This is a genomic window from Mesorhizobium sp. CA10, assembly GCF_020165285.1.
Classification (GTDB): Bacteria; Pseudomonadota; Alphaproteobacteria; order Rhizobiales; family Rhizobiaceae; genus Mesorhizobium.
The window spans coordinates 111,410-167,439 of sequence record NZ_JAIUHV010000009.1; the positions used below are offsets into that span (position 1 = coordinate 111,410).

The 56,030-nt window shown below is 63.9% G+C and carries 55 protein-coding genes (2 of these 55 running past the window's edge); 25 read left to right on the top strand and 30 right to left on the bottom strand.

Translation table 11 applies throughout. The features are described 5' to 3' along the window. Positions 1-1,110, top strand: partial view of an efflux RND transporter periplasmic adaptor subunit gene (locus LB535_RS19505; RefSeq protein ID WP_224633355.1) — the 3' portion only. It extends 189 nt beyond the left edge of the window; 1,110 of the gene's 1,299 nt are visible here — the last part of the coding sequence; its start codon lies beyond the left edge, outside the window; it ends in the stop codon at positions 1,108-1,110. Continuing rightward, on the top strand, positions 1,107-4,190 hold the full coding sequence (locus LB535_RS19510; RefSeq protein ID WP_224633356.1) for an efflux RND transporter permease subunit: 3,084 nt from the start codon (positions 1,107-1,109) through the stop codon (positions 4,188-4,190). The genes LB535_RS19505 and LB535_RS19510 overlap by 4 nt, the downstream gene beginning before the upstream one ends. Before the next feature lie 138 nt (positions 4,191-4,328). On the opposite strand, the gene LB535_RS19515 is transcribed toward LB535_RS19510, so the two are convergent. After that, on the bottom strand, positions 4,329-4,784 hold the full coding sequence (locus tag LB535_RS19515) for a L,D-transpeptidase (protein WP_224633357.1): 456 nt from the start codon (positions 4,782-4,784) through the stop codon (positions 4,329-4,331). A gap of 348 nt (positions 4,785-5,132) precedes the next feature. Here LB535_RS19515 and LB535_RS19520 point away from each other — a divergent pair, with 348 nt between their 5' ends. Next, positions 5,133-5,465: a hypothetical protein gene (locus LB535_RS19520; protein ID WP_140842958.1), complete on the top strand. Its 333-nt coding sequence runs from the start codon at positions 5,133-5,135 to the stop codon at positions 5,463-5,465. Between the two features lie 31 nt (positions 5,466-5,496). Then, complete coding sequence (locus LB535_RS19525; RefSeq protein WP_224633358.1) at positions 5,497-5,661, top strand: hypothetical protein; 165 nt, start codon at positions 5,497-5,499, stop codon at positions 5,659-5,661. 74 nt (positions 5,662-5,735) lie between these two features. On the opposite strand, the gene LB535_RS19530 is transcribed toward LB535_RS19525, so the two are convergent. Continuing rightward, the gene (locus tag LB535_RS19530; RefSeq protein WP_140692892.1) at positions 5,736-6,437 is read right to left on the bottom strand and encodes a response regulator transcription factor; all 702 of its coding nucleotides are present in this window, start codon (positions 6,435-6,437) and stop codon (positions 5,736-5,738) included. Positions 6,438-6,530: 93 nt separating this feature from the next. On the opposite strand from LB535_RS19530, the gene LB535_RS19535 reads away from it, so the two are divergent. Both LB535_RS19535 and LB535_RS19540 read left to right on the top strand, forming a co-directional pair. Continuing rightward, on the top strand, positions 6,531-7,259 hold the full coding sequence (locus LB535_RS19535) for a response regulator (protein ID WP_224633359.1): 729 nt from the start codon (positions 6,531-6,533) through the stop codon (positions 7,257-7,259). A gap of 153 nt (positions 7,260-7,412) precedes the next feature. Next, a complete protein-coding gene (locus LB535_RS19540) occupies positions 7,413-9,515 on the top strand; it encodes an ATP-binding protein (RefSeq protein ID WP_224602333.1) in 2,103 nt (700 codons plus the stop codon). A gap of 261 nt (positions 9,516-9,776) precedes the next feature. Here the strand turns inward: LB535_RS19540 and LB535_RS19545 are convergent, their stop codons facing one another. Further along, positions 9,777-10,187, bottom strand: coding sequence for a hypothetical protein (locus tag LB535_RS19545; RefSeq protein ID WP_224633360.1), 411 nt, complete (start codon positions 10,185-10,187; stop codon positions 9,777-9,779). A gap of 68 nt (positions 10,188-10,255) precedes the next feature. Here LB535_RS19545 and LB535_RS19550 point away from each other — a divergent pair, with 68 nt between their 5' ends. Together LB535_RS19550 and LB535_RS19555 are read left to right on the top strand one after the other, a co-directional pair. Then, positions 10,256-10,639, top strand: coding sequence for a hypothetical protein (locus LB535_RS19550; RefSeq protein WP_224633361.1), 384 nt, complete (start codon positions 10,256-10,258; stop codon positions 10,637-10,639). Positions 10,640-10,666: 27 nt separating this feature from the next. Then, positions 10,667-11,869, top strand: a complete 1,203-nt coding sequence (locus LB535_RS19555) for an aromatic ring-hydroxylating oxygenase subunit alpha (RefSeq protein ID WP_224633362.1) — start codon at positions 10,667-10,669, stop codon at positions 11,867-11,869. A gap of 44 nt (positions 11,870-11,913) precedes the next feature. On the opposite strand, the gene LB535_RS19560 is transcribed toward LB535_RS19555, so the two are convergent. After that, positions 11,914-13,332 (bottom strand): aminotransferase, encoded by a 1,419-nt coding sequence (locus LB535_RS19560; RefSeq protein ID WP_224633363.1) that lies wholly within the window; start codon positions 13,330-13,332, stop codon positions 11,914-11,916. Between the two features lie 290 nt (positions 13,333-13,622). Between LB535_RS19560 and LB535_RS19565 the strand changes: the two genes are divergently transcribed. From LB535_RS19565 to LB535_RS19575, 3 genes are read left to right on the top strand one after another with little or no spacing between them, the layout of a single operon-like run. Continuing rightward, on the top strand, positions 13,623-14,540 hold the full coding sequence (locus tag LB535_RS19565; RefSeq protein ID WP_224633364.1) for an ABC transporter permease: 918 nt from the start codon (positions 13,623-13,625) through the stop codon (positions 14,538-14,540). Beyond that, complete coding sequence (locus LB535_RS19570; RefSeq protein WP_224633365.1) at positions 14,537-15,358, top strand: ABC transporter permease; 822 nt, start codon at positions 14,537-14,539, stop codon at positions 15,356-15,358. Before LB535_RS19565 ends, LB535_RS19570 begins: the two co-directional genes overlap by 4 nt. A 37-nt stretch (positions 15,359-15,395) precedes the next feature. Beyond that, positions 15,396-16,469, top strand: coding sequence for an ABC transporter ATP-binding protein (locus tag LB535_RS19575; protein ID WP_224633436.1), 1,074 nt, complete (start codon positions 15,396-15,398; stop codon positions 16,467-16,469). Here the strand turns inward: LB535_RS19575 and LB535_RS19580 are convergent. The 4 genes from LB535_RS19580 to LB535_RS19595 all read right to left on the bottom strand — a co-directional run bounded on the left by LB535_RS19580 (position 16,433) and on the right by LB535_RS19595 (position 20,377). Then, positions 16,433-17,731, bottom strand: a complete 1,299-nt coding sequence (locus LB535_RS19580; protein ID WP_224633366.1) for a flavin monoamine oxidase family protein — start codon at positions 17,729-17,731, stop codon at positions 16,433-16,435. The genes LB535_RS19575 and LB535_RS19580 overlap by 37 nt on opposite strands. Next, positions 17,728-18,810 (bottom strand): ABC transporter substrate-binding protein, encoded by a 1,083-nt coding sequence (locus LB535_RS19585; RefSeq protein ID WP_224633367.1) that lies wholly within the window; start codon positions 18,808-18,810, stop codon positions 17,728-17,730. Before LB535_RS19585 ends, LB535_RS19580 begins: the two co-directional genes overlap by 4 nt. A gap of 79 nt (positions 18,811-18,889) precedes the next feature. Next, positions 18,890-19,576 carry a transcriptional regulator BetI gene (gene betI, locus LB535_RS19590; RefSeq protein ID WP_224633368.1) on the bottom strand — a complete coding sequence of 229 codons (687 nt, stop codon included), beginning with the start codon at positions 19,574-19,576 and terminating at the stop codon, positions 18,890-18,892. Positions 19,577-19,582: 6 nt separating this feature from the next. Then, positions 19,583-20,377 (bottom strand): class I SAM-dependent methyltransferase, encoded by a 795-nt coding sequence (locus LB535_RS19595; RefSeq protein ID WP_224633369.1) that lies wholly within the window; start codon positions 20,375-20,377, stop codon positions 19,583-19,585. Positions 20,378-20,630: 253 nt separating this feature from the next. On the opposite strand from LB535_RS19595, the gene LB535_RS19600 reads away from it, so the two are divergent. The 4 genes from LB535_RS19600 (at position 20,631) to LB535_RS19615 (ending at position 25,515) form a co-directional block, all read left to right on the top strand. Further along, positions 20,631-22,250, top strand: a complete 1,620-nt coding sequence (locus LB535_RS19600) for a phytoene desaturase family protein (RefSeq protein ID WP_224633370.1) — start codon at positions 20,631-20,633, stop codon at positions 22,248-22,250. After that, complete coding sequence (locus tag LB535_RS19605) at positions 22,237-23,811, top strand: phytoene desaturase family protein (protein ID WP_224633371.1); 1,575 nt, start codon at positions 22,237-22,239, stop codon at positions 23,809-23,811. The genes LB535_RS19600 and LB535_RS19605 overlap by 14 nt, the downstream gene beginning before the upstream one ends. Before the next feature lie 211 nt (positions 23,812-24,022). Then, a complete protein-coding gene (locus LB535_RS19610) occupies positions 24,023-25,261 on the top strand; it encodes an aminomethyltransferase family protein (protein ID WP_224633372.1) in 1,239 nt (412 codons plus the stop codon). A 2-nt stretch (positions 25,262-25,263) separates the two neighbouring features. Next, positions 25,264-25,515 (top strand): hypothetical protein, encoded by a 252-nt coding sequence (locus tag LB535_RS19615; protein WP_224633373.1) that lies wholly within the window; start codon positions 25,264-25,266, stop codon positions 25,513-25,515. A gap of 288 nt (positions 25,516-25,803) precedes the next feature. Here the strand turns inward: LB535_RS19615 and LB535_RS19620 are convergent, their stop codons facing one another. The 4 genes from LB535_RS19620 to LB535_RS19635 all read right to left on the bottom strand — a co-directional run bounded on the left by LB535_RS19620 (position 25,804) and on the right by LB535_RS19635 (position 29,023). Then, positions 25,804-26,862 carry a dipeptidase gene (locus tag LB535_RS19620; RefSeq protein ID WP_224633374.1) on the bottom strand — a complete coding sequence of 353 codons (1,059 nt, stop codon included), beginning with the start codon at positions 26,860-26,862 and terminating at the stop codon, positions 25,804-25,806. A 293-nt stretch (positions 26,863-27,155) separates the two neighbouring features. Beyond that, on the bottom strand, positions 27,156-27,455 hold the full coding sequence (locus LB535_RS19625) for a GNAT family N-acetyltransferase (protein ID WP_095767389.1): 300 nt from the start codon (positions 27,453-27,455) through the stop codon (positions 27,156-27,158). A 1-nt stretch (position 27,456) separates the two neighbouring features. Further along, positions 27,457-28,086 (bottom strand): alpha/beta hydrolase, encoded by a 630-nt coding sequence (locus LB535_RS19630; RefSeq protein WP_224633375.1) that lies wholly within the window; start codon positions 28,084-28,086, stop codon positions 27,457-27,459. Positions 28,087-28,090: 4 nt separating this feature from the next. Continuing rightward, positions 28,091-29,023, bottom strand: coding sequence for a VOC family protein (locus LB535_RS19635; protein ID WP_224633376.1), 933 nt, complete (start codon positions 29,021-29,023; stop codon positions 28,091-28,093). Between the two features lie 214 nt (positions 29,024-29,237). Here LB535_RS19635 and LB535_RS19640 point away from each other — a divergent pair, with 214 nt between their 5' ends. Further along, complete coding sequence (locus LB535_RS19640; protein ID WP_224633377.1) at positions 29,238-30,791, top strand: alkaline phosphatase family protein; 1,554 nt, start codon at positions 29,238-29,240, stop codon at positions 30,789-30,791. A gap of 113 nt (positions 30,792-30,904) precedes the next feature. Here the strand turns inward: LB535_RS19640 and LB535_RS19645 are convergent, their stop codons facing one another. Further along, the gene (locus LB535_RS19645; protein WP_224633437.1) at positions 30,905-32,269 is read right to left on the bottom strand and encodes a PRC-barrel domain-containing protein; all 1,365 of its coding nucleotides are present in this window, start codon (positions 32,267-32,269) and stop codon (positions 30,905-30,907) included. 243 nt (positions 32,270-32,512) lie between these two features. Between LB535_RS19645 and LB535_RS19650 the strand changes: the two genes are divergently transcribed. Beyond that, positions 32,513-33,433: a diacylglycerol/lipid kinase family protein gene (locus LB535_RS19650; protein ID WP_224633378.1), complete on the top strand. Its 921-nt coding sequence runs from the start codon at positions 32,513-32,515 to the stop codon at positions 33,431-33,433. Positions 33,434-33,441: 8 nt separating this feature from the next. Here the strand turns inward: LB535_RS19650 and LB535_RS19655 are convergent, their stop codons facing one another. After that, complete coding sequence (locus LB535_RS19655) at positions 33,442-33,645, bottom strand: hypothetical protein (protein WP_095767385.1); 204 nt, start codon at positions 33,643-33,645, stop codon at positions 33,442-33,444. A 159-nt stretch (positions 33,646-33,804) separates the two neighbouring features. Between LB535_RS19655 and LB535_RS19660 the strand changes: the two genes are divergently transcribed. Beyond that, on the top strand, positions 33,805-35,328 hold the full coding sequence (locus tag LB535_RS19660; RefSeq protein ID WP_224633379.1) for a sensor histidine kinase: 1,524 nt from the start codon (positions 33,805-33,807) through the stop codon (positions 35,326-35,328). Between the two features lie 15 nt (positions 35,329-35,343). On the opposite strand, the gene LB535_RS19665 is transcribed toward LB535_RS19660, so the two are convergent. From LB535_RS19665 to LB535_RS19675, 3 genes are all read right to left on the bottom strand, one after another. Continuing rightward, complete coding sequence (locus tag LB535_RS19665) at positions 35,344-35,808, bottom strand: hypothetical protein (RefSeq protein ID WP_224633380.1); 465 nt, start codon at positions 35,806-35,808, stop codon at positions 35,344-35,346. A gap of 6 nt (positions 35,809-35,814) precedes the next feature. Beyond that, complete coding sequence (locus LB535_RS19670; RefSeq protein ID WP_095767382.1) at positions 35,815-36,141, bottom strand: YqjD family protein; 327 nt, start codon at positions 36,139-36,141, stop codon at positions 35,815-35,817. 73 nt (positions 36,142-36,214) lie between these two features. Next, positions 36,215-36,967, bottom strand: coding sequence for a Crp/Fnr family transcriptional regulator (locus LB535_RS19675; RefSeq protein ID WP_224527177.1), 753 nt, complete (start codon positions 36,965-36,967; stop codon positions 36,215-36,217). Between the two features lie 149 nt (positions 36,968-37,116). Between LB535_RS19675 and LB535_RS19680 the strand changes: the two genes are divergently transcribed. Further along, complete coding sequence (locus tag LB535_RS19680; RefSeq protein ID WP_224611097.1) at positions 37,117-37,500, top strand: response regulator; 384 nt, start codon at positions 37,117-37,119, stop codon at positions 37,498-37,500. 154 nt (positions 37,501-37,654) lie between these two features. Here the strand turns inward: LB535_RS19680 and LB535_RS19685 are convergent, their stop codons facing one another. Both LB535_RS19685 and LB535_RS19690 read right to left on the bottom strand, forming a co-directional pair. Next, positions 37,655-38,206: an RNA polymerase sigma factor gene (locus LB535_RS19685; RefSeq protein ID WP_040985057.1), complete on the bottom strand. Its 552-nt coding sequence runs from the start codon at positions 38,204-38,206 to the stop codon at positions 37,655-37,657. Positions 38,207-38,209: 3 nt separating this feature from the next. Then, positions 38,210-38,413: a NepR family anti-sigma factor gene (locus LB535_RS19690; protein ID WP_224527505.1), complete on the bottom strand. Its 204-nt coding sequence runs from the start codon at positions 38,411-38,413 to the stop codon at positions 38,210-38,212. A gap of 219 nt (positions 38,414-38,632) precedes the next feature. Between LB535_RS19690 and LB535_RS19695 the strand changes: the two genes are divergently transcribed. The 5 genes from LB535_RS19695 (at position 38,633) to LB535_RS19715 (ending at position 41,849) form a co-directional block, all read left to right on the top strand. Further along, positions 38,633-39,427, top strand: coding sequence for a response regulator (locus tag LB535_RS19695; RefSeq protein ID WP_095767378.1), 795 nt, complete (start codon positions 38,633-38,635; stop codon positions 39,425-39,427). 169 nt (positions 39,428-39,596) lie between these two features. After that, entirely contained in the window at positions 39,597-39,761 is a 165-nt protein-coding gene (locus tag LB535_RS19700) for a DUF1328 domain-containing protein (protein WP_018429836.1), read from the top strand. 167 nt (positions 39,762-39,928) lie between these two features. Then, the gene (locus tag LB535_RS19705) at positions 39,929-40,954 is read left to right on the top strand and encodes a sensor histidine kinase (RefSeq protein ID WP_224633438.1); all 1,026 of its coding nucleotides are present in this window, start codon (positions 39,929-39,931) and stop codon (positions 40,952-40,954) included. Positions 40,955-41,174: 220 nt separating this feature from the next. Next, positions 41,175-41,345 carry a hypothetical protein gene (locus LB535_RS19710; RefSeq protein WP_224633381.1) on the top strand — a complete coding sequence of 57 codons (171 nt, stop codon included), beginning with the start codon at positions 41,175-41,177 and terminating at the stop codon, positions 41,343-41,345. A 258-nt stretch (positions 41,346-41,603) separates the two neighbouring features. Further along, positions 41,604-41,849 carry a YMGG-like glycine zipper-containing protein gene (locus LB535_RS19715; RefSeq protein ID WP_095767375.1) on the top strand — a complete coding sequence of 82 codons (246 nt, stop codon included), beginning with the start codon at positions 41,604-41,606 and terminating at the stop codon, positions 41,847-41,849. A 77-nt stretch (positions 41,850-41,926) separates the two neighbouring features. Here LB535_RS19715 and LB535_RS19720 read toward each other — a convergent pair whose 3' ends face one another. The 4 genes from LB535_RS19720 to xylF form a co-directional block, all read right to left on the bottom strand. After that, positions 41,927-43,549, bottom strand: a complete 1,623-nt coding sequence (locus LB535_RS19720; protein ID WP_140847049.1) for a CHASE domain-containing protein — start codon at positions 43,547-43,549, stop codon at positions 41,927-41,929. 132 nt (positions 43,550-43,681) lie between these two features. After that, positions 43,682-44,482, bottom strand: a complete 801-nt coding sequence (locus tag LB535_RS19725; RefSeq protein ID WP_224527162.1) for an ATP-binding cassette domain-containing protein — start codon at positions 44,480-44,482, stop codon at positions 43,682-43,684. A 16-nt stretch (positions 44,483-44,498) separates the two neighbouring features. Beyond that, positions 44,499-45,851, bottom strand: a complete 1,353-nt coding sequence (locus LB535_RS19730) for a sugar ABC transporter permease (RefSeq protein ID WP_224633382.1) — start codon at positions 45,849-45,851, stop codon at positions 44,499-44,501. A gap of 232 nt (positions 45,852-46,083) precedes the next feature. Next, entirely contained in the window at positions 46,084-47,124 is a 1,041-nt protein-coding gene (gene xylF, locus LB535_RS19735) for a D-xylose ABC transporter substrate-binding protein (RefSeq protein ID WP_224633383.1), read from the bottom strand. Between the two features lie 269 nt (positions 47,125-47,393). On the opposite strand from xylF, the gene LB535_RS19740 reads away from it, so the two are divergent. Beyond that, positions 47,394-48,635: an ROK family protein gene (locus tag LB535_RS19740; protein ID WP_224633384.1), complete on the top strand. Its 1,242-nt coding sequence runs from the start codon at positions 47,394-47,396 to the stop codon at positions 48,633-48,635. A 321-nt stretch (positions 48,636-48,956) separates the two neighbouring features. On the opposite strand, the gene phoB is transcribed toward LB535_RS19740, so the two are convergent. From phoB to LB535_RS19775, 7 genes are all read right to left on the bottom strand, one after another. Next, positions 48,957-49,646 carry a phosphate regulon transcriptional regulator PhoB gene (gene phoB, locus LB535_RS19745; protein WP_010911896.1) on the bottom strand — a complete coding sequence of 230 codons (690 nt, stop codon included), beginning with the start codon at positions 49,644-49,646 and terminating at the stop codon, positions 48,957-48,959. A gap of 16 nt (positions 49,647-49,662) precedes the next feature. Continuing rightward, positions 49,663-50,370, bottom strand: coding sequence for a phosphate signaling complex protein PhoU (gene phoU, locus LB535_RS19750; RefSeq protein ID WP_095767370.1), 708 nt, complete (start codon positions 50,368-50,370; stop codon positions 49,663-49,665). A gap of 20 nt (positions 50,371-50,390) precedes the next feature. Continuing rightward, the gene (gene pstB, locus LB535_RS19755) at positions 50,391-51,194 is read right to left on the bottom strand and encodes a phosphate ABC transporter ATP-binding protein PstB (RefSeq protein WP_095767369.1); all 804 of its coding nucleotides are present in this window, start codon (positions 51,192-51,194) and stop codon (positions 50,391-50,393) included. Then, entirely contained in the window at positions 51,191-52,042 is an 852-nt protein-coding gene (gene pstA / locus LB535_RS19760) for a phosphate ABC transporter permease PstA (RefSeq protein ID WP_224633385.1), read from the bottom strand. The genes pstB and pstA overlap by 4 nt, the downstream gene beginning before the upstream one ends. A gap of 3 nt (positions 52,043-52,045) precedes the next feature. After that, on the bottom strand, positions 52,046-53,032 hold the full coding sequence (gene pstC, locus LB535_RS19765) for a phosphate ABC transporter permease subunit PstC (protein WP_224633386.1): 987 nt from the start codon (positions 53,030-53,032) through the stop codon (positions 52,046-52,048). A 64-nt stretch (positions 53,033-53,096) separates the two neighbouring features. Next, positions 53,097-54,155: a phosphate ABC transporter substrate-binding protein PstS gene (gene pstS / locus LB535_RS19770; protein WP_224633387.1), complete on the bottom strand. Its 1,059-nt coding sequence runs from the start codon at positions 54,153-54,155 to the stop codon at positions 53,097-53,099. A 492-nt stretch (positions 54,156-54,647) separates the two neighbouring features. Next, on the bottom strand, positions 54,648-56,030 hold the end of the coding sequence (locus LB535_RS19775) for a response regulator (protein WP_224633388.1). 1,962 nt of this gene lie beyond the right edge of the window; the window shows 1,383 of its 3,345 coding nt (coding positions 1,963-3,345); the start codon falls outside the window, past its right edge; it ends in the stop codon at positions 54,648-54,650.

Genomic DNA, 56,030 nt, shown 5'->3' on the forward strand with positions numbered 1-56,030 from the left:
GGCACCGTCAACGCCGTGCGAGGCGTCGATCTCACCCTCGAGACGAGCGGCATCGTCAGGGACATCCTTTTCCACGCAAACCAGAAGGTTGCCGCCGACGCGGTGCTGGTGCAGCTCGACGATGCCGTCGAGAAAGCCGATCTGGTGGCGCAGAAGGCGCAGGCCGCCTCGGACCAGGCGGCGCTGACCCGCGCGATCGAATTGCAGCGGCGCGGCGTCGGCACCGACGCGACGCTTGACGCCGCGCGTGCTGCGGCGGACGCCTCGGCCGCGCAGGTCAACAAGCTGCAGGCAGTGCTCGACCAGAAGCAATTATCCGCGCCATTCGGCGGCACGGTCGGTATCCCGAAGATCGACATCGGCCAGTATCTGGCGCCAGGCAACGCGGTGGTGACGATCCAGGACCTGGACACGATGCGGGTCGACTTCACGGTACCCGAACAGCAGCTGCCGCTGCTTAAGATCGGCCAGACCATCAAGCTCGGCACCAATCTCGCCGATATGTCATTTGCCGGCTCCATTCGCGGCATCGACCCCAAGATCGATCCCGCCAGCCGGCTGGTCTCGATTCGCGGCGAGGTCGCCAATCCGGAAGGCAAGCTGACGCCTGGCCAGTTCGTCCAGATCCGTGTCGAGCTGCCGCAGGAAACCAATGTCATTTCCGTGCCGCAGACGGCGGTGACGACCAGCCTCTATGGCGATTATGTCTTCGTGGTCGAGCCGGCGAAGCCCGCAGCCGCTGCCGCGCCGGCGAAGCCGGATGAGCAGAAGGTTAGCGCCGATAAGGCGGCCGGCGATGCCGCCAAGCCGGCGGACGCCACCAAGCCAGCCGACAACGCCGCAAAGCCGGCGGACGCGAAGCCGGCCGACAAAGCGGCCGGCGACGCCGCCAAGCCGGCCGAGGCCGCGCAGCAGCCTGCGCTCACCATCTCGCAGGTCTTCGTCAAGCTCGGCCGCCGCAACAACGGCATGGTTGAGATCGTCGAGGGCCTCAAGGACGGCGACCAGGTCGTCACGGCCGGCCAGAACCGGCTCTTCAACGGCATGTCGGTTGCCGTCGACAACACCATCGATCCCAGCAAATCGGCGAACAAACAGGTTCAGCAATGAGCTTTTCCGACCTTTTCATCCGCCGGCCCGTGCTGTCGACGGTGCTGGCCTGCCTGATCCTGCTGCTCGGTTTCCAGGGCATCTTCGGCCTGTCGATCCGTCAATATCCTAAGGTTGACGAGACGGCGATCACCATCACCACGGCCTATCCCGGCGCCAGCGCCGACCTGATCCAGGGCTTCATATCGGCCCCGATCGCGCGCGCCGTCGCCTCGACCGAAAACATCGATTACGTCACCTCGTCCAGCCGTCCGTCCTCGAGCACGGTCACGGTGCAGATGAAGCTCGGCTCCAATCCGGACGTCGCGCTGGCAGAGGTGCTGTCCAAGGTCCAGGGCGTGCGCGGCACCTTGCCGGACGCCTCCAAGGATCCGGTCATCGTCAAGGGCACCGGCCAGCAGTTTGCGATGATGTACATCTCGATGCAGAACCCGAACATGACGAAGGAGCAGCTCACCGAATATATCGAGCGCGTCATCCGGCCTCGCATCTCGACCGTGGAAGGTGTCGCCGACGTCCAGATCTTCGGCGCCCAGGAATATTCCATGCGCGTCTGGATCGACCCGATCAGGCTTGCCGCCCGCGGCGCCACCGCCGTGGACGTGCTGACCGCGATCAACAACTCGAACTTCCTGTCGGCGCCCGGCAACACCGAGAACGAATATGTGGTCTCCTCGATCACCGTGCATTCGACCCTGCAGACGCCTGAGGCCTTCGCCCAGCTCCCGATACGCTCGACGGATGGCCAGGTAGTGCGCCTGCGCGACGTCGCGCATGTCGAGCTCGGCGCGAAAAACACCGACACCAGGGTGAGCTTCAACGGCAAGCCGGGAACCTTCCTGGCCATCTTCCCGACGCCTGCGGCCAACCCGCTGACGACCGCCGCCGCGGTCACCCGGCTCGTGCCGCAGATCCAGGAGACGCTGCCGAAAGGCATGACGATCGAGGTCGTCTACGACGCCACTGGCCAGATCAGCGCCTCGATCGAGGAAGTGTTCAAGACCATCGGCGAAGCCGTCGCCATCGTCATCGTGGTCATCCTCCTGTTCCTGGGCTCGTTCCGCTCGGTGATGATGCCGATCGTGACGATCCCGCTATCGCTGATCGGCGTCTGCTTCATCCTGTTTGCGGTCGGTTATTCGATCAACCTTCTGTCGCTGCTGGCCATGGTGCTGGCGATCGGCCTTGTCGTCGACGACGCCATCGTGGTGGTGGAGAACATCCATCGCCACATGGAGGAAGACGGCATGTCGCCGATGCAGGCGGCCTTCAACGGCATGCGCGAGATCGCGACGGCCATAGTCGCGATGACCATCACGCTGGCCGCCGTGTTCGCCCCGCTTGCCTTCACCGGCGGCCTGACCGGCGCGCTGTTCCGCGAATTCGCGGTGACGCTGGCCGGCTCGGTGGTGTTGTCGGGCGTGATCGCCATGACCATCACGCCGATGATGTCCGCTCGCCTGCTGAAGCCGGGCCAGCACGGCCGCTTCCAGCGGATCGTCGACGGAACCTTCAGCCGCGTCGAGCGCGTCTACGAACGGGCGGTCACCGCTTCGCTCAGGAACCGCCCGGTGACGCTGATCATCGTCGTCGCCCTCGTGGCGCTGACCGGCTTCATGTTCACCAAGACTTCGACTGAGCTGGCGCCGGAAGAAGATCAGGGTTTCCTGCTCTCGATCGTCACCGCGCCGCGCTATGCGACATCGGATTACACCGAGGCCTACGTCAATCAGATGCTTGGCCTGGTGAAGGACATTCCAGAGACCAGGGCGCAATTCTCCGCCGTCGCCTTCGGCGGCGCGACCAATGGCGCCTTCGTCGGCTTCGCCTTCAAGGACTGGGCAGAGCGCAAGCGCAGTTCGAAGGAGCTCCAGGCCGACATTCAGGGCCGCCTCGCCAAGGTCGCCGGCGTCGAAGCCTTCGTCTTCGCGCCGCCGACGCTGCCCGGCTCCGGCGGCGGCCTGCCGATTTCCATGGTGGTGCGCTCCACCGGAGCTCCCTCGGAGGTCTTCGAGCAGGCGGAGAAGATCAAGAGCAAGGCGCAGGCTTCCGGCCGCTTCATCGTCGTGCAGAACTCGATGTCTTACGATGCGCCGCAGGTGACCGTGACCATCGACCGCGAGCGCGCAGCAGCATTGAACCTGCCGATCGCGGATATCGGCAATACGCTGACGCTGCTTGTGGGCGGCTCCGAAGTGGCGCAGTTCGACCGCGACTCCAACAGCTACGACATCATCCCGCAGGTGCCGCAGGAATTCCGCGACAATCCCGACAAGCTCGGCGAGTATTTCGTGCGCAGTGTCGACGGCAAGATGGTGCCGCTGTCGGCGGTCGTGAAGATCTCGACCAATGCCTCGCCGGCGGCCATCGAGCAGTTCAACCAGCTGAACTCCTCAACGATCTCGGCCTTGCCTCTGCCTGGCGTGACCACCGGCGACGGGCTGAAGGTGCTGGAGGACCTCGCTAAGGAGACCCTGCCCGACACCTTCTTCGTCGACTATTCCGGCCAGTCGCGGCAGGAGAAGGAGCAGGGCAACACCATCCTGATCGCCTTCGCGGCGGCGGTGATCGTCATCTACCTGGTGCTGGCGGCCCAGTTCGAGAGCTTCCGCGATCCGCTTATCATCATGATGGCGGTGCCGCTGTCGATCTTCGGCGCGATCGTGCCGCTCAACATCGGCCTGGGGACGCTGAACATCTACACCCAGGTCGGCCTGATCACGCTGATCGGCCTGATTACCAAGCACGGCATTCTGCTGGTGGAATTTGCCAACCAGCAGCGTGAAATCCATGGCATGCGGCGCCGCGACGCCATCATCGCTTCGGCCAAGGTGCGCCTGCGGCCGATCCTGATGACCACGGCGGCCATGGCGCTCGGCGTCGTGCCGCTGATCGTCTCCAACGGCGCCGGTGCAGCCGCGCGCTATTCGATGGGCCTGGTCATCTTCACCGGCATCCTGGTCGGCACCATGTTCACGCTCTTCGTCGTGCCGATGTTCTACACCTTCATCGCCAGCAAGGACCTGCCGCATCTGGCCGAGAAGCCCGATCCGAATCTGATGCCGGCGCTGCCGAGCTGAGACGGCAACCGAAGCGAAAAACAAAAGAGGCCGGAATTTTCCGGCCTCTTTTTTTGGCGGCTGCCTCACAGCTTCGCGATCGGTGGAAGGCGGCAACCTGCCTGCTACTCTTACCCAGCCGGTTACTTGGCCAGGGCGTTACTTGACAATGATGATGCTGGTGTTGCCGGGGCCGAAGGCCTCGACCAATTGATAGAAATCGGCCGCCGCATCGGGATGCAGCCGCACGCAGCCATGGGAAGCGGGACGGCCGAGATGGCTGACGGCATAGGTGGCGTGGACGGCATAGCCGCCGCTGAAGAAGACCGAATGCGGCATCGGCGCGTTGTCGTATTTTTTCGAATACCACATCTCGTGCAAGCGGGTCGGCTTGAACGAGCCAGTCGGCGTGATGTGCCCTCTGCTGCCGGTCGAGACCTTCCAGATGTAGGTCGGGCGGCCATCGACCGTGACTTCCATGATCTGCTGCGACAGCGAAACCTTGGCGACGAGCTGGTTGGCGTGGGCGGCATTGCCGGCGCCGAACAGAAGCGCCGCGCCGGTGAGCGCGGCGGCGGTGATATGGATAAGCTTGGCCGAAATGGCGGTGTGCATGACGATCCCTCTGTTTTTTGCCGTTGTGTCCGGCTTCAATTTCGATGGGGCCTTATCGTGCTCGTCCGTTTCAGACCTATTTCGCTTAATACTCGTTTCTGTTTCGAATTCGTTTCTGCAAATTAACAGCGAGGCCGGTTGAGCAGTACCGCGGACCTTTGCGAGAGGTGGCGGTCAGGCGTCGCACAATCGGCTTCGGCCAGAAACGAAAGTTCATTTCATATGTATATGAAAGACTAGGACCCACTTTCGAAACCGATCTGCAACAAAATGCATCTGCGGCGGCATGATTTGGATACAGGCCGGCATCAAATTTGACGCAACGGGAACAGACATCCACAAACGAAAATGGGCAGGAAATCGAAACTCCGCTCCTGGTTTCTCAGGATCAGCGTCGCGGCGATCGTGCTCGGCGGCGCCGGCTCGGTAGCCGGCAAGCCGGCGACGACGCTGGCGGCGATGACTTCCGGCGAGGTTTCGACGCTGCACATGGCTCTGTTCATCGCCACGGTCTGGATTTTGTCCAGCCTGCGCGTCCACCGGCTGAAGGCCTTCTGGCGGGTCGGCCTCCGGTTGATGAGGACGCGCGGCCCCTCCGGCTACTTGCTGCCGAGAGGACCGAAGGCCCGCGCCGCAGCGGGGGGCTCCGTCAGCGGCGCGGGCGCTTCGGGAGTTTCCTGAAGCCCGATTTCGAGATCGAGGATTTGAAGAGATGAAGACGAAACTTGCCGCCTCGGTGCTTTCCGCGCTGCTTTACGCGCAGGGTTTGCTGGGCTTTGCCGCTCTTGCGACGGTATTGCTAAAGGATCGCGCCCAGGCCGGGATAACCGTCAGCGCGAACGTTCCAACTGGACCCTCGGTCTTCGTCGTGCGCTGAACGCCAGGCGTTGTCGGACCCAAATGATCACCGCTTTGGGGAATCCGATGCTCAAAAGCCTCACTGATCAAAGCTTACTCGTTGCGTGGAACCGGCGGATCGAAACGATAGCCGGCGCCCCTGATGGTGGTGATAGTCTCGGTGTCGAGCTTGCGGCGCAGCCGCACGATGCGCGAATCGATCGATCGGTCGAAAGCGTCGGCATTCTCCGCCGGCGCCGCGGCAATGATATCGTCGCGCGTCAGCACCTTGCGCGGGCTGGCCAGGAACAGCTTGAGCAGCGCCACCTGGCCCGGGGAAAGCTGCTCCTCCGCGCCCGAGCGATGCATCACCATGGCCGACCGCAGGTCGACGGTGGCGTTTTCCAGCACGATCAGCTCGCCGCCGGCCCTGCCGCGTCTCATCAGCAGGCCGCCGATGCGCGCGGCAAGCTCGCGCACGTTGAGCGGGCTTTCGATGACGTCGGCGGCACCCAGCTCGAGCGCCAGCACCTTGTCGACAAGGTCGCGCGGCCGGCAGATCAGGATGAAGTCGGGACCGCCCTCGCCACCCCCGCCCTGGCTGCTGTAACGCCTGAGCAGTTCGCGGCCCTCGGCCTGGGTGACGTCGTCGCCAACGACCACGACATCGATGCCGCCGGCCGAAAGCAGCGTCTCCGCCTCCCAAGGCTGGCGCGCCTGGCGCACATCGTGCCCGCGCCGTTCGAGATGGTCGGCGAGATTTTTGGCCACCACCTCGGCGACGGACACAAGCGCAATGACGGATCGTGCGGCCATTTTCTTCACCCCGCCACAGACAACTCGAGATGAGTGCTGGACATCATGTTTATACCCAATCTACTTTCTGCTGAAAGCGGGAGCGAGCGCGTCGTGAAGGCACGTATCATCGTCGTCGAGGACGAACCGGATCTGAGGGAGGCTGTGGCCGAATATCTCGGCGCCAGCGGCTATGACGTCGTCGCGGCCGAGAATGCGGCCGCCGCTCGCGCACTGTTCGAGGCGCAGTCCTTCCACCTCGCCATCCTCGACATCGCCATGCCCGGCGAGGACGGGCTGTCGCTCGGCCGCTGGCTGCGCTCGAAAACGCAGATCGGCGTCATCTATGCCACGGCCGCCGGCACCGCGCTCGACCGCATCGTCGGACTGGAGCTCGGCGCCGACGATTATATCGTCAAGCCGTACGAATTGCGCGAGGTGCTGGCGCGGGTGCGCAGCGTGCTGCGCCGCGTGCCGCAGCCAGCCGAGCCGCAGGCGGCGAAGGCCGAAACCGCAAATCGCCGTTTCGTGACTTTCGGCGGCTTCCAGGCCGATTTCGACGGCCGTCTGGTCATCGGCGCCAATGGCGCGGTGATCGAGATGGCCAAAAGCGAGTTCGACGTGCTCGAGGTTTTTCTCACCCGCGCCAACCGGCTTCTGACGCGAGCGGCGATTTCGGAAGCGATCGGCTTCGTCGAGGATCCGGAATCCTCGCGCGCGGTCGACATCCGCATCATGCGGTTGCGAAAGAAGATCGAGGCCGACCCCGCCAATCCGAAATTCCTGCGCACGGTGCGCGGCGAAGGCTATATCTTCTCGCTGCCGAGCGGCGACGCCAACTAGAGCATTCCGGGAATGGTATGAAACGGCTAGGCTCGGCGCCTTGGCCGTAGCCTTCCGTCCGGAATTGCGTCAAAACAAAGCGGTAGAGCGGTTCGCCGTTTCCGTGGAACGGAGGGACGCTCTGAACGACCGACGTCCGGGCCTTGGATGACCATGACTGCTGATGCAGCACGCACCGATACGAATGGCTCGCGTCCGGGCGGCGCCGCCATGGCGGCTGTCCATGTCGTGCGCCGCCTGCGCGAGGCAGGCGACTGGCAGCGCGAGATGGACGACATATTGGCGACGATGTGCCGCAAGATGGATTGCCAGCGCGGCATCCTTTTCCGCCTGCGTGAATTGCCGGGCGAAGGCTTCGCCCAGTCCGTCGCCGCTTATTGGATCGACCCTGACTTCGGCGGCGAGCTGGCCTCGCCCACGGTGATCATGCAGTCGATCATCAACTCGGACTCGCTGCTGGAGCAGTTGCAGGAGGACGAGCGGCAAGGCAAGATTTTCTCCGGCCACACGCGCGACCTCGAGGGTTTCCTGCGGGCCGATTTCGAGAAGCAGAACATCAAGTCGTTCCTGTCCGTCTCCGTGTTCGCGCATGGCCACCTTTGGGGCACGCTGGCCATCAATGACTGCATCGCTGAGCGCGAATGGACGGATGAGGAAGAAGCGACGCTGCACATCATCGCTTTGGCGATCGGCGACGCCATCGAGCGTTCGCCATCGGAAGCGCATGCCAGTGAAGTGATCCGCCGCACCATGCTGCAGGCCTCACTGGACGCCATCATCGTCATCGACGAGACGGGTTCGATCATCGAATTCAATCCGGCCGCCGAGAAGATGTTCGGCTTCCAGCGCAGCGCAATCCTCGGCAAGGACCTGCTCGATACCATCGTTCCGCTATACTACCGCAAAGGCTATGCCTCTGGCGCCGAATACATGGCTGGCCGCGGCGCGCCGATGGTCGGCCAGCGGCTGGAGACCGTCACGCAGAACGCTGCCGGCGAGATTTTCCCGATCGAGCTGACGGCGACCGAGATGCGGGTTGCCGACCGCCGCCTGATCTTCGGCTCGATCCGCGACTTGCGCGAAAAGCTGCAGGCCGAGGAAGAGATCAATCGTCAGCGCGAGAAGCTGCACCAGAACGAAAAGATGGCGGCGATGGGCTCGCTGCTTGCCGGCGTCTCGCATGAGCTCAACAACCCGCTTGCGGTGGTTGTGGCGCAGTCGACGCTGCTGCACGAATTCGCCGGCGATCCGCAGACCAAGGTCCGCGCCGAGAAAGTGCGCGCCGCCGCCGAGCGTTGCGGCCGCATCGTCAAGAGCTTCCTGTCGATGGTGCGCCTGCACCCGACCGAGCAGGCCGAGACCGATCTCAACCAGGTGGTGCGCTCGGCGCTCGAAGTCACCGCCTATGGCGCGCGCTCCAGCGGCATCATCATCGACACCGATTTCACCGGCGGGCCGCTGCTTGCCATGGCCGACGCCGACCACATCACGCAGGTCGCGGCAAACTTCCTCATCAACAGCCAGCATGCGCTTGCCGGCATCGCCGGCGAACGGCGCATCAAGGTGCGGACGTTCCGCAACGAGCACGGCAATCCGGGCTTCTCGGTCGAGGACAACGGCCCGGGCATCCCCGCGGCGATCCGCTCGCGCATCTTCGAATCCTATTTCACCACCAAGCCGGTCGGCGTCGGCACCGGCATCGGCCTGTCGATCTCGAAATCGATCGTCGAGCGCCACAAAGGCAACATCTGGTTCGAGGAGGTCGAGCCGCAAGGTGCGCGCTTCGTCGTGCAGTTGCCGGCGATCGCGGGCGGCAGCGCCGCGCCCGGCGAAGGTCCGGCGCGTTCAAGCGGGCTGCGCCACGCACTGGTGATCGACGACGAGCCGGACGTCGCCGGCTCGTTGTCCGACATACTCGAACTGATGGGCGTGAAGTCGCGCGTCGTGGCAAGCTGGACATCGGCGGCGGACGTGTTGAATGGCTACATGCCGCCGGACATCGTTTTTTCCGATCTGCGCATGCCGGGCATCAGCGGCATTGCGATCTACCGCGAACTGCTTGCTCAGCGGCCCGCGCTGGCGCAGCGCTTCGTGCTGGTCACCGGCGATCTGATCGGTGCCAAGGCGGAAATCGAAGCGCTGCCGCCGCAGCAGCGCCCGCACATCCTGGAAAAGCCATTCTCGACGCTCGACGTCCGCGGCATCCTCTCGACCATTGCCGACGAAGCCGCCGCCGACAACGGCGCCCACATCTAAAGCGGGCCGACTACGCGGCCGAGCTCTCATGAGCGCCGCCGCGGGGTCTGTTGAGATTCAGGTCAGGCCGAGCCGAGAAGGGTGGTTTCCGAGAACCGGAGCGGAGCGTACTTTCAGTACGTGAGCACCGGAAGCGCAGGAAGCTGCCCTTCGCAGGCCGGCCTCACCTGAATATCGACAGGCACCAAAAAAAGAGGCTCCCGACCGATTTCCACGGCGGGAGCCTGACTGGAGCGCAGGAGGGCGCGCTCAGGGGAGGTCTTAAAAAACGTTCGGCGTGTTGGTGAGCGGCGCGGCGTTGGCGATCATGCGCACCGCGCGCTCCCTGTGCTGGCCGGACTGCTCGGCGATGGCGCGCAGGCACTCAAGGCTCTCGGCGCCCCAGTTCTGACCCTTGCAGGCAAAGTCGATCGTGGATTCTGGCAGGCGAGCGGTCTTGAGCGTGGTCTGCGCGCCCTCGACGACATTGGCCGGCGGATTGATCGAGGCGAAAGCCGGCCCTGAGGCAGGCGCGGCCAGCATGGCGACAAAGGCGCAGGCGCCGATCAACATGAACATCGCCATCGGATGGTCGCTGGCGCGCTGCCGCAGCGCAAGCTTCGGCCGGCGGTCATTGCGTTCCGGGCCACTCAGGCGGCGATTGGCATCGGTGGTGCGAACTTTCGCAAACATCGGTTGCTCCCTTCGTTGTCTTTCTTTTTTGCTATGAAACGAACATAATCGCACCAGGTAACTGCCGGATGGTCGGCGATGATTGCCTGTGTAACAGGATTGAAACAGATGCCGGGCGCGCCAGCCTTCCCAATCCGAGGCAACCATTCGAGCGGCCATCGAAATGGTCGGCACAGATATGCGCCTGCCGCGCCGGCCCGACTGTAAACAGCCTCACACAGCAACGCCTGAATCGAGCGCTCCGCCGCTGTCTGCCGCACGCCTGTGGCTCGTCGAGCCAGGCCTTCTCCGAGACGGGTATCCGCCTTCTGAATTGCCGTTCCGCTTCCTCAATTAAGACCCGGATTTTCCGGGATTTTTCCAGCCCGGGCGGGGCCGGATTTGCCGCCATGGAATTTTTCCATTTCCGCAAGCCATTGCATTTCAATGAAAAATATGCTTATATTGAATGAGTATTCAACAAAAAGCAGAGCATATTCATGAACCCGCACCTCCGTGACGTGGCGATCCCCAACGATTGGGTCCGGCGGGGTTTGCCGGGGTGGAGCTACCATTCCAACGCCCTTCTCGAGCTCGAGAAGGAGTACGTCTTCCGCAACCACTGGCAGATTGCCGGCCACGTTTCCGACGTGCCCAATTCCGGCGACTATCTGACCATGGATGTCATCGGCGAGCGCGCACTGATCGTGCGCGGCAAGGACGGCGTCGTGCGCGCCTTCAACAACATGTGCCGCCACCGAGGCAGCCGCGTCGTCGCCGACAGCCAGGGCACCTGCAAGAACGCCCTGGTGTGCCCATTCCATGGCTGGGTCTACAATCTCGACGGCACGCTGCGCGGTGCTGCCCGTCCGGGCTCGTTCCCCGAGCTCGACAAGGCCGAGTTCGGCCTGATGCCGCTCGACCTCGAAATCTGGATGGGCTTCATTTTCATCCGCTTCCGCAAGGGCGGCCCGCAGCCTTCGGTGGCCGAGCTGCTGAAGCCGATCGAGGCCGAGATGGCGCATTACAATGTCGCCGACATGATCCCTTCCTGGGGTATCTGGACCCAGAATTCGCCGGTCAACTGGAAGTCGGTGCGCGACGTCGACAATGAAGGCTACCACGTCGCCATGGCGCATCCCGCGTTGCAGGACCTCTATGGCGCGACCTATTTTGACGAGCCCTTCATCAACGGCGTGTCGCGGTCCTTCGCCACCTACAATCCGCATGCCGGGCGGCGCTGGAGCGTTCGCGAGTACATCAAGCTCGCGCCCGAGGCCACGCATCTGCCGGAACATCTGCGCAAGGCCTGGATCTATTACGGCATCTTCCCCAACAACGCGCTGTCGATCATGCCGGAATCCGTCCAGTTCTATCAGGAGTTCCCGCTATCGACCGGCGAGACGCTGCTGCGCGGCGCCATCTACCGCTACAAGGACGAGACGCGCCAACAGGCGGCGGCCCGCTACCTCGCCTATCGCATCGACCGCGACACGATGAGCGAGGACGTGCAGCTCTCGGTGTGGTCGAACGAATCCATGCTGTCGGAAGCCTTCGAGGGCTTTTACCTCTCCGACCTCGAATACGGCGTGCGCACCCACCACGACCATCTGCGCAGGCAGATCCCGGTTCTGAACCTGGAGACGGCACCCGAGGAAAAGGACATGTGGGGATTGAACGACGCGCTGAGGTCGAGGGGATGAGCTCTCACCTTCTCCCCGTTCGACGGGGAGAAGGAAAAGGGCCGTCACCCCCGCCAGACCCCTTCCTTCCTTAAATCATCCATGGTGCGTGAAATACCTTCGCGCAGGATCGCCACCATGTCGTCGACCTGCTCGCGGCTGATGATCAGCGGCGGCGACATCACGCACATGTTGATCAGCGGCCGCACCAGAAGGCCGAGCTCGTGGCAATGCGCATCGATGCGTTTGCCCACATTCTTGTCGAGCTGCAGCGGATCCTTGCTGTCGCGGTCGGCGACGCATTCGACGCAAGCCATCAGCCCGATGCCACGCACCTCGCCGACCAGCGGCAACTCTTCCAGCGTCTTCAGTCGCGCCTGGAAATAGGCCGCGATCTCGCGCGCGTGGGCGAGCACGCCCTCTTCCAGAAGATCGAGATTCTTCAGCGCGACGGCGCAGCCGATCGGATGGCTGGTGTAGGTGAGCCCATGGCCGAACAGCGCATCGGGATGGTTGGAGCGGCGCAGCTCTTCGAGCAGGCGCTCGGAGATGATGACGCCGCCGAGCGGGAAATAGCCCGATGTGACGCCCTTGGCGAAGGTGATCATGTCCGGGTCGATGCCGAACACGTCGCCTGAGGCAAAGACATGGCCGAGCCGTCCGAAGCCGGTCACCACTTCGTCCGAGACATAGAGGATGTCGTTCTCGCGGCAGATCTCGCGGATGCGCTTCAGGTATCCGTCCGGCGGCACGATGACGCCTCCAGAAGCCTGTACCGGTTCGCCGACAAAAGCGCCGATGCGCTCCGCGCCGACGCGCGCGACGGTGTCGCGGAACTGGTCGACCAGGAAATCGATGAAGGCGGCGATGCTCATCTCCTTCGGCCGCCGGAACGGGTCGGGCGAGGACAATTTGACCACCAGATCGTCGGCGCCGTCCATCCAGTCGCGGTCACGCGGCCGGCCGTTGAGCGAGGCCGATAGATAGGTCGAGCCATGATAGGCGCCGCCGCGGCTGAGGATCAGCTTCTTCTCCGGCCGTCCGCGCACATTGTTGTAGAACTGCATGAAGCGCAGCGCCGTCTCCACCGCCGAAGAGCCGCCGGTGGTGAAGAAGGTGTGGCTGAGGTCGCCGGGCGCTGCGTCCGCGATGCGCCGGGCCAGTTCGGCCGACGGCGCGTTCATCGTATACCAAGGCGTGTTGTAGGAGAGCGCCATCGCCTGGTCGTACATGACCTTGGCCAGCTCCTCGCGGCGATGGCCGACATTGACGCACCACATGCCGGCTGGGCCGTCGATGAGGCGCTTGCCGGACCCGTCGGTGATGTAGATGCCGTCGCCCTCGCCGATCAGCGCGCGCGCCTCGTTGCCGACCGAGCCGGCATAGGGCCAGGGCTGCAAGAGATGGCGCTTGGCGAGCTCGACCGCGTCGTCATCGCCGGCATCGATGAGTTCGCTTGCCTTGATCTTGCTTTGAGCCGCCATTTTCGCCTCGCATTGCCAGGTTTTTGAGTTTCCACCGGATATCAAATTGTGCGGAAAACCATGGAAATTCAGCTTTTCATCACTTCATTTTGAATATCCGTTCAATCAATATCGCAGAAATAGCGCTTGATTTCAATCGGCGGATGCGCTCATGATGAAAGAAAGCCGGCAAGCCAGGGAGCGATCGCGCTCCAAGCATAATTCGGGAACAGGCAGCCGGCGCCACGAATGGGAAGGCGCATGGCGGGACAGTCCGAGCCAGCTACCGAAATCACGCCCGGAGCGTTGCAATGACGGTTGCCGCGGAAGGGTCGCCCCCGTTGCGCATGGCGGGATCGAGACGACGTCCCCTTCTGCAATCGGAAGCCATCCAGGGCTTTGCCCTGATCAGTCCCACCTTCGTCTATGCCCTCATTCTCCTCGTCCTGCCGATCCTGGTGGTCATCGCCCATTCTTTCTGGACGCAGAACTATCTCACCATCGATCACACATTCACGTTGGAGAATTACCGGATCGCGCTGACCGAGCCGATCTACCGCGACCTGCTCTGGCGCTCGCTCTACATCTCGCTGACCGTCAGCCTGCTCACCGTGGCACTGGCCTATCCGATCGCCTATTTCATTTCCTTCCATGGCGGCCGCCACAAGAGCCTGTGGCTGTTCCTCATCACCATCCCGTTCTGGACCAGCTACCTGCTGCGCGTGATGTCGTGGAAGGTGATCCTCGGCTATAATGGCGTGCTCAACTCCGGCCTGATGGGCCTCGGCATCATCGACGAGCCGTCGACGGCGCTGCTCTATAATTCCACCGCCGTCATCATCACGCTGACCCATGCCTGGGCGACCTTCGCGATCCTGCCGATCTTCGTTTCGCTGGAGAAGGTCGACCGGACCCTGGTCGAAGCGGCGACCGACCTCGGCGACGGGCCGCTGCGCTCCTTCCTGCGCGTCACCCTGCCGCTGTCGGCGCCCGGCATCATCTCGGCGGCGCTGATCGTCATGATCCCGACCGTCGGCGACTACGTCACGCCGAAGCTCGTCGGCGGCAAGGACGGCGTCATGATCGCCAACGCCATCCAGGCGCAATTCGGCAAGGCGTCGAACTGGCCGCTGGGTGCAGCACTTTCCGTCACCACGATGATCATCGTCTCGCTGATGGCCGGCGCCACTGTGCTGGTCTTCCGCGCCCTGCAGAGGCTGGCACGATGACGGCGATCAGACGTTACCTGCCCGGCTGGCTGTCGAGCTATGCCGTCCTCTATCTGCTGTTCCTTTACCTGCCGGTGGTGTTCCTGCCGATCTTCTCGGTCAACGCGGCGGCGACGCCCAAATTCCCGCTCTCGGGCGTCACGCTGCACTGGTACGAAGACCTGCCGCGCACGCCGGCGCTGATCGACGCCACCTGGAACAGCATCATCGTCGGCATCTCCGCCTCGATCCTGTCGACGGTGCTGGGCATCCTCGCCGCCCGCTCGATCACCCGCTACCGTTACCCCGGCCGCCGCGCCATCAACGGGCTGATCATGGCGCCGCTGGTGCTGCCGGAGGTGATCGTCGCCATCTCGATGCTGCTGGTCATGCTGCAGTTGGGCTTGAGCCTGTCGCTGTTCACGGTGGTGCTTGGCCATGTGCTGGTCTGCATTCCCTATTCGATGACCGTGCTGACCTCCGGTTTCGAGGGTTTCGATCGCAGCCTCGAGGAGGCCTCGGCCGATCTCGGCGAGAGCGCGTTCGGCACCTTCCGGCGCGTGACGTTGCCGATGGTCGCGCCGGCGATCATCTCCAGCCTGCTCGTCTGCTTCACCATCTCGCTCGACGAATTCATCATCGCCTTCTTCCTCACCGGCACCGAGGCGACGCTGCCGATCTACATCTGGGGCCAGTTGCGGTTTGCGGCCAAGCTTCCCGGCGTGCTGGCGCTCGGCACCTTGCTGCTCTTCGCGTCCTTCCTGTTGATGACGATTGCCGAAATCCTGCGCCGCCGCGCGGCGAGACGCACCCAGAACGAGGGAGGCCTCTATGCTTGAGCGGGTCCAGTCCGAGCGCACCCAAACCGATCGCACCATGATCGAGATCCGCGACGTTACCCGCAGCTACGGATCGTTCAAGGCGCTGGACAATGCCTCGCTGGCGATCAGGGAGGGCGAGTTCTTCTCGCTGCTCGGGCCTTCCGGCTGCGGCAAGACCACGCTTTTGCGCATGATCGCCGGTTTCGACACGCCGACCAGCGGCTCCATCGCCGTCGACGGCCAGCCGATGGACGGCATTCCCGCCAACCGCCGGCCGACCAATATGGTCTTCCAGAGCTATGCGATCTTCCCGCATCTCAATGTCGAGCAGAATGTCGCCTATGGGCTCAAGCGGCTGAAGCTCGGCGCCGACGAGGAGAAACGCCGCGTCGAGGAAGCGCTGACGCAGGTCTCGCTCACCGGCCTCGGCAAGCGCCGCGCCACCGAGCTTTCCGGCGGCCAGCGCCAACGCGTGGCTTTGGCCCGCGCGCTGGTCATGCGGCCCAAGGTGCTGCTGCTCGACGAGCCGCTTTCGGCGCTCGACAAGAAGCTGCGCGAGCAGATGCAGGTCGAATTGCGCCGCCTGCAGCAGGCCGTCGGCATAACCTTCGTTCTGGTCACGCACGACCAGTACGAAGCCTTGGCGATGTCGGACCGCATCGCGGTGATGTTCGGCGGCCGCATCGCACAGGTCGCTTCGCCGAAGGAAATCTACCAGCGCCCGGTCAACCGCCAGGTCGCCGACTTCCTCGGCGGCATGAATTTCGTCAAGGCCGAGATCGTCGAGGAGAACGGCGCTTCGCTGGTGCTCGACACGCTGGGCTTCGGCCGCGTCAGGACCGACAAGCCAAGGGCTTTCGTGCGCAATGGCGGCGCCGCGACGCTCGGCATCCGGCCCGAACGCCTGCGTGTTTTGTGGGACAATGCGTCAGCAAAATTCGAGGTCGCCGGCAAGGTCGTCGAGCGCCACTATTTCGGTGAGATCACGCATCTGATCGTCGAGATACCGGGACTGGAAAAGCCGCTTTCGGTGACCGAGACCAACGATTTCGGCGCCGACGACATTCCGGTCGGCGCGCCGATCCGCCTCGCCTACGACCCCGAGGCGCTGGTGGCGATGGCGGACTGAATCTTTGCAGCAGCGATGCGTCCCGCCACGATCGCACCCTCGACATAGCCCGGAAATGACGGCGACAGTTCCGAACATGCGAAATGGACCAGCGGCGCGCCGGCAAGGATCACGCGCTCGGCATACCGCGCGGTGACATCGGTGATGAGGTCGCTATAGGCGCCGCCGCTCCAGCGGTCATGCGTCCAGTCGCGCGAGCTGAAATCGACGACGTCGGCGGCCCGCGGGCCGAGCGCCTGGACAAGCCTCGCGATGATTTCCGCACGCAACGCCGCCTCGCCGAGCGGATGCCAGCGCAGCGCCAGCGGCCCGCCGACGAAGACGACAAGCGCGGCATGGTCGGCATCCATGCTGGCGTCGCAGGCAAACAGCCCCGGCTGGTCGCGCCACATGACCATGCCGCACAGGTCGCGCTCGCGCCAAAAAGGCATTGCGTAACGCACCAGGATCTTGATCACCGCGCCGCTTTCCCAGACACCGAGCGCGCTCGCCAGCTCAGTCGGCAAACGCGGCGCGAAATCGAGCTTCGCGGCCGTCGCCGGCGGCAAGGCGACCAGCGCTGCGCCCGCTTCGACAACGCCACCGGTCGAGACGACGCGAATGCCTTGCCGCCCGCGCTCGATCCGCGTTGCGGCTTCTCCCAGCCGCAGGCGGTTGCCGAGATCTGCTGCCAGATCATCGGCCAGCGACTGCATCGTCTCGCGCAGGAAATACTGCAGCTCGAACACTTCGTTGGTGATGCGGTGATCATTGTCGATCAGGTACCACAACGGCACCTGGTCCAGCGGCAGGCACCACAGGCCCTCGATCATCGAACGGAAGGCTGCCTTGGCGTCGGCCGTGTCCGCCTGGCGCTCGAGCCATGTCGCCACGGTCAACCCGGCGATCGACGGATCGTCCGGCTCGATCCCGTTCATGCGCTCGCGGATTGCCATCGCGACATGATAGGTCCGCTCCGCCCGCGCCGGCGTCATCGACGGGTAGGTGATGAATTCGCCCTCGACATAGGTCTCGACGAAGCTCTTGCCGTAGGCCCTCGCCAGCGCCATCACTTCGGGCATGTCCACGCACAAGAACTGGCCGCCGCTGTCGACCAATTCGCCGAGCCCATTGCGCACAGCCTCTACCCTGCCGCCGACGCGGTAGCGCGCCTCGAGCACAAGGAAATCGATGCCGGCGCGCTTCAATTCGAGCGCGGCGGACAGGCCGGTGAAGCCGGCGCCGACGATGACGACGTCGGTCCTTTCGATGACGCTGCTCAATAGCCGGCCTTGATCTTCTCGAACTCGGCGATCATCTTGAGCTTGAGCTCCGAGGGCAGCGGCTGCTGGAACAGCGTCTTGTCGACCCATTTTTCCACGTTGTCGTAGCCCTTTTCCTTCAGGACCGCCGGATCGACGCCGGCCATGCCCTTGGCATTGGCCTGGCCATAGCCCCAATCCTTGACCAGCACCTTGGCGACTTCCGGATCGTTGACGGCGTTGAGGTAGTCATAGGCTTTGTCGACGTTGCCGGGCGCGTCCTTGAACAGCACGTAGCCGCAGACCCAGGTCGAGATGCCCTCGTCGGTGTCCTTCTTGGATTTGATCGGCACGCCGGCCTTGACCGACTGCACGGTCGCATCGTTCCAGGCCCAGGCGAGGTCGACCTCGCCGCCAGAAAGCAGCTGCACGATGTCGGTGGTGTCGGTCCAGTAGGAGCGCACATTCTTGTGCACCTGGCGCAGGAAATCGGATGCCTGCTTGAACTGGTCGTCCGTCATCTTGGTCCAGTCCTTGAGCCCGATGGCGAGGCTGGCCAGCGCGTAGGCGTCGTCGACATTGTCGCCGATCGAAACCCTGCCCTTGTATTTCGGATCGGCGAACGCCTTCAGCGACTGCACGTCCTTTGCGGCGATCTTGTCGGAATTGTAGGTGAGTTGGGTATTGCCCCAGTCCCACGGCATGAACCAGGCCTTGCCGTCGGACGTCGTGGCAAGGTCCTTCATCGCCATGATGCCGGGGTTGAGATCCTTCCAGCCTGCGATCTTGGAGGTGTCGAGCGGCTGCAGCAGCCCCGCCTCGCGCCACTTCACCACGCTCTGCGAGCACGGGTGACCGAGATCGGACTTGAAGCCGGAGCGGATTTTTTCGAACGCCTCGTCCTCGTCGCCGAAGAAGGCGAAGGTCGGCGAATCGCCGTTCTTCTCGACATACTTGCCGTGGAAGCTCGGATCCTCATAGCCGGACCAGTCGAAGACGATCAGATCCTTGTCGGCGGCGACCGCGAACGCCGCCGCCGAAGCGGCGAGCACGCTCCCAAGCGCCAGGGTCAATGTCAGGCGTCGGCTGAGTTTCTTCATGCTGTTCCATCCTCTTTTGGTTTGCCGATCTTGTTGGCAGGCTGTTGCTAACCCCGGCTTTTGCTAACCCCATCTTTTGCTAGCCAAAGTGTTTCGGGAAGGCGGCGGCCAAAAACGCATTCGCCGCCTGCAATGCGGTCTCTCGCGTGGTGTCCTCAGTCCCCATCATCAGCCGCAGCCACAAGCCCTCGAGCATGGCGCTGAGCGCCAGCGCTATGACCTGCGGGTCATAGGTGTAGTTGCCGCTCAATTTGAGCGTCGTGCAGAGATCGATGAAGACCTGCTGGTAATAGGCGTCGCGCGAACTGCTCAGCGCCTGGTAGGTCGGCCGCGACTTGGCTTCGCCCCAGAAGGCGAGCCATGCGGCAAGTTTGCGCTTGTTGCAGATCGAGCGGTCGAAATCGGCCCATACCAGATGCTGCAGCTGTCTCGCCGGATCGTCGCCCGCCTTCTGCAGGGAAGTGCGCCAATGCGCCGAATATTCGTCATACATGTGCTGCAGCGTGGCGATCAGCAGCTTTTCCTTGCTCTCGAAATGGAAGTTGACGATGCCGCGCGACAGGCCCGCGCCGTCGGCCACGTCCGCCATCGTCGTTTCGGCATAGCCGCGCTTGGCCAGGGAATCGATCGTCGCCTCGATCAGCTGCAGCCGCCGGACCTCTTTCGAGGCCTTGCGGCCACGCTTTTCGGCATCGCCTTTCCGCGCCGTTTCGGGGAGAGCATCGCTCGCCTCTGCAGTCTTCATGGGTGTGACGGTCTCCAGCATTGCCGGCTATCCGACCGGCTTCCAACCGCGCAGATGAGTGGGGCGGTGCTCGCCACTGTCAAGCACCTTCTGCATCGCCTCCCAGGTCTTGATGTTCTTGTCGACATAGGCCGCGCCGACCGCTGCCGCGGCCCGCGCGTAGAGCGGTCCCTTGAGCCGCGAAAGCTCTTCGCGCGCGACCTCGCGGTACCATGGATTGCGGTCGCGGACCGTAATGTCGGTAAAGCCGGCGCGCCGCATCGCCTCGGCATAGCGCGCCGGTGAGGCCATGGCGAAGGAGAGCCCTTCGGCTGCGATATAGGCCTTCATCTGAGGCGACGGCTCGCCGTCATGCGAAATCATCCAGTTCGACGCGGCAAACACTCCGCCGGGCTTCAGCACGCGAAAGATCTCGGCGAACAGGGAGTCCTTGTCCGGCACATGCAGCAGCGCGTCCTTGGAGAAGACGACGTCGAAGGAAGCGTTCGTGAAAGGAAGCGGTCCCGGCGGGGGCTGGACAAAGCTGACACGGTCCTCGAGGCCCTTCCTGATCACCCCTCGCCTCGCCGTCTCGATCACCGGCTTTTCGACGTCGAAGCCGGTGGCTCGAGCCGCGCCGTGCGTTGCCGTCAGATGCAGCGTGATGCCGCCGGCGCCGCAACCGATATCGAGGATCGTTTTGCCCTTGAGGGAGAGGCCTTCGACGACGTGGTCGACCTCGTCCGGACCGCCCGGCGACAAGTAACCTTCGCCCCACAGCACTTCGAGGAAGCGGATGGCGGTGTCGTCATATTCCGGCTCGGCGTCGGCCGTCTCGATCATCGGATCCTCAACCTCAAATGCCGATGTGGATCAGTCCAGAATGCTGCCAAAGCCTAGCGCATCAACAGGAAAACGCAACACCATTTGTTGAACATTCATTCAATATGGCTGGACAAAAAACTGTGGTCCGTGCCAAATTCGGGCAATCGGGAACAAGACGCACGGAGCAATTCCAGGAAAGCGGGATGCGGTTCTCCGACCGGAATTGCGGAGAAACAAGTAGATAGGGCAACCGGCGGGAGGTTCGGCGCGCATGAAGGCATGGGACGCGATCGTCATCGGCGGCGGCCATAATGGGCTGGTCACCGCCTGCTATCTGCAGCGCGCCGGGCTGGACGTGCTGGTGGTCGAGAAGAACGATTGGGTCGGCGGCGCGGCCACCAGCCGCGAGCTGACGCCGGGCTTCCTCTATTCCAACTGTTCCTATGTCTGCTCGCTGTTTCGGCCCGAGATCATGCGCGACCTGGAGTTGCCGCGCTTCGGCCTGCAGGTTATCTCCTACGAGGGTGGCGCGGTATTCACGCGCGACGGCGACTACCTCGCCAACTACCGCGACCACGACGCGCATCGCCGCGAGTTCGCCCGCTTTTCGAAGCGCGACGCCGAGGCCTATGACCGCTATTCGCGCGACGTCACGAGGCAGTGCCGTTTCATCCAGCCGCTGTTGATGCGCACCGCGCCCGACCCGACGAGCTTCAGGCCGCGCGACCTGGGCGAGTTGCTTTATCTCGGCAAGAAATTCGCCGGCCTCTCGGCCGAGGAGATGGCGCTGACCTTGCGCTTCTGGACGATGTCGATCTCGGACTTCCTCGACGAGTATTTCGAGACCGACGTCATCAAGGCGAACTTCGCGCTGTCCGGCATCATCGGCACGGCGCTGGGCCCGATGTCGCCCGGCACGGCTTATGTGCTGCTTCATCATTATATGGGCGAGGTCGACGGCTCGGTCGGCGCCTGGGGCTACGCGCGCGGCGGCATGGGCGCCGTCACCAGGGCGCTGGCCGCCTCCTTCAAGGCCAGTGGCGGCACCATCCGCACCGGCGCCGAGGTCGACCAGGTGCTGATCAGGAACGGCAAGGCCAAGGGCGTGGTGCTTGCCGGCGGCGAGGAGATCGACGGCAAGCTCGTCATCTCCAATGCCGACGTCAAGCACACCTTCCTGAAGCTGGTCGAGGAGAAGGAGCTGCCCGACATCTTCCTGCGCCGCGTCAGGAACTTCAAGATCCGCGGCTCGTCGGGCAAGGTCAACATCGCGCTCGATTCCCTGCCCGAATTCCCGGCTTTGTCGAAGGATTCGCCGGTCTACCGCGCCGACATGCATTTCACCGATTCCATCGAGCGCATGGAGCGCGCCTATGACGACTGGAAGGCCGGACGATGGTCGGCCGATCCCTTCCTCGACATGATGATCCCGACCACGCTCGACCCGACCATGGCGCCGCCGGGCAAGCATTTCATGAGCTGCTTCGTGCAATACGCGCCGCCCAAGATCGACGGCCGCGAATGGACCGATGCCGACCGCGACGGCTTCGCCGACAGCGTGATTTCCCAGATCGCGCAATATTCGCCCGGCTTCCGCGACCGCATCGTCCATATGGAGGTGCGCACGCCGCGCGAGATCGAGGCCGAGGTCGGCCTTACCGAAGGCAACATCTTCCAGGGCGAGCTCACCTTCGACCAGCTGCTCTTCAACCGCCCGGTGCCGGGCTACGCGCAATACCGTTCTCCGGTCGGCGGGCTCTATATGTCCGGCTCCTCGACCCATCCGGGCGGCGGCGTCATGGGCGCGCCCGGACGCAACGCCGCCGCCGAGATCCTGCGCGACCTCGCCAAGCCAACCCTGCATATGAGCCCGGCCCATGACGTCATCTGAAGTGCACTGGGACGTTATCGTCATCGGCGGCGGCCATAACGGCCTCGTCGCCGCCGCCACGCTGGCCAAGTCGGGACGCAAGGTGCTGCTGCTCGAGGCCGGCAACGAGGTCGGCGGCGCCGCGCGCACCGAGGAATTCGCGCCCGGCTTCCGCGTTTCGGCGGTCGCCCATCTGCTCAATCGCCTGCATCCCGATGTGGTGAAAACGCTGGAGCTGGAACGCCACGGCCTGAAGGTCGAGCGCGGCGACCTCGTGCCATCGGTGGCGCTGTCGAAGGACGACCCGCTGGTGCTGCACGGCGCCTATGGCGAGGTGCTGACGGGCACCAGCCCTTCGGAACAGTCCGCCTGGAAAGACCTGCGCGCGCAATTGCTGCGCTATGCCGGCGTGCTGAAACCGTTCCTGTCGCGCCGGCCGCCGGACTTTGCCGGCATGTCGCTGGCAGAAATGGCCGGGCTCGGCCAGACCGCGCTGGCGCTGAAGCGGCTCGGCAAGGAAGACATGCGCGATTTCCTGCGCGTGCTTCTGATGAATGTCTACGACCTGCTCGACGAGCAGCTGTCGGACGACCGGTTGAAGGGCCTGCTTGCTTTCGACGCTACGCTCGGCTCGCATCTTGGGCCGCGCTCGCCGACTTCGCTGCTCGGCCTCTATTACAGGTTGGCCGGCGAAATAGGCGGCCTTGCCGGCGCGCAGGTCCAGCCGAAAGGCGGCATGGGCGCTGTGGTCGCCGCTATCCGCGCGGCGGCGGAAAAGGCGGGCGTTTCGATCCGCCCGACCTCGCCAGTCGCCAAGGTGATCGTCGAGAAGGGCCGCGCCGTCGGCGTCGTCACGCAGGGCGGCGAAACGCTGCAGGCCAAGATCGTCGTCTCCGCGATCAACCCGGCGACGACGATCCTCGATCTTGTCGGCCCGCGCGAGGTTGACACCGGCTTCGTGCGCAAGGTGAAGAACATCCGCATGAAGGGCGATGCGGCCAAGCTGCATCTGGCGCTGGACCGGCCGCCGCAATTTTCGGGCGTCGACGCCGCCGGCCACAAGGGCCGCCTCGTCGTCGCGCCTTCGCCCGACCATGTCGAGCGCGCCTTCAATCCGTCGAAATATGGCGACTTCTCGCCAGAGCCGGTGATGGAGATCACGTTGCCCAGCCTGGCCGACCCATCGCTCGCCCCATTCGGCGCCTGCGTGCTTTCGGCCGTGGTGCAGTACGCGCCTTATGCGTTGAGAGAGGGCTGGGGCGCCGGCAAGCCGCGCTTCCTCAAGGCGATCATGGCGCAGCTCGAGACCTATGCGCCCGGCATCGGCGCAACGGTCAGCCACGCCGAGCTTTTGACGCCCGCCGACATCGAGGCGCGCTACCGCATGCCTGGCGGCCACTGGCACCATGGCGAGTTGCAGGCCGACCAGATGCTGATGTCGCGGCCGGTCTCCGGCTGGTCGGGCTACGACACGCCGCTCGAAGGCCTGTTCCTCGCCGGCGCCGGCTCGCATCCGGGCGGCGGCATCTCCGGCGCGCCCGGCCTCAACGCCGCGCGCCGCATCATCGCGATGAGGGGGTGAGGATGATTTCGCTCCTCACAAACGCAGCGCTCTACGGCGCCCCCCTCTGCCCTGCCGGGCATCTCCCCCTCTTGGGGGGAGATCGGCTGTCCCCACGCCCGGCTCACCTCCTGCGACGTCGAAGGTTGGCGAAATCGCCAGCGACAGCCAATCTCCCCCCTAGAGGGGGAGATGTCCGGCAGGACAGAGGGGGGCGTGAAGGAACGCCCTCATGAACCATCATCCCACGATCAAGCCCTCGGCCGACACTCGTACAGCCGCCCAATCCCACTTCCGCACTTTGCGCATGGGCACCCCCTTCCAGCCGCGCATCGACGCGCTGGCGCTGACGAACGACTGGTACAACTGGGCCGGCTACCGCGCGCCGCATTCGCTGTGGGACGAGGAGCTCGAATATTTCGCCATCCGCAGCCAGGCGGCGCTCTTCGACATCTCGCCGATGACCAAGTACCGCATCGAGGGCCCGGACGCCGAAGCCTATCTCGACCGCGTCACGCTGCGAGACGTGACCAAACTGAAACCCGACCGCGTCCACTACACCGCCTGGTGCGACGACGATGGCTTTGTCCTTGATGATGGCACTTTGTTCCGGCTCTCGCCGACACGCTTCCGTCTCTGCTCGCAAGAGCGCCATCTGCCCTGGCTGCTCGACAGCGCGATCGGCTATGAGATCAGTGTCGAGGAAGAGACCGAAGCGGTCGCCTCACTGGCGCTGCAGGGCCCGACCTCCTTCGCCATCCTGCGCGAGGCGGGCTTTGCCGGCGTCGAGCGGTTGAAAATCTTCGACCTCGCCGAGTTCGCGCATGACGGCGCTGCCGTGACCATCTCGCGCACCGGCTTCACCGGCGATCTCGGCTACGAATTGTTCGTGCCGGCCGACAAGGCGCTGAGCCTGTGGGACCGGCTGATGGCGGCGGGCGAGCTGCGCGGCATCCGCGCCATTGGCTACACCGCGCTGAACCGAGCCCGGCTGGAGGCGGGGCTGATCGTCGCCAATGCCGATTTCACAGCTGCCGAGCACGCGATCCGCGCCGACCGCCTGCGCATGCCGGACGAGATCGGCCTCGGCTTCATGATCGATCCGGACAAAGGCCATTTCAACGGCCGCCGCGCCATCCTCGAAGCCCGGACGAAGAAGAAGCTGCGCCATGTGCTGGTCGGCCTGGAGATCGAAGGCAACATCCCGGCCGAGCATGCGATCGTCTACTACAAGAAAAGCCAGGAGGTTGGGCTGGTCAGCGCGGCGATGTGGTCGCCTATGGCCAAGCGCAACATCGCGCTCGCCTCGCTGCAGCGGCCCTATGGCGACATGATCGTCGACGACCTGTGGGTCGAGATTTACGCCATGCGCGAGCTGCAGTACCAGAAGCTGATGAAGAAGGCGAAGGTGGTGCCGAGGCCCTTCATCAAGCTCGACCGCCGCACCGCCAACCCGCCCGCGGACTTTTGACTATGGCAAGCGAAGCGGAAGACCTGGAAGCAGAAGCCGCCGAGCAGTGGCAACTGGTCAACACGCCACTCGGCGAGATGTGGTCCGGCCGCACCCGCTACGCGGCGGCGATGTATTTCGTCAAGCGCGGCGAGATGAACGCCGAGACGCTCGAGGTCTACCGCATTTGCGCCCGGCTCGACCATGAGGATCCCCTGCTAATCATCCGCGACAGCGGCGTCGGCAAGGAATGGCTGAAGCGCATGGGTGCTTAGGCAGAACGTACGCGGATGGCGGCACCGCGCGAGGCGGTGCCGCGCGATCGTCATTCCAGGGCGGAGCAAGGAGCGGAGCGACGCGCGCAGACCCTAGAATCCATTCCGTGACTTCGAGGCGTTGCCACGGTGCAGAATTCTGCGCTGCCGCTCCCTTCGACCAAGGTAACGGCATGGATTCTAGGGTCTTCGCGACGGAGCTTCGCTCCTGCTTCGCCCTAGAATGACGACGTGAAAAGCGCTGGGTTCCAATCTTTTAATCTGCGATCATGCACTCACACGGGAGGCTTATCCGATCGTTCGCTCAAGCACGCTCAACCAATTCCGATAAGCGATCTTCTCGATCAGCGCGCGCCCGAAACCGCGCGCGGCGAGCGCGTCGATGAGCTTCGGCAGACCGGCGACGTCGCCGATGGGGGCCGGGATCATCGCGCCGTCGAAATCCGAGCCCAGCCCGACCCCGTCTTCACCCAGCGCCTGCAACAGCGAGTCGATGTGGCGCACCATGATATCAATGCTGGTGTCGGCGTTCATGCGGCCGTCCTCGCGCAGGAAGCCGGTGGCGAAGTTCAGGCCCACCATGCCGCCGGACTCGCGGATCGCGCCGAGCTGCCAGTCGGTCAGGTTGCGCGAATGGCCGCAGATCGCATGCACATTGGAATGGGTCGCGACCAGCGGCGCATCGCTAAGCTCGGCCACGTCGCGAAAACCTTTCTCGTTGAGATGCGAGAGGTCGATCATGATCCTGAGCTGGTTGCACGCCTTGACCAGCGCCTTGCCGGCATCGGTGAGACCAGGCCCGGTGTCGGGCGAGGACGGAAAGCGGAACGGCACGCCGTTGCCGAAGGCGTTGGGGCGGCTCCAGACGATGCCCAGCGAGCGCAGCCCTGCGGCGTGAAGCACATCGAGCATGGCAAGCCCGGGATCGATCGCCTCGACGCCTTCGATGTGGAACACCGCCGCGATCGAGCCCTTGGCCATCGCGTCCCGCACATCGCCGGCGCTGCGGCAGACGGTCAATGCGCCGGCGCGCTCCAGCCGGAACAGGATCGAAGCCATGCCGATGGTCGAGGTGATCGCCTCGGCCTGCGGCAGTTCCGGCGGCAGCGGTTCATTGTCGCTCGGTGCCGGCGGCACGGCGCTGCGTTTCGACTTTTCGACCGGAGGCGGAAAGATCGCGAACATGCCGCCGGCAAAGCCGCCCTTCCTGGCGCGCGGCAGGTCGATATGCCCGCCCGGCGTCCCCTCGTTGAACAGCTTTTCGACGTCGGCTTCCTTCGACTGGTAGAGCCGAAGCAGCGTGTCGTTATGTCCGTCGAAAACGGGGATCAGGTCGGTATCGGTCATCAGGGAAGCCATTCAAATCGGAGATGGGCGGGACGACAGGTTTCGTCCGGGCGAACCGTCAACTTAGGCAAGATGACCGGGCGGTGCAAATGCCAAGAGCTTCCCCTTCTCCCCTTGTGGGGTCCGAAGGACGGGCGAGACGCGTGGCCCGCCCCGGGCGGTGGATCGGCGCGCAGCGCCGAGACGGATGAGGGGTGTTCCAGGGAATGCGAACGTCTCACTCCGCTGGAACACCCCTCATCCGGCCGCTGCGCGGCCACCTTCTCCCACAGGGGGAGAAGGGAAAGACGGTGCTACCGCTTCAGCACATCCGCCCATTCCGGGTGGCGGCGGAACTGGGCGTTGGCGAAGGGGCAGAGCGGGATGATCTTCTTGCCGGCGGCACGCGCATCCTCGACCGCGCGGGTGACGAGCCGAAGCCCGGCGCCCTGGCCGCGAAAGACGTCCGGCACCTCAGTGTGGTCGATGATGAGCTGGTGCTCGCCGATCTTGGTGAACGTCATCTCGGCCTCGGCGCCGCCCGGGCCGCGCAGCACGTAACGCCCCTTGGAGCCGCGGTCTTCCAGTTCGATCTCGGGCAGTTGGTCGGCCATGTCACTTGCCTCCTCCGGCATCCGGCGCCGGCGCGAAAAACCGCCGCGCCGCTTCGATTTCATTCGGCCGAACCTCATGCCCGCCGTCGTGCCATTCCACTGTGACATCGGCGCCGTCGGCGCGCAAATAGGCCTCGAGCCGCGACGTCAAGTTGGGCGGACAGATCGGGTCGCGCCTGCCGGCCGTGATCAAGATGCGGCGGCCGGCAAGGCTGCCCTGGACGCGGGGTTCGAACGGGATCAGCGGATGCATCAGCGCCGTGGCGTCGAACAGGCCCGGCTCGGCGAACACCACCGAGGCAAGGATGTTGGCGCCGTTGGAGTAGCCGAGGCCGAACACCGCCGAAGGTTTTGCGGTCCCGACATGCGCCTTGACGAAGCCCGCCATCTTCGAGGTCGCGCGCGCCAGGTCGTCCATGTCGTAGACGCCCTCGCCGGTGCGGCGAAAGAAACGGGGAGCACCGTGCTCCGACACATCGCCGCGCGGCGAGACGATCGTCGCCGAAGGCATAAGCTCGCGGCCGAAACCGAGAAGCTGGTTCTCGTCCGCGCCGGTGCCGTGGAGGACGAAGAGCAGCGGGCTGCCCGGCGTACCGGGCAGCACCTTGTGGATGTAAGCGTCCTTGCTCATGGCTTCAGTCTTCCAGCTTCTGCAGATGCTGTTCGAGATAGGGCCGCAGATGCTGGTGCTGCGCCGGCAGCCTCAGCGCCTCGCCGAGATGCGCGGTGTCCTCGTCGCGGTCGAAGCCCGGCTCGTTGGTCGAAACCTCGAACAGCACGCCGCCCGGCGTGCGGAAATAGATCGCCCAGAAATAGTCGCGATCGATGACCGGCGTCACGCCATAGCCCGTGTCGACAAGCGCCTTGCGCACATCCAGCTGCTTGGCACGATCCTCGACCGCGAAGGCGACATGGTGCACCGAGCCGGCGCCGAGATTGGCAAAGCCGGCGCCGGGCAGTGATTCGATGTCGACGACATCGGCGCCGTTGCCGTTCTTGATCGCCAGCCGGCGGATATTGCCGGACTTGTCGACCTCCTCATAGCCCATGAATTTCAAAAGCTCCTCGGTGGCGCCGCCGTCCTTCAGCCGCAGCGAGACCGAGTGAAAGCCGCGGATCGCCTCGTCGCCGGGAACACCGCCCTTGACCCAGGGCGCCCGCTTGTCGGTCTTGTCCTCGACGAGCGCGAAACTGTCGCCGTCCGGGCCGGTGAAGGTGAGCCGCTTTTCGCCGAAGCTTTCGGTGCGGGCGACGTTGCCCACGCCCTCATCGGCAAAGCGCTTTTCCCAATAGGCCAGCGTGCCTTCCGGCACCGAGAACACTGTCGAGCCCACCTCGCCGACGCCGTGCCGGCCCTTGGCGATATCGGGGAACGGGAAATAGGTCATCACCGAACCCGGCGTGCCGACCTCGTCGGCATAATAGAGATGGTAGACATCCGGCGCGTCGAAATTGACGGTCTTCTTCACCCGGCGCAGGCCAAGCTTTTTCGTAAAGAACTCATTGTTGCGGCGTGCATCGCTCGCCATCGAGGTGACGTGATGCAGCCCCTGTATCTGCTTGAGCATGATCCTGCTCCTTCCTTTTGTCTTTGTGCGGCCCTTGCCGCTGTCCACGCCAATATGAGGATGAGCGGGCCGGCGGCAAAGCGGGCAAACATAGAATGGACTGTGTCATGAAAGTGAACGACTGCTCGAAACATGTTCACCGATCTGTCGCCAAGCTTGGCTTGCAACGCGGGTGATTTCCGTTCCATCTGAACGCTTCCACAAGGAGACGATCTTGGACAATCGCAAGCACCGCCCGAACGTCCTGCTCATCACTTGCGACCAGTGGCGTGGCGATTGCCTGTCGGCGGCCGGCCATCCGGTGGTGAAGACGCCGAACGTCGATGCTCTCGCCGCGGAAGGGGTGCTTTTCCGCCGCCATTATGGCGGCGCAGCACCCTGCTCGCCTGCCCGCGCGTGCCTCTACACCGGCCTCTACCAGATGAACAATCGCGTCTGCCGCAATGGCACGCCGCTTGACGCGCGCCATGGCAACATCGCGCTTTCGGCGCGCGCGGCGGGCTATGATCCCACCCTGTTCGGCTACACCGATGTCGCGCTCGATCCGCGCCAGCTGGCGGCCGGGGATCCGCGCCTGCGCAGCTATGAGGGCGTGCTGCCGGGCTTCACCGTACGCCAGGCCCTGCCCGAGCATCAGAAGCAATGGCTGTCGTGGCTGCGCGCGCAAGGCATCGACACCAGCGCAGGCAGCCCCGACATCCACCGTCCGGCCCGGCGCCAGGCGGAACGCGACGTGACCAACGCACCGCCGGTCTATTCGAAAGACCAGACGCCAACCGCGTTCCTGGCCGGCGAATTCATCCGCTGGCTTGGCGAGCAGGAGAAGCGCGCGCCGTGGTTCGCGCATATCTCCTTCATCAGCCCGCACCCGCCCTTCATCGTGCCCGAACCCTACAATACCATGTATGATCCGGCTGAAGGTCCCGCGTTCAAACGCGCTACAAGTTGGCAGGCCGAGGCCGGCAGCCATCCCTATATCGCCTACGATCTGGCCGGGCAAAAGCGGACAAAATTCGTCCCCGGCATCGAGGGCAACGTGCCCGACTGGAGCGAGGAGAACTTTCGCCGCATCCGCGCGATCTATTACGACATGATCTCCGAGGTCGACGCGCAGCTCGGCCGCATTTGGCGGGCCATCAAATCAGCGGGCGCCTGGGGCGACACCGTGATCGTGCTCACCTCCGACCATGCCGAGATGATGGGCGATCACTTCATGCTCGGCAAAGGCGGCTTCTTCGACGCCAGCTACCACATTCCGTTGATCATCCGCGATCCGCGCCGGGAAGCCACGGCCGGTTTGTCCGTGGATCGCTTCACTGAAGCCGTCGATATCTTCCCGACCATGCTCGACCTGATCGGCGCCGCGCCGCAGCGCCACCTCGACGGCCGTTCGCTCGCGCCCTGGCTGGACGGAACGGAACCGGAAGCCTGGCGCGACGCCGCGCATTGGGAGTTTGATTTCCGCACGGTCGCCCAAGGCGAAGCCGAACGCCATTTCGGTATCGCGTCGAACGCCTGCAACCTCGCCGTTATCCGCGCGGCGGACTTCAAATATGTCCATTTCGGCGGCGGCCTGCCGGCGCTTCTGTTCGACCTATCGAAGGACCCAGGCGAGCTGAACAATGTGGCGAACGACCCGGCCTATCTCCCGGTACGGCTCGAGTTCGCCGAGAAGATGCTTGCCTGGCGCGGCGCTCACCTCGATCAGTCCCTTGCCTTGGCGGAACTGACGGAAGATGGAGTGGTGGGGTACGTGAGTGGGCAGTAGGCAGTAGGCAGTAGGCAGTAGGCAGTAGAACATTCGTGTCGCTGGGTGGTATGCCAACCCTTCTTTCGCCTACTGCCTATTTCCTACTGCCTATTCCCTTACTTCCTATTCCCTTATTTCAGAATCATCCGCTGCTGGTCGCGGTTGGCGGCATAACTGCTCTTGTCATAGGCCGTTTGCGCCTGCAGCTGCTCCTTGGTGAAGTTGGTGTAGAGATACTTCTTGCCGTTCTTGTCGGTCATGAATTTGAGCTTATCCATGCCGATCGCCACTTCCTTGGCGCCGATGCCGAGGAAGCCGCCAACATCGACGATGACCGCGTCCGGCTTGTTGTCGGGCGTCAGCACGACGTCGCCGATTGAACCGATCTTCTCGTCGTTGGCGCCATAGACCGTCGTGCCCTTGAGATCGTCGACGCGCATGTTGCCCATCGGCATCTCGGTCAGTGTCGACTTGTCGATGGAAGCGGTCTTGGTCTGGTCGGTGGCAGCGCCGCTATTATCGGCGGGCTTGTTCTCAGCCGTGCTCTGGGCTGGCGGCGTCGCAGGCTTGTTCTCCGCCGTCGACTTGGCGGGCTCTGCCGGCTTCGCTCCCTTATCGGACGTCGTGCCCGAAGCGACCACCGCAGGCGTGGTCGTTGCCGGCGCGTTGTTCGCGGCCGTCGTCGTGCCGGGCGCCGGATCATAGGGCTTGCGGTCGAACTCCGGCTGGGCCTGCAGCTGCTCCTTCGTCGTCTCGGCCACCAGCCAGCGGTCGCCGTTCTTCTCCGCCCATTTTGCCTTGTCGAAGTCGAAAGTGACGTTCTTCGTGCCGATGCCGAGGAAGCCGCCGACGCCGATCACCAGCGACTCGGCCTTGCCGTCCTTGGCAAGCACGATGTCCTTCACGTCGCCGATCTTCTGGGCATCGTCCGCAGTGCCGTTATAAACCGACTCGCCCATGATGTTGGTGGCGAGGTTGCCCTCCGCCTTCTTCACCGGCTCGGCCGGTGCGGCCGCGGGAGCCTGGGCTGTTGTCGTGTTGTTGGCGGGCTGCGTAGCGTCGGTAGACTGCGCCGGCGCCGGATCGTAAGGCTTGCGGTCGAACGCCGGCAGAGCGTTCAGCTCATCCTTGGTCGACTTGGCGACCAGCCAGCGGTCGCCGTTCTTCTCTGCCCATTCCAGCTTGCCGTAGTCGAAAGCGACGTCCTTCTTGCCGACGCCGAGAAATCCGCCGACGCCGATGATCGCGGACTTGGCTTTGCCGCCGGAATCGAAGACGACATCGTCAACCTTGCCGATATTCTGTGCATCGTCTCCCGTGCCGTTATAGACGGACTCGCCGATAATATTGCTCATCAGGGCGCCATCGGCGCGCGGGACCGGCGCCGGATTCTCGGCTGCTGGGGGCTGTGGAGCCGGGGCGGGCGTCGTCTGCGCGAAAGCGCCGGTTGCTAGAAGGGTTGTGATCGCGGTCGTCGCAAAAAGAGTGCGGATCATCATGATGGTCTCTCCTCGTGCCTGATCTGTGCATGACGCTCCTTGGCCAGCCTCTTGACGGCAGGTCGGAAGCGGCAATGTCTACAGGTTCACAACGTTGTGACCGGAGGGTTGTTCCAACCGCAACGCGTTCACGCGTCCGTGCATGGCTGACCTCCCGGCGGAACCTTTGCGGCGGCCTCCTCGTTTCAGCCTGCGGCTGAGGGTCTGCCGGCTCAAAGTGACCCGGACACGGAGCGCGATATGCGGTTTGCTGCGGTGCTGAACCAGGACGGCGGCACCCTCCGTACCATCGACATGGAAGCATTTTCCGAAAAGCTGCGTCAGATCCTAGAAGCGGCGGGGCATTCGGTCGAGATCGACATCGTTGCCGGTCGCGACGTCGCCACGGCGCTGGAAAAGGTCATCGCCAAGCGAAATATCGACGTTGTTCTCGCCGGAGGCGGCGACGGCACGATTTCCACCGCGGCATCCCTCCTCATGAACAAGAAGAAGGCCCTGGCCATCTTGCCGGCCGGCACGATGAACCTGTTTGCGCGCGGCCTGGGCATCCCGCAGACATTGGAAGCGGCGTTGCAGTCCTTTGCCGACGGCGAGGTGATCGCCGTCGATATGGCGAGCGCCAACGGCCAGCCTTTCGTGCATCAGTTCTCCGTCGGCATGCACGCCAAGATGGTCCAGTTGCGCGAGAAAATGGATTTCGGCTCGCGCCTTGGAAAGATGCAGGCGTCCGTGCGCGCGGCGTGGGCGGCTATCAAGAACCCGCCGGCGCTCAAGGTGAGCCTGAGCATCGGCAAGGCCGAGATCGTCACCCGCACGACCGGCATCGGCATCTCCAACAATCTGTTCGGCGAAGGCCACCTGCCCTATGCCGACAACCCGGCTGGCGGCGTGCTCGGCATCTATGTCAGCGTCGCGCGCCGGCGTCATCATCTGGCGAAGCTGCTGCTGGACATGCTGCGCGGCAGGTTGCGCCAAAGCGCGCATGTCGAAGTGCATCAGGCTGGCAAGGTCGTGCTGAAAATCCGTTCGCCCACCAGGAAGTTCAGCGCGGTGCTGGACGGCGAATTGATCAGGCTGGAGAGGGAAACCACGGTCGAGATTCACCCCGGCGCCCTGAACGTGCTTGTCCCGTCCCGCAATGCGCAGGCGAAGGCGGCGTGATGGAAAGATCAGCTGCCTTGAGTGGATTTCTGCTCGGCGGGCGGCGCCGTCGGCACGTTCTGCTGGGTCGTCGGCGACTTGATCAGCTCGCCGTAGATCTCGACCGCGCCCCACGCGATGAAGGCGAGCAGCAGCCCGGCGATGAGGATTCTGAGGGCGTGCCAGCCCCAATGCCCCTGGCGAGCTTTGTCTTCAGGTACGATCTTGGTCACGATTGGCCTCCATGCTGCGCGGCGGCGGGCGCTTCAGGCACGACATGGTCGGTAACGGATCCTGTTCGGGAAGGTTCCGTGTCGGAAAAGACGCCCGCAAGCATGCGGCAACCGATTGCGTGTATATGATGGCCGATTGCGTGGCGTTTTGAGGCAATTATGAGCAGCAAGGCGGATAGTTTGCCAGCGGACGTCAGCCGCGTCGTGATCGATGCGGAACGGCTCGCCCTGCTTCAGGGCCTGGGCGCCATGGATACCGCAACCGATCCGGATTTCGACCGTATCACCGGTCTCGCTGCGGCAATCGCCGAAGCGCCTGTCGCGCTGGTGAGCCTGATCGGCAGCAGTCGCCGGCGGTTAAAGGCGCGCATCGGCCTCGACGAGAAGGAGACGCCAACCAGCACTTCCTTCAGCGCCCACGCCATCGCCGCCGGCGACGATCCCATGGTGGTGACCGACGCCACGCTCGATCCGCGTTTCGCCGACAATCCGCTGGTCACGGGCAAGCAGCACATCTGTTTTTTTATCGGCGTGCCGATGATGGTGGCCGGTGCCAGGATCGGTACGCTCTGCGTGCTCGATCGCCAGCCGAGACCGTTTCCGGCCGAGGACAAGGTGGCGAAGCTGAGAATGCTGGCCGACCTCGCGGCCAGCCTGTTCGCGCTGAAGGACGCCACCCGCGACGGCGCCATCGCCAAGGCGGAACTGGCGCGCGAGGAAAAGCGCCGCGCCATCGCGCTCGACGCCGCCTCACTGGCGAGCTGGGCGTGGGACATACGCACCGACATGATCGAATGCGACACGCTTCTGGCCGAGCTTTTCAACCTGCCGCCTTCGAACCGGCTGAAGGCGCGCGACATCCTGCGCGCCATCGACCCGCGCGATGTCTACCAGACCGAGACGCGTTTCCGCGACGCGCTGAGCGGCAGCGACGACTATTTTGGCGAGTACCGGGTCAAGGGGGTCCATCCACCCCGCTGGATCGCCACGCGTGGACGCGTGATCGAACGCGACGGCGAGGGCAAGCCGACGCTGATCTTCGGCGTCAACTACGACATCACCGAGCGCAAGCTCGGCGACGAGCGGCAGCGCCTCTTGCTGCGTGAGCTCAACCACCGCGTCAAGAACACATTGGCGACCGTGCAGGCGCTGGCGACGCAGACCGTCCGCCACGCTCGCCAGCCGAGTGTGTTCCTGGAGGCCTTCGGTGCCAGGCTGCAGGCGCTCGGCGCCGCCCATAATCTGCTGTCCGACCGCGAATGGCGCGGCATTGGCATCGGCGAATTGGCACGCATCGAGGTCAGGGCTTTCGACACGGGCCGCCAGCCGCGTATCGCGATTTCGGGTCCCGAGCTTCTGCTCTCGCCCGATCAAGCGGTCGGGCTCGGCCTGATCCTGCATGAGCTCGCCAGCAACGCGATGAAATACGGCTCACTCTCCGCGCCGTCGGGAAAAGTCGATCTCGACTGGAAGACGCAAGGCCGCAAAGGCGCGCGCCGCCTGGTGCTGACCTGGCGCGAGAGCGGTGGGCCGCGGGTCGAGCCTCCGGATCGCCAGGGTTTTGGCTCGATCCTGATCCGCCGCAGCCTCGCCAAGGTCATCGACAGCGAGGTGATCCACGAATTTCGCCCGGATGGCGTCTTCGCCGAAATATCGATGCCGCTCGAGCCGTCCTTGAAATGAGCGCTCCGGCACTGCTCAAGGCAAGTTTTCCGGGTCCGGCTTCGACGGCCTGGACTTGGTGTTCTCGCGATAGATAGCATACGCGATGACCGCCAGGGCAGGCGCGACAATGGCTCCAAGCCCGCCTTTGCTTTTGGCGAGGGCCGGAAGCAAGGCAAGTGCTGCGGTAACGCCCGCCGCCGTCATATCGGCCTGGCGTCGCCGCGCGCGGCGCTTGCTGCGCATGCCGGCCGCCAGCTTGTGAATGGCGAGGATGAGCCCGGCAACCACCAGGAAGCCGATGCCGAAGCCGAGACTGGTCGCCATCGGTCCGTAGCGGACCGCCAGCCAGATGTAGGCGGCGCCGATGAGGAAGCCGACACCGCACAAGGCGAAAATGGCGGCAAGCCCGTAAAGGATTGCCGCGGTCCGCGCCCTATGCAAAGCGGCCATCGCCTGGCCCGAAGCGAGGGCCGAGATCAGCGAGACAAGCGCCCCCATCTGCGGTTAGCGGCGGGAAAGCAGGGCGAACAGGTAACCGACGCCCGCCGCGATGGCCAGCGAGGTCACCGGCTTCTCGCGCACCTTGGCGATCAGCTGCGCTTCGATATCCTCGGCTCTTCCCCGCATGCTCTCGAACGCGGCTTCGCCCTGCGCGCGCAATTGCTCGACGCCGTCCGCGGCGGCGCGACGGGCCGCGCCGTAGCCGTGTTGACCGGTCGTGGCGAGTTGCTCGGTGAGTCGCTGGATGTCCGCTTTCAGTTGCTCAATATCGGCCTCCAGATCGGCGGCGGTTGCTTCGTCTGTGGCGGATTTGCCTGCGGCGGTTGCCATTCTCTAACTCCTTGTGTTTGCGTTGGTTTCAACGCCCGTTCGGCGCCATGGTTCCGGTCGTCGCAAGCCAAACCTAGATCAGCGGCCTGCATTCCTCGCCTAGCCCCTCCCAGCGGGCAAGCTTCTTCAGCCCGTCATAGTCGATCACTTCGCAGCCGCCGTCTCGCCACATGATGAGCTTGCGGTCCATCAGCTTGCGGATCGTCTTGTTGGTATGGACCAGCGAGAGGCCGAGCGTGTCGGCGATGTGCTGTTGCGTGATCGGGATCTGCACCGGTGTCTTGCCGTTGAGGCCGGCGCCGCGAGCCCGGCGGGCGATGAAGGCGATAAGATAGGCGGCGCGCTCAAGCGCGGTACGGCGGCCGATGCTGAGCAGGTTCTCATCCAGCATGCGCTCCTCGCGCGACGCGATCCAGGTGATGTCATAGGCAAGGCCGGGATGGTTGCGATAGAGTTCCTGCAGCTGATCGCGTTCGAAAACGCAAAGCAGCATCGGCGACAGGGCTTCGACGGAATGCTGCATTTCGCCCATCAGACTTCCCTGCAGGCCGATCAGGTCGCCAGGCATGGAAAAATTGAGGATCTGCCGGCGCCCGTCGGGCAAAAGCTTGTAGCGGAACGCCCAACCCGACAGCACTGTGTAAAGATGCGCGCTGTGGCTGCCTTCGACCAGCACGGTCGCACCTCTGTCGACCGCCAATTCGCCACGCTTGAAGGTGTCGATAAATGACAATTCCTGCTCGTCGAATTCGCGGAAGGCCGGCAGCGGCCGCAGCGGGCATTTTTCGCAAGGATATTGGCGAGTGGCAACCAAACGTGCGGACATTCGACCCCTCTTCGAAATCCCTGCCCTAGGGGCGCAAGGAAACGTTTGAGGGGGGCAGCGGTTCCGCCGGGGTCATGTCCATGTCTTTTTTAAATGACATCGTGACGGATTGCGCGCATGAGTGCGGCTGCCAAGGAGACACCCCATAAGTGACAGCATTGCTTGACGGATTGCGCATTCTTGTCCTCGAAGACGAGTTCCTGATAGCGATGGATGTCGAGCAGCTTTGCCGTGACCACGGCGCCGCGGATGTGACGATCGCGCGAGAGATCGCCGACATCGACGGGCAGGCGCTGCCTTCGAGCTTCGACGCGGCAGTTGTCGATCTGATGCTTGGCGGGGTGTCGACCCTGGATTTCGCCGCGCGGTTGCGCGCAGAGGGCGTGCCGTTCGTATTCGCCTCCGGCTATTCGGATTCGGACGAAATCAAGAACTCGTTCCCCGACGTTCGACTGGTGACCAAGCCTTACTCGGGCGACGATCTCGTCGAAGCCGTGGCGATCGCCTGCGGACGGGCCGCTCCGGCGGCCTGACGGTCGCCGCCGAGGCAATCTCAGGCCGCCTTGCGTGCTCACATCGTGGCCGTGCGAGTCCGGGTTCCTCAAGGAAATGCCGGATACGTCAAGCGCGCCGAATGACGACGTCGAATAGCGCGAGCAGGAACTTGCCGCCTTGGCGTCCCGAAAGTTAAGCTGCGTTCGAACCTGTGACCTGCGCCGAGATCGCGTCGGGTCCGAACTCGTCCTCTCCGGAAATCTTGAGGATCTCCTGCAGCCTGGCGCGCGCCCGGCTGACGCGGCTTTTGATCGTGCCGACCGCGCAGCCGCAGATCTCGGCGGCTTCTTCATAGGAGAAGCCGGAAGCGCCGATCAGGATGATGGCTTCGCGCTGGTCCTCGGGCAGTTGCTCGAGCGCGCCGCGGAAATCCTTGAGATCGAGCTGGCCATGCTGGGCCGGATGAACGGCAAGCCTGGCCGTCATGATGCCGTCGCTGTCCTGCACTTCGCGGCCGCGCTTGCGCATCTGCGAATAGAATTCATTGCGCAGGATGGTGAACAGCCAGGCCTTCAAATTGGTGCCCGGCTGGAAGCTCTCATGCTTGTCCCATGCCTTGACCAGCGTTTCCTGGACGAGGTCGTCGGCCCGGTCGGCATTCTGTGTGAGCGACACGGCGAAAGCCCGCAGGCTCGGGATCGCGCCGAGCAGCTCGGTCTTGAAACTCTGGGATACCGCCGCCATGCCTCAGTCCTTTTTCTGGGCAGGTTCGGTCTGTTCCAGCTGGCTGAGCAGCTGAGCGAAACGGTCCGGCACACGATCCGAGACCAGTTCGTCATAATACTGCTTGAGCTTGCGAGCGATTTCGGAGTTTGCACCAAGCGGATTGCCATCCCCGTTCCGATGCCTGCTTGCGGCATCAGCCATCTGTTTTTTTGACATTTCCTTCATAAATAGCCCTAATTTCCAGCACCCGAGCCGCTCTTCGACTTCAAACCACAACGCAAGCGGAACCCTCGTCTGGTTGCCCATCCCTGGATCGGAAACGCTCACCTGCTAATTTAGTTCCGCGGCCGGCGGAACTTTTTCCGGAAGCCGGCGTTTGATGCAGAGGGGCTTGCAACCAATGCGGCCTTGAACATGAAACGTCATCTGAGGGAGACGTCAATAATGAGTCTGTCCGCAACCATCGCTCCTCATCTCCCGTTCCTTCGCCGCTTCTCGCGCGCGGTGTCGGGATCGCAGGAGAGCGGTGACGCGCTGGTCGCCGCGATGCTGGAAGCCATTATCGCCGATACCAATATCTTCCCCGAAGCCTCGAGCGACCGTATTGCGCTGTACAAGGTTTTCGCCAGGCTGTTCACCTCCGTGGCCATCCGCGTGCCGCAGGAACAGGCGCAGACCGCCTGGGAGCAGCGGGCCGCGGCCAATCTGAATGCGATCGCGCCCCTGCCGAGGCAGGCTTTCCTTCTGGTTGCCGTCGAGGGCTTCAGCGAGGACGAGGCGGCGGAGATCCTCGACGTCGACGAGGATGAGTTCTCGGAGCTGCTTGCCCAGGCGAGCAACGAGATTTCCCGGCAAGTCGCGACCGATGTGCTGATCATCGAGGACGAGCCGCTGATCGCCATGGATATCGAGGAGATGGTCGAGAGCCTCGGCCACCGCGTCGTCGGCACGGCGCGCACGCATGCCGAGGCTGTGGCCTTGTTCGGCAGGACGCGGCCGAAAATGGTTCTGGCCGACATCCAGCTCGCCGATGGGAGCTCGGGCATCGAAGCCGTCAACGAGATCTTGTCCTCGACGCCTGTGCCGGTGATCTTCATCACTGCCTTCCCTGAACGCCTGCTGACCGGCGAACGGCCCGAGCCGGCCTTCCTGGTCACCAAGCCGTTCAATCCCGACATGGTCAAGGCGTTGATCAGCCAGGCCCTGTTCTTCGACCGTCAGGCCAAGGCCGCCGCCTGATCCCTTCCGAAGCTGGATCCCAAGTGTCACGCCAAGGCTCCGCGCCATGCGTGACGCGTGGCTGTGTGCGGTCTGAAAAGCTCGCTTTGGGGGATCGTCTTTTTCAGCAAATGGTGGAACAAACGGCATCTGGCCACGTTCTTTTCCCGACATAAGAAGGAGACGCATCATGCTGTACTGGGCGCTCGTATTTCTCGTAGTTGCGATCATCGCCGGCGCGCTTGGGTTCGGCGGCATCGCCGGCACTTCGGCAGGCATCGCGCAAATCCTGTTCTTCATCTTTCTCGCCTTCCTGGTGATTTCGCTCATCGCAGGTCTCTTCAGGAGAGCCTGACCGCAACACTGGAAGCCGCACCCCTCAAACGGTTTCCAGCCACCGCCGGACGGCGCCTCGAAAGAGCACCGTCCGGCGGACCGTTTTTGGAGAGCACTGCAGGGTTTGACTCGTGCGGAACAAGTTGCGGATTGGGCCGTTCAAGGACCGAGTGGGGGATATCTCCAATGCCTTCCCAAGGTCCCACGCAAGACAGGGTCGAAAAGCGCGAAGTGATCGCAATGCATCCTTCGGAAAGCGGGATGCAGGTGGGGCGGGCCTTGCTTCACGCCCTGCACAACGCAGGGATTTCGGTTCTCTACCAGGATCGGCAGATGGAAACGGTCTGGGCGCGCAACATGAACGCGCCGTGGGCGTCCGATACAGCCGACGGCAAGGACTTGCTCTCGCCGGCGCAGGCCGAACGCATAAGAGCCGCCAAACTCAAGGTGATCGAATCCGGCAACCCGGACCAGCTCGAGCTCAGCATTCCGGGGCACCAGGGCGTGCGTTGGTTCCAGCTTTGGATCGATGCAGACCGCGGGGAGACCGGCGATGTCCTCGGCGTCGTCACGACGATGGTGGAGACGACGGAGCAGAAACGCCGCGAACAGACCCTCAAGACATTGCTGCGCGAAGTCAGCCATCGATCGAAAAATCTCCTCGCCATCATCCAGAGCGTCGCCACTCAGACTGGGCGATATACGGAGACGCTCGGCGACTTCCTGGCGCGGTTTCGCGGCCGGCTGCAATCGCTCGCGTCTTCGCAGGATCTCGTCACATCCTCCAACTGGCGAGGAGCCGCGCTGCACGAGCTCGTATCCGGCCAGGTCGGCCGCTACAGCAGCGATCTGGCTCAAAGCCTGCGGTTCGCGGGCGAAAATCCTTACCTCAACCCCAACGCCGCCCTGCATATCGGTCTCGCCATGCATGAGTTGGCCGTCAACTCAGTGAGCTATGGCGCACTGTCGCGGCCGGACGGCCATGTCGAGGTGCGCGCCAAGCTCGAGGCCGAAGACGGAACCTCGCCCAACCTCTTGCTGACCTGGACGGAGGTGGTCGGCGACGCGCAGCGCAATGAGAAGCGTTTCGGCAGCGTGGCGCTGGAACGCGTCGTGCCGATGTCGCTGAATGGCTCCGCGACGCTGGAAATCGGCAGAGACCGGATGGAATACCGTCTCACCGTCCCGCACGGGAATTTCGAGACCGATTGAGAGCGCCGCCGATGGCGTAGGAGCAATTCCAGGAAAAATGTGCAACCGTCAGGCTCGGCGGCTTCGCCGCAGCCGTCCGCAATTGCGTCAGACGGAGACGCGAGCGCTTTGCCGGCGGAGGCCCTTAACCGGCTGTTCACCATAAAGTCCGATCCTGTGCTCCCGGCTTACGATGCGCCGGAAACCCATCCGCGCCCCGGCGCGACCTGGGGAGACCGAAATGATGGTTGCCGACATGAACAGGCTGGAGCAGGCCGCCCGCGTCTCGATGAGCGGCTTCCAGGATGCCGAGCTGCCGCCGGCGCCGCGGTCGTCGCATCTTTCGCTCCGCCTGGGCACGATTGCGCTTCTGGCCGCCGTGGCCCTGACCGCGGCTTGGCAGTTGGTCTGACCCCGCACACGGCTCTGACCCCTCGGCCGCTGCGGATTCCGCGCTGGACGACTGCGACCGGATCGTCTGGAACGTGCGGCCCGACGGCACGCCGGCCGCATCGCTGGAGGTGCCCGGCATGCTTGTCGCGTGGAACGGCGGGCGCCGTCAAAAAGACTACGTTAGGCAACAGTGAAATCGGGCAGGCAAAGCATGTTTTTTCATGCTAAATGGCTGCTGGCACTGCCGAAAGTGAGGACAAAAGTGAGGAGCAATTCTATGCGGAAGATGATGATTGCCATGGTTGCCGTGGTCGCTGTCAGCGGCTGCACAACAACCGAGCAGGACGTCGTCGGCGGCGGCCTGATCGGCGCCGGCGTGGGCGGCTTGGTCGGCGGCAGCAAGGGTGCGCTGATCGGCGCGGCCGTCGGCGCCGGGTCGGGCCTTCTGGTTCGCAACCTGCGCAACGGCTATTGCCAGTATCGCGATCATCGCGGCCGGATCTACACGGCTCGCTGCAACTAGTTCAGCACGGGAAAGACCGGGGGCCGGCAGCCGGCCTCCGGTTTGCTCTGAATTCAAATTCAAGTCGCCGTTTTGCCTTACGCGCCCAGCGGAATCCTGATTTCCACCTTCAAGCCGTCGGCGTGGTAGTCGCGCGCGATGGTGCCGCGCAATTCGCGCGTGACGTTGAGATCTATCAATTTGGTGCCGAAGCCGGTCTTGACTGGCGCTTCCAGTTCCTTCTGACCCGCCTCGCGCCAGTTCAGAACCAGCGTCCGCTCGCGACCGCGGCCGTTGACGCTCCAGTCGACCTTGAGGGCGCCCACCGAACTGCCGGCCTCGCCATATTTCAGCGCGTTGGTGGCAAGTTCGTGGAAGGTCAGCCCTAGCGCCTGCGTCGTCGTCTCGTCCAGCAGCACTTCCGGCCCTGACAACACGCCGTCGGGAAGGTCCTTGCCGAACACCTGCCCGAGCTCGATGCGCAGCAGGTCGCCAAGATCGGCCTTCTGCCAGCGCGAGCGGGTCAGCATGTCCTGCGATGCGGCCATGGCCTGCAGGCGCGCCGAGAACGAAGCCGAAAACTCCTTCACGTCGGTGGCTTGCGAAGCCGTCTGTCGCGCGATCGCCAGCACGCGGGTGATCGAATTCTTGATGCGGTGCTTCATCTCCTGCAGGATCAGATCCTTTTCCAGCAGGCTCTTCTCGGTCGCCTCGTGCAGCGCCGATTTCGCCTCGTAGGCGCGCTCCTGGTAACGCGCCACCAGCGCGATGGCGCCGGCAAGCAAAAGGCCGAACAGTCCGAGCATCACCGGAATGGCGCGCGAGGACGGTGGTTCGAAGGCGCTTGTCGGCCTGAACAGCACGGTCCAGGGCCGGCCCGCGACAACGATATCGCGACGCGCCAGAAGCGTCGCCCCGATGCGTTCTGCCGGCGGCGCCTCCGAACGGAACAGAAGGTTGCCGTCCTCGGGCTTGCCGTCATAGACCTCGACATTGACCGGCAGCAGCGGAGAACGGCTGAGCGCGACCTGGAACAAGTCCTGCGCGCGGAAGGCAGCGTAGAGAAAGCCGGACGTGGAGGAGCGGCTTGCATTGATCACCTCGGGCGCGGTTTCGACGTTCAGTCGCACGAAAACCAGGAACCCGGTGAAGGTCTGCGCCACGCCGGCGCCCTGGCCGAGCTGGACCAAACCGCTCGCATGCTGCCGGTCGTCTGCCATCGCCGTTTCGATCGCCGCGCGCCGTACCGGCTCGGTGAACATATCGAAGCCGATGATCGACTGGTTGGAGGCAGCGAGCGGCTCGAACAGCACGATGGGCGTGCGCCATTGCTGCGTCGTGGCGGGATAGATCGGATGCGCCGACCCATGATCGTGCAGGATGTCGCGTTCCACCGCCGCCTCGTCGCCGGTCTTGGCGAGCCTCAGGAAGCCGATGCCGCGTAGCCCGGCGAAATTGTCGTCGATATCGAGGGCGGTGAAGAAGGCCTTGAATTCGCCGCGCGAGATGTCGCCGTTGCGGGCATCGAACAGCGCCTGCGTCGAACGCAGCAGCGACAAATGCAGGTCGACGCGGCTCTCGATGCGGTTGAGCGCGTCGTCGGCCGTGCCCTCGAACTTGATCCGCGCCGCCTCCTGCGTCGCGAAATAGGCGAACCCTGCCATGGTCAGGCTGATCAGCGCGACGGCGACAAAGGCAACGATCGGAAAGAGCTTCTTCAAATCAAGGATGCGGCCCGTGGACGGTCGACGATCTTTATGGGCAAGTCTCGGCGCCAACACAATGGCGCGGTCAAACCATCACCGCGGCTGGTACATCACGCAGCCGTTAATTAGCCGGCTACCAGTTCGACTTCATGCTGCGATCTTCAGCGCCCCCGGGCCCGGAATGGCGCCTGGCGGGCATTTGCCCAAAATGATCATGCCAAGCACCTCGTCTTGGGTAACATCGGTGGTGCGCGCGGTGCCAACCACCTGGCCGTTCTTCATCACGCAGACGCGGTCGGCGAGCTCGAACACGTCGTGGATGTCGTGGCTGATCAGGAAGATGCCGATGCCGTCGGCCTTGAGCTGCTTGACCAGTTCGCCGACCTGCGCCGTCTCTTGCGGGCCGAGCGCCGCAGTCGGCTCGTCCATGATCAGGATACGGGCGTTAAACAGGATCGCGCGCGCGATCGCCACCGACTGCCGCTGTCCGCCCGACAGCTTGATAACCGGCTCCTTGAAGCGCTGGAAACGCGGATTGAGCCGGCCCATCACCTTGCGCGCCTCGGCTTCCATGGCGACGTCGTCGAGCGTGCCCCAACCCGTCATCAGTTCGCGGCCGAGGAAGAGATTGGCTGCGGCATCGACATTGTCGGCCAGCGCCAGCGTCTGATAGATCGTCTCGACGCCATATTTCTTGGCGTCGCGCGGATTGGAGATCGAAGCCTCCTCGCCATTGATGAATATCTGTCCGCTGTCGCGCTTATAGGCGCCGGACAGGATCTTGATCAGCGTCGATTTGCCGGCGCCATTGTGACCGAGCAGCGCCATCACTTCGCCGGGGAAAAGATCGACGGATGCGTCGTCGACGGCGCGGATGCCGCCGAAGGCGATCGAGACGTTGCGCATGTCGACCAGCGGAACGCCGGCGGGAGACGATTTTTCAGCCATGGTCCTTCTCCTGCTATCAGACGCGCTTGCGATAGAGAGTGTCGAGCCACACCGCGACGACCAGCACGTAGCCCACGACGATACTCTGCAGCGGTGAATCGACGCCGAGCAGCACCATGCCGGATTGCAGCGACTGCATCAGCAATGCGCCCAGCATGGCACCGAGCACGGTTCCGGAACCGCCTGCGAGCGACGTGCCGCCGATGACCGCTGCGGCGATGACCAGCAGTTCATCCAGCGTCCCCAGCGCGTTTGTCGAGGAGTTCTGCCTGGCCGACGAGATCGCCGCCGCGATCGTCGCCAGCACGCCCATGATCATGAACACCTTCATGGTGATCCAGCGCGTGTTGATGCCGGCAAGATTGGCGGCTTCCGGATTGCCGCCGATGGCAAAGACGTAGCGGCCGAATCTAGTGCGCTTGGTGACGAAGGTCATGATCAGGCCGACGGCGACCGCCATCAGGACCGGAATGGCGATACCGTGCGCGATGAACAGCCCGCCTTCGGGCACGGTGATGTTGTTGGCGGCGGCGTAGCGGTTCACGATGCCGACCGGCCACGGATAGGAGTTGGCGAGCCACACCGCGCCCAGGATGACCGCGCAGGTAACCGTGGCGAGCAGCGTCTCGGCCCAGACCGGACGCAGGGGGAAGCGGAAGCGCTTGCGCTGCACGCGGCCGTTGAAATGCATGAAGATAACCGCCAGGCAGGCGACGATGCCGACGGCCCAGCTCCATCTGGCGCCGATCGAGCCCGCCGGGCCGCCACCCATCAACTGGAACGTGGCGTCGAGCGGCGCAACGGTCTGGCCGCTGGTGACCCACCAGGCAGCGCCCCGCCATACCAGCAATCCGCCCAGCGTGACGATGAAGGCCGGCACTTCGAGATAGGCGATGACGAAGCCCTGGAAGGCGCCGATGATGAGGCCGAGCGCCAGGCCGATGAGCAACGCCAGAACCCAGATCCAGGGATTTCCCAGTTCAAGCCCGACGAAGCGAACTAGGAAATGCACCTGGGCAAAGCCCATGACCATGCCGATCAGCCCTTCGGCCGACCCGACCGACAGGTCGATGTTGCGCATGACGATGACCAGCACCATGCCGGAGGCCATGATCGCCACGGCCGAAGACTGAACCGACAGGTTCCAGAGATTGCGCGGCGTCAGGAACGTGCGGCTGTCGAAGTCGAGCGGGTTGACGCCAAGCCGCAGGCTGGAAATCACATGCAGCCCGATCCAGATCAGGAGCAGCGCGCCGATCATGCCCAGCATGCGGGTGTCGAGCTCGGTCGCCTTCAGGAATCGGGCGACGGCGCCGAGTTCCGACGCGCGCGCGGTGTCCGCCGGTTGGGTAGACGTCGTGTCGGTCATGATTTCCTCCCACCGGCTTGCCGTCTGGCGCGGATGCCGGAACTCAGCCTAGAAGCTATCCGCCTGAGGCAGAACGGCAAAATCTTTTGAGAAAACGCCACGGCTTTAGAGCAATCCCAGGAAAAGTGCGTAGCGGTTTTCCGTCCGGGATTGCGGCAACAAAAACCAGGAGCGGTTCATTGAACCGCTCCTGGCCGCGGCGCAGGTATTTTTGATCGAACGTCGGCAAGGCTCAGTTGCAGACCTGGACGCTGCCGGCGGGCACGCCCGCGCAGACCTCGTCCTTCTTGATCCAACCGGCGTCGATGACGACGTTGAGGTTGTCCTTGGTGATCGCGACCGGCTTCAGGAACAGCGACTTGACGGTGTTGCCGCCGGGCGTCGTGAAGTCCTTGGCGCCGGCGATGTCGCCCATCTTCTTGCCGTCGGCGAGCTGCGAGGCGATCTCGGCGGCGTTCTTGCCGAGCTCGCGCGCGTCTTTCCACACCGACACGGTCTGCGTGCCGAGCGCGATGCGGTTGAGCGCCGCGTGGTCGCCGTCCTGGCCCGAGACCGGAACGGTGCCGGCCAGCCCCTGCGCCGTCAGCGCCGCGACGACGCCGCCGGCGGTGCCGTCATTGGCAGCCACGACCGCGTCGACCTTGTTGTCGTTGGCGGTCAGGAACTGCTCCATGTTCTTCTGCGCGTTGGCCGGCAGCCAGCCGTCCGTGTAGGCCTCGCCGACATTCTTGATCTTGCCGCTGTCGATGGCGTCCTTCAGGACTTCCATGGAGCCCGCGAACAGGAAGTCGGCGTTCGGATCGGAGCCCGAGCCCTTGATGAAGACATAGTTGCCTTCCGGCTTGGCCTTGAACACCTCGCGGGCCTGCATGCGCCCGACTTCCTTGTTGTCGAAGGTCAGGTAGAACACGTCCTTGTTCTCAATCAGGCGGTCGTAGCCGACGACCGGGATTCCTTCATCGAGCGCCTTCTGCACCGCCGGGCCGATCGCCGAGGCATCCTGCGCCAGGATGATCAGCGCGTTGGCGCCCTGCGAGATCAGGCTTTCGACGTCGGTCAGCTGCTTGCCCGGATTGGACTGCGCGTCGGCCGAGATATACTTGTCTCCCGCGGCCTCGATGGCGGCCTTCATCGCTGCTTCGTCGGTCTTCCAGCGCTCTTCCTGGAAATTCGACCACGACACGCCGATCACCTTGTCCTTCGCCTCGGCGACGGACGCCAGCGTCAGCGACATGGCAACGCCCGCCAGAATGGCGGCTGCAAATTTCTTCATGATATCCTCCCTGCGCCCGTGCGGCGCGACCCAGACTGGCCCGAAGGCCGGCACAGAGGCTTTTTTTTCGAGCCTCAAAAAAATAGTGGTCCAGCACAACAGCGCTGTCAACCGAGATTCTGATGGGTTTTGATGGGCTCAGGCATTTTTTTCGGCATCCGCAATAAATAATGACATGGCCCCTGGCTTCTGCCACAATCCCTAGCGTGTCAGCGACAGGCCATGGCATTATCACAAGGCCGCGATGACCGGGGAGGACGTGCGAAACGATGTCGGTCGGAATCCGCCATGACGATTTGCGCCGGCGCAATCGCGCCATGGTGATTTCGGCGGTACGCCGCGCCGGTCAGCCATCACGGACCGAAATTGCCGCCACCACCGGGCTCAGCCACTCGACCATTTCGGCGATCTCCGCCGACCTGATCCAAGAGGGCATTCTCACCGAAAGCAAGGCCAGCGAGCCGACGGCGTTGAAGCGCGGCCGGCCGCAGATCGGCCTGGCGCTGAACCCTGAAGCCGCCGCGGTGCTGACCGTGGTGTTGTCGCTGAACTTCCTGTCGGTCGCCGTGATCGATTATGCCGGCCAGGTTGTTGCCGAGGAGCAGCAGCGCCTGGACACGCTTGTCATGCCCCGCGACGAGCTGATCGGCGAATGCGTGGCGATCGTGCGGCGCCGGCTGCAGGATCCCGACCTCGACATTGGCAGCGTCGCCCGCATCGCCATGGGCATTCAGGGCATCACTGATTCTAATGCACGCGCCATGCTGTGGTCGCCGATAACGCCGCTGACCGACATTCCTTTCGCCGACATTCTCGAGAAGGAATTCGGCATCTCCGCCACCATGGAGAATGACTGCAACATGATGGCGGTGGCGCTGCAATGGCGCGACCCGGAGCGCTATCGTGACGACTTCATCGCCATCCTGTTGTCGCACGGCATCGGCATGGGTCTCGTGCTCAAGGGTGCGCTGTTCACCGGCACGCATTCCTCCGGCGGCGAGTTCGGCCACATGATCCACCGCCCGGGCGGGGCGCTTTGCCGCTGCGGCCGCCGCGGCTGCGTCGAGGCCTATGCCGGCAATTACGCGATCTGGCGCAGCGCCATGAAAATGAGCGAGGACGCCGAGCCGGTCGACGTCGGCGACGCCGACATGCGGGCCCTTGCCGCGAAGGCGCGCGAGAGGGACGGCCCCGAACGGGAGGCTTATCGCCGGGCCGGCGAAGCGCTTGGTTTCGGTCTCGGCAGCCTGTTCGCCCTCATCGACCCGGCGCCTGTCGCCATGGTCGGCGTCAGCGCGGCCGCCTTCGACCTGATCGAGCCGGCGCTGCGCGAGGCGATCGCCCAGACGGCCGGCGGCCAGCACTCCGAATCGATCTCCTTCGACACCGAGCCGAACGAACTGCCGCTGATCCGCGAAGGCTGCGCCATGCGCGCGCTGACCTTCGTCGACCAGGAGATTTTCGCGCCCGGAGGCCAAGCAAGAGTGGGGACGGGAAAGAACGTGGCCTGAGGCAGCCTTGAAGAGGTCCGGGGACAGCAGCAGACGCTTGAAATTAGCGAAGGCCCCGCAGCTTCGTCATTCCAGGGCGGAGCAGGAGCGAAGCTTCGTCGCGGAGACCCTGGAATCCATGCCGCTACCTCACGCGTCGAGCGCAGCGGCACAGAATTCTGGACTGTCGCAACGCATCGACATCACGGAATGGATCCTCGGGTCTGCGCGCGTCGCTGCGCCCCTTGCTCCGCCCGTGGATGACGAAGCACAAGCGTCCCGGGTGCCCACCAGCTTGGATGTTGGAAGTGCTTGGCCCGTCAGGACTTCGGCGCCCTGAGCCTAATCTTCCCTGATCGCATAACCCGCCCCACGGATGGTGCGGATGACATCCGGCATGCGGCCGTTGTTGACGGCTTTGCGCAGGCGGCCGACATGCACGTCGACGGTGCGCTCGTCGATATAGATCGTCTCGCCCCAGACATTGTCGAGCAGCTGGCTGCGCGAGAACACGCGGCCGGGGTGGCGCATCATGAATTCGAGCAGGCGGAACTCGGTCGGGCCGAGCCTGATCTCGCTCTTCTTGCGGTAGACGCGGTGCGACTCGCGGTCGAGCACGATGTCGCCGACCTTGAGCACGCTGGACAGCACCTCCGGCTTGGCGCGGCGCAGCAGCGCCTTGACGCGCGCCATGAACTCCGGCGTCGAGAACGGCTTGACCAGATAGTCGTCGGCGCCGGTCGAGAGGCCGCGCACACGGTCGCTTTCCTCGCCCCGCGCCGTCAGCATGATGATCGGCAGCCGCTCGGTCTCGGGCCGCATCCTGAGGCGCCGGCAGAGCTCGATGCCGGAAACCGCCGGCACCATCCAGTCGAGCACGAGCAGGTCGGGAACGTTCTCCTGAAGGCGGATTTCGGCCTCGTCGCCGCGGGTCACCACTTCGACCTGGTAACCCTCGGATTCGAGATTGTAGCGGAGCAGCACCCCAAGCGGCTCCTCGTCCTCCACCACCATGATGCGTGGCGCGATCATTGGCAGATACCCTTCGTCAGGCCGCCGGCGCCGACATTGTCGTCTCGTCCTGCTTGGGACGATTCGCGGGCAATTGCGTGCCGGTCAGCACATAATAGGCGTTCTCGGCGATGTTGGTCACATGGTCGCCGATGCGCTCGAGATTCTTGGCGCAGAACAGAAGATGCGTGCAGGCGGTGATGTTGCGCGGGTCTTCCATCATGTAGGTCAGGAGCTCCCGGAAGACGGATGTGTATTTGACGTCGATGCGCTCGTCGTCGTTGCGAAGCTTGGCCAGCGCCGTGGCGTCGCCCACCGTATATTCCTGGATCACGGCTTGGACCTGGATCAGCACCAGCTGGGCCATGGAATCGATCGAGTGCGTGAGGTCGCGCGGCGCGGCGCTGACGCCGACCGAACCGACGCGCTTGGCGATGTTCTTGGCGAGATCGCCGATGCGTTCGAGGTCGCCCGCCATGCGGATCGAGCCGACCACGTTGCGAAGGTCGTCGGCCATCGGCTGGCGCTTGGCGATCAGCGTGATGGCGCGGTCGTCGAGCTCGCGCTGGCGCGCGTCCATGATGGCATCGTCGGAAACGACACGCTGCGCCATGGCATTGTCGGTCTCAAGCAGGGCCTTGGTCGAAGCGCCGACCATGGAGGCGGCGAGATCGCCCATGTCGTTGATGAGCCGGCTGATCTGCCTCAGATCCTCGTCGAAGGAAGCGACGGTATGTTCGGCCATGATGATGTCCTCGTATGAGCTCAGCCGAAGCGGCCGGTGATGTAGTCCTGCGTGCGCTTTTCGCGGGGCGAGGTGAAGATCTTCTCGGTCCGGTCGAACTCCACCAGCTCGCCCAGATACATGAACGCCGTCTGCCGCGACACGCGCGCCGCCTGCTGCATGTTGTGGGTGACGATGACGATCGTGTAGTCGGCCTGCAGCTCGTCGATCAGTTCCTCGATCTTGGCGGTCGACAGCGGATCGAGCGCCGAGGCCGGCTCGTCGAGCAGGATGACCTCGGGCTTCACCGCAACGGTACGGGCGATGCACAGGCGCTGCTGCTGGCCGCCCGAGAGGCTGAGGCCGCTGGCGTTGAGCTTGTCCTTGACCTCGTTCCAGAGTGCTGCGCGCTTCAGCGCCTGCTCGACGCGGCTGTCCATCTCGGCCTTGCTGATCTTCTCATAGAGCCTGACGCCGAAAGCGATGTTCTCGTAGATCGACATCGGGAACGGCGTCGGCTTCTGGAACACCATGCCGATCTTGGTGCGCAGCAGGTTGAGGTCCTGCGAGCGGTCGAGGATGTTCTTGCCGTCGAGCAGCACCTGGCCCTCGGCGCTCTGTTTCGGATAGAGCTCGTAGATGCGGTTGAGCACGCGCAGCAGCGTCGACTTCCCGCAGCCCGACGGGCCGATGAATGCGGTCACGCTGCGCTCGGGCAGGGACAGGTTGATGTCCTTCAGCGCCTTCGACTGGCCATAGTAGAAATTGAGGTTCTTGACCTCGATCTTGGCCTTCTCGACGGTCGTGTCGGCTGCGTTCAGGTCGGTGGACAACATCGGTTTCATCTGTCCTCTCTGCGTCCGGTTAGGCTGCGGGCGATGATGCTCAGCCCGAGAACCGTCAGGGTGATTATGAGAGCGCCCGTCCAGGCCAGTTGCTGCCATTCCTCGTAAGGGCTGAGAGCGAACTGGAAGATGGTTACCGGCAGGCTGGCCATCGGCGCATTGAGATTGCTCGACCAGAACTGGTTGTTGAGCGCGGTGAAGAGAAGCGGCGCCGTCTCGCCGGAGATGCGGGCGATCGCCAAAAGGATGCCGGTGACGATGCCGGAGAGCGCCGCGCGATAGGCAACCGAGCGGATCACCACCCAGCGCGGTGCTCCGATGGCGGTGCCTGCTTCGCGCAGCGCGTTGGGCACAAGGTTCAGCATGTCCTCGGTGGTGCGCACCACGACGGGGATCACCAGGATCGACAGCGCGACCGCGCCGGCAATCGCCGAGAAGTGCCCCATCGGTCGGACCATCAGCTCGTAGACGAACAGGCCGATGATGATCGACGGCGCCGACAAGAGGATGTCGTTGATGAAGCGCACCACCGTCGTGAGCTTCGAGAAGCGTCCGTATTCGGCCATGTAGGTGCCGGCCAGCACGCCGATCGGCGTGCCGACGATGATACCGATGATCGTCATGACGATGCTGCCGTAGATGGCATTGAGCAGGCCGCCGGCATCGCCGGGCGGCGGCGTCATTTCTGTGAATACCGAAAGCGACACCCCGGAAAGCCCCTTGTAGAGCAGGGCGCCGAGAATCAGCGCCAGCCAGGCCAGCCCGATGCCCGCCGCGACGACGCACAGCGTCATCATCACGGCATTCTTGCGCTTGCGACTTTGGTGAAGCGATGCGGCAGTCGACATCGGTCAGGCTCCCGTGCGGCTATCGATGCGCAACAGCATGTAGCGTGCGAGCGCGAGGATGATGAAGGTGATGATGAACAGGATCAGGCCGAGCGATACCAGCGAGGATGTATAGAGGTTGCCATCGGCTTCGGTGAATTCGTTGGCGATGGTCGCCGAGATCGTCGTGCCCGGCGCAAACAGCGAGGCGCTGATGCGGTGCGCGTTGCCGATGACGAAGGTGACGGCCATCGTCTCGCCGAGCGCGCGGCCGAGGCCGAGCATGACGCCGCCCATGATGCCGACGCGGGTATAGGGGATGGTCACGCGCCGGGTCACTTCCCAGGTCGTGCAGCCGATGCCGTAGGCCGATTCCTTCAGCACCGCCGGCACCGTGTCGAATACGTCCTTGGTGATCGAGGTGATGAAAGGCAGCACCATGATAGCGAGGATCAGCGACGAGGTCAGCAAGCCGATGCCGTAGGGCGGACCGGCAAACAGGCTGTCGAGGCCGGGGATGCCTTTGAACAGCCAGATGATGAAGGGCTGGACCGTCGTCTGCAGGAACGGCGCGAAGACGAACAGGCCCCAGATGCCGTAGATGATCGAGGGAATGCCGGCGAGCAGCTCGACCGCGATGCCGATCGGACGCCTGAGCGGGCGCGGGCAAAGCTCGGTCAGGAAGACGGCGATGCCGATGCCGATCGGCACGGCGATGAGAATGGCGATGGCCGAGGTGACGATGGTGCCGTAGATGGGCGCAAGCGCGCCGAAATTCTCAGTAACCGGGTTCCAGGATTCGGTGGTCAGGAAGGAGAAGCCGAACTTCGACAGCGCCTCCCACGATCCGGCGACCAGCGATATCGCGACCCCGCCGAGCAAAACGAGCACGAGCATGGCGGAAAGGCGCGTCGCCGTCCGGAAAACCATGTCGGTGACGGCGAAGCGGCGCACCGTCGCTTCTCTGGTCCGCAGGGCGGACGATGTCGCGGCTTCGGAAACGGCTGTCATTTAGCCCCTCGCATTTCGAAAGAGACAGGAGGGCGCCGCAGACGCCCTCCTTATTTTGCGGGAATTACATGCCGGAGTAGAGCGGCTTGCCGTTCGCGTCGACGATGTCCTTGCTCCACATTTCCTCGACGCTCTTCACGACCGCGTCGGGCATCGGAACATAGTCCAGCCCGGCGGCCAGCTCGTCGCCCTTGGCATAAGACCAGGCGAAGAACTTGAGCGCTTCGGTCGTCGCCGCGGCGTCGTCGGGCTTCTTGTAGACGAGGATCCAGGTGGCCGAGGTCATCGGCCAGGATTCGGCGCCGGCCTGGTTGGCCAGGATGACGCCGTAGCCCGGCTGCGAGTTCCAGTCGGCATTGGCGGCAGCGGCCGAGAACGCGGCGGCGGTCGGCTCGACCTTCTTGCCGTCCTTGTTGATCAAGTCGGTGTAGGTCAGCTTGTTCTGCTTGGCATAGGCATATTCGACATAGCCGATCGCGCCGCCGGTCTGCGACACGTTGTTGGCAACGCCTTCATTGCCCTTGGCGCCGATGCCCACCGGCCACTCGAGCGCGGTGTTGACGCCGACCTTCGACTTCCAGTCGGCGCTGACGTCGGCCAGGTAGTAGCTGAAGTTGAAGGTGGTGCCCGAGCCGTCCGAACGGTGGACGACGGCGATCGCCTGGTCGGGCAGCTTGACGTCGGGGTTGAGCTTCTTGATTGCTTCGTCGTTCCAGTTGGTGATCTTGCCGGCGAAGATGTCGGCGAGCGTCGGACCGTCGAGCACCAGCTCGCCCGGCTTGACGCCTTCGAGGTTGACGACCGGAACGATGCCGCCCATCACCATCGGGAACTGCGCGAGCCCGGTGGAGTTGAGATCCTCGCCTTTCAGCGGCGCGTCCGAAGCGCCGAAGGTCACGGTCTTGGCCTTGATTTGCTTGATGCCGCCGCCGGAGCCGATCGACTGATAGTTGAGACCGATGCCGGTCTCCTTCTTGTAGGCGTCGGCCCACTTCGCGTAGATCGGATAGGGGAAGGTGGCGCCAGCGCCGGAAATGTCGGCTGCCATCGCGGCGGCCATGCTAAGGGTTGATGCCGCAGCCATTGCAATTGCAACGGCCGCCGAGCGGATGAAATGTCTCATGTGGCCTGCTCCTGTTCGGAAGATGGTCTTTCGGCACCCGTTGTATCGGCGCCCGGTCAGCGCAATAGTCCTCGATTATTACAGTCGCATGACAGTTTCGTGTCAGCCCGGTAACGCCTGAACGGGGATGCACGGAAGGGTTCCGCGGCGGCCTCGAAGGGCCGGCCGGAGTTTGCCGCGGAAATCAGCAACTTGTCTGAATTTTGAAACAAAATTTATCCCGGCGGCCGGATGACGGCCGCCGGGAAATAAAATCCGGACGAGAGTGCGTTGCCTGTAAGCCAGAGCGGATCATGGCCTGGCCATCGCCGAAAACAGGTCCGTTGGGGTAGAGTCGACGCTGTTTCTTGTCGGCGGTCGCTGCTCCCGCCCGTAACCGAAGAGCGGAATCAATGTCATGATTGTCCGAGCTTGGCGCTTGCTTTGGTATGGTGCGATCGCACCATACGCATGCGTCAGCCCCTTGCCGCCGTCCTGCCCGCTAAATTCGTTTTAACCGGCGTTGCGCCGGGTCTCTACGTCCGAACCCAGCCAGCGCTCGAGCTTTTCGAGCAGCGCCCGCGGACTGATCGGCTTCGGCAGGTAATCGTCCATGCCGGCTTCCAGGCAGCGTTCGCGGTCGCCCTTCAGCGCATGCGCGGTGACGCCGACGATCGGCACATGCGTGCCCATGTCCTCCTCGAGCCGGCGGATCGCGCCCGTCGCCTCCAGCCCGTTCATTTCCGGCATCGATACATCCATCAGGATCATGCGCGGATTGAGCCTGCCGAAGGCATCGAGCGCCTTGCGGCCGTTGCCGACGATCTCGAAGCGGTAACCGGTCTCGCCAAGGATCTGGGTGAACACCATCTGGTTCACCTCATTGTCCTCGGCGACGAGGATGTCGAGCTCGCGCTCGGCATCGGCGGGGCGCGGACGCGCCCGCGCCGGCGGCGGTTGCAGCATGGCGCGCTCCGATGCCGCCATCTGCGCTGGCGCGGCTTGCGGGGGGCTGGCGGCGCCAATGGCGGGTTGCGCCGCCGCGCTGCTGTGGCGGTGGCGCTGGACGGTCGAGACCAGCGTTTCCAGGAGAATGGAGGAACGCGCCGGCTTGATCAGCTGCGCATCGATGCCGAGGTCGCGATAGGCCGTGCCGGCAAGCGACTGGTCGACCGAGGTCAGCATGATGATGGGCGTATGCGCCAGGCCCGCCGTATTGCGCACGATGCGCGCCATCTCGGCGCCGGTCATGCCCGGCATCTGATAATCAAGCACGACGCAGTCGACCGGCACGCCGTAGGCGGCGGCGGCAATCAGCACCTTCAACCCTTCGGCGCCGCTTTCGGCCGCACAGGAATCGAACGTCCACGACGCCATCTGCTCGCTGAGGATCGAGCGGTTGACGGCATTGTCGTCGACGATGAGCACGCGCGCGCCGGTGACGTCGACCGGCATGATGCGCTGACCGCCCTGCTCGGCCTTGGGCAGCGTGATCGTGAACCAGAAGGTCGAACCCTTGCCTTCGGCGCTGTCGACACCGATCTCGCCGGCCATCATCTCGACCAGCCGCGAGGTGATGGCAAGGCCAAGCCCGGTGCCCTCATGCCGCCTGGTCGAGGAGGTGTCGACCTGACTGAATTTTTCGAAAACCTGCTTCAGCTTGTCTTCCGGAATGCCGATGCCGGTATCGGTCACGGAAATGGTGAGCCTCGTTCCCGCCGGAACCCGCTCACCCGTCACGTCGACCAGGACATGACCCTTGTCGGTGAATTTCACCGCGTTGCCGAGCAGGTTGGTGACGATCTGCCTGACACGGCCGACATCGCCGACGAACTGGCCGTCGAGGCCCGGCTGGATGCGAACGATGAGCTCGAGGTCCTTCTCCTTGGCGCGCGT

Bases quoted from the DNA above. Each gene is read 5' to 3' on its own strand.
- LB535_RS19550 (WP_224633361.1), top strand. From the start codon at position 10,256: ATGGTCGGCGATGATTGCCTGTGTAACAGGATTGAAACAGATGCCGGG.
- LB535_RS19740 (WP_224633384.1), top strand. From the start codon at position 47,394: ATGTCGGTCGGAATCCGCCATGACGATTTGCGCCGGCGCAATCGCGCC.
- LB535_RS19705 (WP_224633438.1), top strand. From the start codon at position 39,929: ATGCCTTCCCAAGGTCCCACGCAAGACAGGGTCGAAAAGCGCGAAGTG.
- LB535_RS19545 (WP_224633360.1), bottom strand. From the start codon at position 10,187: ATGTTTGCGAAAGTTCGCACCACCGATGCCAATCGCCGCCTGAGTGGC.
- LB535_RS19605 (WP_224633371.1), top strand. From the start codon at position 22,237: ATGACGTCATCTGAAGTGCACTGGGACGTTATCGTCATCGGCGGCGGC.
- LB535_RS19710 (WP_224633381.1), top strand. From the start codon at position 41,175: ATGATGGTTGCCGACATGAACAGGCTGGAGCAGGCCGCCCGCGTCTCG.
- LB535_RS19585 (WP_224633367.1), bottom strand. From the start codon at position 18,810: ATGAAGAAACTCAGCCGACGCCTGACATTGACCCTGGCGCTTGGGAGC.
- LB535_RS19610 (WP_224633372.1), top strand. From the start codon at position 24,023: ATGAACCATCATCCCACGATCAAGCCCTCGGCCGACACTCGTACAGCC.
- LB535_RS19515 (WP_224633357.1), bottom strand. From the start codon at position 4,784: ATGCACACCGCCATTTCGGCCAAGCTTATCCATATCACCGCCGCCGCG.
- LB535_RS19555 (WP_224633362.1), top strand. From the start codon at position 10,667: ATGAACCCGCACCTCCGTGACGTGGCGATCCCCAACGATTGGGTCCGG.
- LB535_RS19560 (WP_224633363.1), bottom strand. From the start codon at position 13,332: ATGGCGGCTCAAAGCAAGATCAAGGCAAGCGAACTCATCGATGCCGGC.
- LB535_RS19685 (WP_040985057.1), bottom strand. From the start codon at position 38,206: ATGGCGGCGGTATCCCAGAGTTTCAAGACCGAGCTGCTCGGCGCGATC.
- LB535_RS19695 (WP_095767378.1), top strand. From the start codon at position 38,633: ATGAGTCTGTCCGCAACCATCGCTCCTCATCTCCCGTTCCTTCGCCGC.
- phoB (WP_010911896.1), bottom strand. From the start codon at position 49,646: ATGATCGCGCCACGCATCATGGTGGTGGAGGACGAGGAGCCGCTTGGG.
- LB535_RS19595 (WP_224633369.1), bottom strand. From the start codon at position 20,377: ATGATCGAGACGGCCGACGCCGAGCCGGAATATGACGACACCGCCATC.
- LB535_RS19615 (WP_224633373.1), top strand. From the start codon at position 25,264: ATGGCAAGCGAAGCGGAAGACCTGGAAGCAGAAGCCGCCGAGCAGTGG.
- LB535_RS19715 (WP_095767375.1), top strand. From the start codon at position 41,604: ATGCGGAAGATGATGATTGCCATGGTTGCCGTGGTCGCTGTCAGCGGC.
- pstS (WP_224633387.1), bottom strand. From the start codon at position 54,155: ATGAGACATTTCATCCGCTCGGCGGCCGTTGCAATTGCAATGGCTGCG.
- LB535_RS19520 (WP_140842958.1), top strand. From the start codon at position 5,133: ATGGGCAGGAAATCGAAACTCCGCTCCTGGTTTCTCAGGATCAGCGTC.
- LB535_RS19575 (WP_224633436.1), top strand. From the start codon at position 15,396: ATGATCGAGATCCGCGACGTTACCCGCAGCTACGGATCGTTCAAGGCG.
- pstC (WP_224633386.1), bottom strand. From the start codon at position 53,032: ATGACAGCCGTTTCCGAAGCCGCGACATCGTCCGCCCTGCGGACCAGA.
- LB535_RS19665 (WP_224633380.1), bottom strand. From the start codon at position 35,808: ATGGGGGCGCTTGTCTCGCTGATCTCGGCCCTCGCTTCGGGCCAGGCG.
- xylF (WP_224633383.1), bottom strand. From the start codon at position 47,124: ATGAAGAAATTTGCAGCCGCCATTCTGGCGGGCGTTGCCATGTCGCTG.
- LB535_RS19600 (WP_224633370.1), top strand. From the start codon at position 20,631: ATGAAGGCATGGGACGCGATCGTCATCGGCGGCGGCCATAATGGGCTG.
- LB535_RS19690 (WP_224527505.1), bottom strand. From the start codon at position 38,413: ATGAAGGAAATGTCAAAAAAACAGATGGCTGATGCCGCAAGCAGGCAT.
- phoU (WP_095767370.1), bottom strand. From the start codon at position 50,370: ATGGCCGAACATACCGTCGCTTCCTTCGACGAGGATCTGAGGCAGATC.
- LB535_RS19625 (WP_095767389.1), bottom strand. From the start codon at position 27,455: ATGGCCGACCAACTGCCCGAGATCGAACTGGAAGACCGCGGCTCCAAG.
- LB535_RS19645 (WP_224633437.1), bottom strand. From the start codon at position 32,269: ATGATCCGCACTCTTTTTGCGACGACCGCGATCACAACCCTTCTAGCA.
- LB535_RS19725 (WP_224527162.1), bottom strand. From the start codon at position 44,482: ATGGCTGAAAAATCGTCTCCCGCCGGCGTTCCGCTGGTCGACATGCGC.
- LB535_RS19635 (WP_224633376.1), bottom strand. From the start codon at position 29,023: ATGCTCAAGCAGATACAGGGGCTGCATCACGTCACCTCGATGGCGAGC.
- LB535_RS19570 (WP_224633365.1), top strand. From the start codon at position 14,537: ATGACGGCGATCAGACGTTACCTGCCCGGCTGGCTGTCGAGCTATGCC.
- LB535_RS19620 (WP_224633374.1), bottom strand. From the start codon at position 26,862: ATGACCGATACCGACCTGATCCCCGTTTTCGACGGACATAACGACACG.
- LB535_RS19540 (WP_224602333.1), top strand. From the start codon at position 7,413: ATGACTGCTGATGCAGCACGCACCGATACGAATGGCTCGCGTCCGGGC.
- pstA (WP_224633385.1), bottom strand. From the start codon at position 52,042: ATGTCGACTGCCGCATCGCTTCACCAAAGTCGCAAGCGCAAGAATGCC.
- LB535_RS19565 (WP_224633364.1), top strand. From the start codon at position 13,623: ATGACGGTTGCCGCGGAAGGGTCGCCCCCGTTGCGCATGGCGGGATCG.
- LB535_RS19510 (WP_224633356.1), top strand. From the start codon at position 1,107: ATGAGCTTTTCCGACCTTTTCATCCGCCGGCCCGTGCTGTCGACGGTG.
- LB535_RS19670 (WP_095767382.1), bottom strand. From the start codon at position 36,141: ATGGCAACCGCCGCAGGCAAATCCGCCACAGACGAAGCAACCGCCGCC.
- LB535_RS19700 (WP_018429836.1), top strand. From the start codon at position 39,597: ATGCTGTACTGGGCGCTCGTATTTCTCGTAGTTGCGATCATCGCCGGC.
- LB535_RS19650 (WP_224633378.1), top strand. From the start codon at position 32,513: ATGCGGTTTGCTGCGGTGCTGAACCAGGACGGCGGCACCCTCCGTACC.
- LB535_RS19530 (WP_140692892.1), bottom strand. From the start codon at position 6,437: ATGGCCGCACGATCCGTCATTGCGCTTGTGTCCGTCGCCGAGGTGGTG.
- LB535_RS19525 (WP_224633358.1), top strand. From the start codon at position 5,497: ATGAAGACGAAACTTGCCGCCTCGGTGCTTTCCGCGCTGCTTTACGCG.
- LB535_RS19730 (WP_224633382.1), bottom strand. From the start codon at position 45,851: ATGACCGACACGACGTCTACCCAACCGGCGGACACCGCGCGCGCGTCG.
- pstB (WP_095767369.1), bottom strand. From the start codon at position 51,194: ATGAAACCGATGTTGTCCACCGACCTGAACGCAGCCGACACGACCGTC.
- LB535_RS19675 (WP_224527177.1), bottom strand. From the start codon at position 36,967: ATGTCCGCACGTTTGGTTGCCACTCGCCAATATCCTTGCGAAAAATGC.
- LB535_RS19660 (WP_224633379.1), top strand. From the start codon at position 33,805: ATGAGCAGCAAGGCGGATAGTTTGCCAGCGGACGTCAGCCGCGTCGTG.
- betI (WP_224633368.1), bottom strand. From the start codon at position 19,576: ATGCTGGAGACCGTCACACCCATGAAGACTGCAGAGGCGAGCGATGCT.
- LB535_RS19630 (WP_224633375.1), bottom strand. From the start codon at position 28,086: ATGAGCAAGGACGCTTACATCCACAAGGTGCTGCCCGGTACGCCGGGC.